General features: G+C 62.8%; 56 protein-coding genes (2 of these 56 cut by a window edge). 27 read left to right on the forward strand and 29 right to left on the reverse strand.

Annotated elements, in window-relative coordinates; genetic code table 11:
* The 4 genes in view from GQ59_RS08815 to GQ59_RS08830 are tightly spaced (at most 4 nt apart) and all read left to right on the forward strand, a layout consistent with a single transcriptional unit that may run on beyond the window.
* Nucleotides 1–297, forward strand: partial view of a carbohydrate ABC transporter permease gene (locus GQ59_RS08815; protein ID WP_037080081.1) — the 3' end only. It extends 546 nt beyond the left edge of the window; the window shows 297 of its 843 coding nt (coding positions 547–843); the start codon falls outside the window, past its left edge; it ends in the stop codon at nt 295–297.
* A gap of 4 nt (nt 298–301) precedes the next feature.
* Nucleotides 302–1816 (forward strand): argininosuccinate lyase, encoded by a 1515-nt coding sequence (gene argH / locus GQ59_RS08820; RefSeq protein WP_037080082.1) that lies wholly within the window; start codon nt 302–304, stop codon nt 1814–1816.
* Entirely contained in the window at nt 1816–2856 is a 1041-nt protein-coding gene (locus tag GQ59_RS08825; RefSeq protein ID WP_037080083.1) for an ABC transporter ATP-binding protein, read from the forward strand. The genes argH and GQ59_RS08825 overlap by 1 nt, the downstream gene beginning before the upstream one ends.
* Nucleotides 2853–3752 (forward strand): carbohydrate kinase family protein, encoded by a 900-nt coding sequence (locus tag GQ59_RS08830; RefSeq protein WP_037080084.1) that lies wholly within the window; start codon nt 2853–2855, stop codon nt 3750–3752. Before GQ59_RS08825 ends, GQ59_RS08830 begins: the two co-directional genes overlap by 4 nt.
* Before the next feature lie 3 nt (nt 3753–3755).
* Here the strand turns inward: GQ59_RS08830 and GQ59_RS08835 are convergent, their stop codons facing one another.
* The 6 genes from GQ59_RS08835 to GQ59_RS08860 form a co-directional block, all read right to left on the reverse strand.
* Nucleotides 3756–4757 carry an ABC transporter ATP-binding protein gene (locus GQ59_RS08835; protein WP_037080085.1) on the reverse strand — a complete coding sequence of 334 codons (1002 nt, stop codon included), beginning with the start codon at nt 4755–4757 and terminating at the stop codon, nt 3756–3758.
* Nucleotides 4758–4781: 24 nt separating this feature from the next.
* Nucleotides 4782–5846 (reverse strand): Gfo/Idh/MocA family protein, encoded by a 1065-nt coding sequence (locus GQ59_RS08840; protein ID WP_037080086.1) that lies wholly within the window; start codon nt 5844–5846, stop codon nt 4782–4784.
* Nucleotides 5843–6682: a carbohydrate ABC transporter permease gene (locus tag GQ59_RS08845; RefSeq protein ID WP_037080087.1), complete on the reverse strand. Its 840-nt coding sequence runs from the start codon at nt 6680–6682 to the stop codon at nt 5843–5845. Before GQ59_RS08845 ends, GQ59_RS08840 begins: the two co-directional genes overlap by 4 nt.
* A gap of 10 nt (nt 6683–6692) precedes the next feature.
* The gene (locus GQ59_RS08850; protein WP_037080088.1) at nt 6693–7643 is read right to left on the reverse strand and encodes a carbohydrate ABC transporter permease; all 951 of its coding nucleotides are present in this window, start codon (nt 7641–7643) and stop codon (nt 6693–6695) included.
* 212 nt (nt 7644–7855) lie between these two features.
* Nucleotides 7856–9127 (reverse strand): ABC transporter substrate-binding protein, encoded by a 1272-nt coding sequence (locus GQ59_RS08855; RefSeq protein ID WP_432762572.1) that lies wholly within the window; start codon nt 9125–9127, stop codon nt 7856–7858.
* Between the two features lie 23 nt (nt 9128–9150).
* Nucleotides 9151–10065 (reverse strand): N-acetylmuramic acid 6-phosphate etherase, encoded by a 915-nt coding sequence (locus GQ59_RS08860; protein WP_037080090.1) that lies wholly within the window; start codon nt 10063–10065, stop codon nt 9151–9153.
* A gap of 208 nt (nt 10066–10273) precedes the next feature.
* Here GQ59_RS08860 and GQ59_RS08865 point away from each other — a divergent pair, with 208 nt between their 5' ends.
* The 4 genes from GQ59_RS08865 to nagA are packed head-to-tail and all read left to right on the forward strand — an operon-like array spanning nt 10274 to nt 14128.
* Nucleotides 10274–11161 (forward strand): glucosamine kinase nucleotide-binding domain-containing protein, encoded by an 888-nt coding sequence (locus GQ59_RS08865; RefSeq protein WP_037080092.1) that lies wholly within the window; start codon nt 10274–10276, stop codon nt 11159–11161.
* Complete coding sequence (locus GQ59_RS08870; RefSeq protein WP_037080093.1) at nt 11158–11922, forward strand: GntR family transcriptional regulator; 765 nt, start codon at nt 11158–11160, stop codon at nt 11920–11922. The genes GQ59_RS08865 and GQ59_RS08870 overlap by 4 nt, the downstream gene beginning before the upstream one ends.
* A 17-nt stretch (nt 11923–11939) precedes the next feature.
* Nucleotides 11940–12971, forward strand: coding sequence for an SIS domain-containing protein (locus tag GQ59_RS08875; RefSeq protein WP_037080094.1), 1032 nt, complete (start codon nt 11940–11942; stop codon nt 12969–12971).
* Entirely contained in the window at nt 12968–14128 is a 1161-nt protein-coding gene (gene nagA / locus GQ59_RS08880) for an N-acetylglucosamine-6-phosphate deacetylase (protein ID WP_037080096.1), read from the forward strand. The genes GQ59_RS08875 and nagA overlap by 4 nt, the downstream gene beginning before the upstream one ends.
* Nucleotides 14129–14187: 59 nt before the next feature.
* On the opposite strand, the gene GQ59_RS08885 is transcribed toward nagA, so the two are convergent.
* From GQ59_RS08885 to GQ59_RS08895, 3 genes are all read right to left on the reverse strand, one after another.
* The gene (locus GQ59_RS08885; protein WP_051903873.1) at nt 14188–15600 is read right to left on the reverse strand and encodes a sensor histidine kinase; all 1413 of its coding nucleotides are present in this window, start codon (nt 15598–15600) and stop codon (nt 14188–14190) included.
* Nucleotides 15597–16274: a response regulator transcription factor gene (locus tag GQ59_RS08890; protein ID WP_037080098.1), complete on the reverse strand. Its 678-nt coding sequence runs from the start codon at nt 16272–16274 to the stop codon at nt 15597–15599. Before GQ59_RS08890 ends, GQ59_RS08885 begins: the two co-directional genes overlap by 4 nt.
* Before the next feature lie 97 nt (nt 16275–16371).
* Nucleotides 16372–16881 carry a DUF1993 domain-containing protein gene (locus GQ59_RS08895; RefSeq protein ID WP_037080099.1) on the reverse strand — a complete coding sequence of 170 codons (510 nt, stop codon included), beginning with the start codon at nt 16879–16881 and terminating at the stop codon, nt 16372–16374.
* Nucleotides 16882–17060: 179 nt separating this feature from the next.
* Here GQ59_RS08895 and GQ59_RS08900 point away from each other — a divergent pair, with 179 nt between their 5' ends.
* The 4 genes from GQ59_RS08900 to GQ59_RS08915 all read left to right on the forward strand — a co-directional run bounded on the left by GQ59_RS08900 (nt 17061) and on the right by GQ59_RS08915 (nt 21342).
* The gene (locus tag GQ59_RS08900) at nt 17061–18131 is read left to right on the forward strand and encodes an ABC transporter substrate-binding protein (RefSeq protein WP_037080100.1); all 1071 of its coding nucleotides are present in this window, start codon (nt 17061–17063) and stop codon (nt 18129–18131) included.
* Between the two features lie 236 nt (nt 18132–18367).
* The gene (locus GQ59_RS08905) at nt 18368–19312 is read left to right on the forward strand and encodes a Bug family tripartite tricarboxylate transporter substrate binding protein (protein ID WP_037080101.1); all 945 of its coding nucleotides are present in this window, start codon (nt 18368–18370) and stop codon (nt 19310–19312) included.
* Nucleotides 19309–19803 (forward strand): tripartite tricarboxylate transporter TctB family protein, encoded by a 495-nt coding sequence (locus GQ59_RS08910; RefSeq protein ID WP_037080102.1) that lies wholly within the window; start codon nt 19309–19311, stop codon nt 19801–19803. The genes GQ59_RS08905 and GQ59_RS08910 overlap by 4 nt, the downstream gene beginning before the upstream one ends.
* A gap of 21 nt (nt 19804–19824) precedes the next feature.
* Nucleotides 19825–21342 (forward strand): tripartite tricarboxylate transporter permease, encoded by a 1518-nt coding sequence (locus tag GQ59_RS08915; RefSeq protein ID WP_037080103.1) that lies wholly within the window; start codon nt 19825–19827, stop codon nt 21340–21342.
* Between the two features lie 48 nt (nt 21343–21390).
* On the opposite strand, the gene GQ59_RS08920 is transcribed toward GQ59_RS08915, so the two are convergent.
* The 8 genes from GQ59_RS08920 to GQ59_RS08955 all read right to left on the reverse strand — a co-directional run bounded on the left by GQ59_RS08920 (nt 21391) and on the right by GQ59_RS08955 (nt 29119).
* The gene (locus GQ59_RS08920) at nt 21391–22320 is read right to left on the reverse strand and encodes a glutaminase (protein WP_037080104.1); all 930 of its coding nucleotides are present in this window, start codon (nt 22318–22320) and stop codon (nt 21391–21393) included.
* Between the two features lie 39 nt (nt 22321–22359).
* Complete coding sequence (locus tag GQ59_RS08925; protein WP_037080105.1) at nt 22360–22872, reverse strand: MarR family winged helix-turn-helix transcriptional regulator; 513 nt, start codon at nt 22870–22872, stop codon at nt 22360–22362.
* Nucleotides 22873–22874: 2 nt separating this feature from the next.
* The gene (locus tag GQ59_RS08930; RefSeq protein ID WP_084683102.1) at nt 22875–23558 is read right to left on the reverse strand and encodes an ABC transporter ATP-binding protein; all 684 of its coding nucleotides are present in this window, start codon (nt 23556–23558) and stop codon (nt 22875–22877) included.
* Nucleotides 23558–24307 carry an ABC transporter ATP-binding protein gene (locus tag GQ59_RS08935; protein ID WP_037080108.1) on the reverse strand — a complete coding sequence of 250 codons (750 nt, stop codon included), beginning with the start codon at nt 24305–24307 and terminating at the stop codon, nt 23558–23560. Before GQ59_RS08935 ends, GQ59_RS08930 begins: the two co-directional genes overlap by 1 nt.
* Nucleotides 24300–25277 (reverse strand): branched-chain amino acid ABC transporter permease, encoded by a 978-nt coding sequence (locus GQ59_RS08940; protein ID WP_037080321.1) that lies wholly within the window; start codon nt 25275–25277, stop codon nt 24300–24302. Before GQ59_RS08940 ends, GQ59_RS08935 begins: the two co-directional genes overlap by 8 nt.
* Before the next feature lie 4 nt (nt 25278–25281).
* A complete protein-coding gene (locus GQ59_RS08945) occupies nt 25282–26205 on the reverse strand; it encodes a branched-chain amino acid ABC transporter permease (protein WP_037080109.1) in 924 nt (307 codons plus the stop codon).
* 9 nt (nt 26206–26214) lie between these two features.
* Nucleotides 26215–27351, reverse strand: coding sequence for an ABC transporter substrate-binding protein (locus tag GQ59_RS08950; RefSeq protein WP_037080110.1), 1137 nt, complete (start codon nt 27349–27351; stop codon nt 26215–26217).
* 142 nt (nt 27352–27493) lie between these two features.
* Nucleotides 27494–29119, reverse strand: coding sequence for an AMP-binding protein (locus GQ59_RS08955; protein ID WP_037080112.1), 1626 nt, complete (start codon nt 29117–29119; stop codon nt 27494–27496).
* A 202-nt stretch (nt 29120–29321) separates the two neighbouring features.
* Here GQ59_RS08955 and GQ59_RS08960 point away from each other — a divergent pair, with 202 nt between their 5' ends.
* Nucleotides 29322–30146, forward strand: coding sequence for an alpha/beta hydrolase (locus GQ59_RS08960; protein WP_037080113.1), 825 nt, complete (start codon nt 29322–29324; stop codon nt 30144–30146).
* Here the strand turns inward: GQ59_RS08960 and GQ59_RS08965 are convergent.
* The 4 genes from GQ59_RS08965 to GQ59_RS08980 are packed head-to-tail and all read right to left on the reverse strand — an operon-like array spanning nt 30143 to nt 33635.
* Nucleotides 30143–30664, reverse strand: coding sequence for a winged helix DNA-binding protein (locus tag GQ59_RS08965; protein ID WP_084683104.1), 522 nt, complete (start codon nt 30662–30664; stop codon nt 30143–30145). The genes GQ59_RS08960 and GQ59_RS08965 overlap by 4 nt on opposite strands.
* Before the next feature lie 54 nt (nt 30665–30718).
* Entirely contained in the window at nt 30719–31699 is a 981-nt protein-coding gene (locus GQ59_RS08970; RefSeq protein WP_037080115.1) for a TRAP transporter substrate-binding protein, read from the reverse strand.
* 34 nt (nt 31700–31733) lie between these two features.
* Nucleotides 31734–33047, reverse strand: a complete 1314-nt coding sequence (locus GQ59_RS08975; RefSeq protein ID WP_037080117.1) for a TRAP transporter large permease — start codon at nt 33045–33047, stop codon at nt 31734–31736.
* Nucleotides 33048–33050: 3 nt separating this feature from the next.
* Nucleotides 33051–33635, reverse strand: a complete 585-nt coding sequence (locus GQ59_RS08980) for a TRAP transporter small permease (protein ID WP_051903874.1) — start codon at nt 33633–33635, stop codon at nt 33051–33053.
* Between the two features lie 202 nt (nt 33636–33837).
* Here GQ59_RS08980 and GQ59_RS08985 point away from each other — a divergent pair, with 202 nt between their 5' ends.
* From GQ59_RS08985 to GQ59_RS09000, 4 genes are all read left to right on the forward strand, one after another.
* Nucleotides 33838–37464: a hydantoinase B/oxoprolinase family protein gene (locus tag GQ59_RS08985; protein WP_037080119.1), complete on the forward strand. Its 3627-nt coding sequence runs from the start codon at nt 33838–33840 to the stop codon at nt 37462–37464.
* A 19-nt stretch (nt 37465–37483) separates the two neighbouring features.
* A complete protein-coding gene (locus tag GQ59_RS08990; RefSeq protein WP_037080127.1) occupies nt 37484–38692 on the forward strand; it encodes a TIGR03862 family flavoprotein in 1209 nt (402 codons plus the stop codon).
* Between the two features lie 110 nt (nt 38693–38802).
* Complete coding sequence (locus tag GQ59_RS08995) at nt 38803–39519, forward strand: YoaK family protein (RefSeq protein WP_037080130.1); 717 nt, start codon at nt 38803–38805, stop codon at nt 39517–39519.
* 18 nt (nt 39520–39537) lie between these two features.
* Complete coding sequence (locus tag GQ59_RS09000; RefSeq protein ID WP_037080133.1) at nt 39538–40326, forward strand: YdcF family protein; 789 nt, start codon at nt 39538–39540, stop codon at nt 40324–40326.
* A 17-nt stretch (nt 40327–40343) separates the two neighbouring features.
* On the opposite strand, the gene GQ59_RS09005 is transcribed toward GQ59_RS09000, so the two are convergent.
* Complete coding sequence (locus GQ59_RS09005) at nt 40344–40820, reverse strand: hypothetical protein (RefSeq protein WP_051903875.1); 477 nt, start codon at nt 40818–40820, stop codon at nt 40344–40346.
* Nucleotides 40821–40936: 116 nt separating this feature from the next.
* On the opposite strand from GQ59_RS09005, the gene GQ59_RS09010 reads away from it, so the two are divergent.
* Complete coding sequence (locus GQ59_RS09010; protein ID WP_037080139.1) at nt 40937–41593, forward strand: trimeric intracellular cation channel family protein; 657 nt, start codon at nt 40937–40939, stop codon at nt 41591–41593.
* Nucleotides 41594–41599: 6 nt separating this feature from the next.
* On the opposite strand, the gene irrA is transcribed toward GQ59_RS09010, so the two are convergent.
* Nucleotides 41600–42016 (reverse strand): iron response transcriptional regulator IrrA, encoded by a 417-nt coding sequence (gene irrA, locus GQ59_RS09015; protein WP_037080327.1) that lies wholly within the window; start codon nt 42014–42016, stop codon nt 41600–41602.
* A 316-nt stretch (nt 42017–42332) separates the two neighbouring features.
* Here irrA and fabA point away from each other — a divergent pair, with 316 nt between their 5' ends.
* From fabA to GQ59_RS09040, 5 genes are all read left to right on the forward strand, one after another.
* The gene (fabA, locus tag GQ59_RS09020) at nt 42333–42848 is read left to right on the forward strand and encodes a 3-hydroxyacyl-[acyl-carrier-protein] dehydratase FabA (protein ID WP_037080143.1); all 516 of its coding nucleotides are present in this window, start codon (nt 42333–42335) and stop codon (nt 42846–42848) included.
* Between the two features lie 46 nt (nt 42849–42894).
* The gene (fabB, locus tag GQ59_RS09025; protein ID WP_037080147.1) at nt 42895–44118 is read left to right on the forward strand and encodes a beta-ketoacyl-ACP synthase I; all 1224 of its coding nucleotides are present in this window, start codon (nt 42895–42897) and stop codon (nt 44116–44118) included.
* A 4-nt stretch (nt 44119–44122) separates the two neighbouring features.
* Nucleotides 44123–44929, forward strand: coding sequence for an enoyl-ACP reductase FabI (gene fabI / locus GQ59_RS09030; protein ID WP_037080150.1), 807 nt, complete (start codon nt 44123–44125; stop codon nt 44927–44929).
* Between the two features lie 134 nt (nt 44930–45063).
* Entirely contained in the window at nt 45064–45246 is a 183-nt protein-coding gene (locus GQ59_RS09035; protein ID WP_037080156.1) for a type II toxin-antitoxin system HicA family toxin, read from the forward strand.
* A 10-nt stretch (nt 45247–45256) separates the two neighbouring features.
* Complete coding sequence (locus GQ59_RS09040) at nt 45257–45652, forward strand: type II toxin-antitoxin system HicB family antitoxin (RefSeq protein ID WP_037080330.1); 396 nt, start codon at nt 45257–45259, stop codon at nt 45650–45652.
* Nucleotides 45653–45655: 3 nt separating this feature from the next.
* Here GQ59_RS09040 and GQ59_RS09045 read toward each other — a convergent pair whose 3' ends face one another.
* The 6 genes from GQ59_RS09045 to GQ59_RS09070 all read right to left on the reverse strand — a co-directional run bounded on the left by GQ59_RS09045 (nt 45656) and on the right by GQ59_RS09070 (nt 52910).
* Nucleotides 45656–46663, reverse strand: a complete 1008-nt coding sequence (locus GQ59_RS09045; protein WP_037080158.1) for a class I SAM-dependent methyltransferase — start codon at nt 46661–46663, stop codon at nt 45656–45658.
* A gap of 90 nt (nt 46664–46753) precedes the next feature.
* Nucleotides 46754–48886, reverse strand: coding sequence for a polyribonucleotide nucleotidyltransferase (gene pnp, locus GQ59_RS09050; RefSeq protein ID WP_037080166.1), 2133 nt, complete (start codon nt 48884–48886; stop codon nt 46754–46756).
* A 339-nt stretch (nt 48887–49225) separates the two neighbouring features.
* The gene (gene rpsO / locus GQ59_RS09055; RefSeq protein WP_037080169.1) at nt 49226–49495 is read right to left on the reverse strand and encodes a 30S ribosomal protein S15; all 270 of its coding nucleotides are present in this window, start codon (nt 49493–49495) and stop codon (nt 49226–49228) included.
* Nucleotides 49496–49650: 155 nt separating this feature from the next.
* Nucleotides 49651–50580 (reverse strand): tRNA pseudouridine(55) synthase TruB, encoded by a 930-nt coding sequence (gene truB / locus GQ59_RS09060; protein ID WP_037080172.1) that lies wholly within the window; start codon nt 50578–50580, stop codon nt 49651–49653.
* 12 nt (nt 50581–50592) lie between these two features.
* Nucleotides 50593–51000, reverse strand: a complete 408-nt coding sequence (rbfA, locus tag GQ59_RS09065; protein ID WP_037080175.1) for a 30S ribosome-binding factor RbfA — start codon at nt 50998–51000, stop codon at nt 50593–50595.
* Between the two features lie 176 nt (nt 51001–51176).
* Nucleotides 51177–52910 (reverse strand): methyl-accepting chemotaxis protein, encoded by a 1734-nt coding sequence (locus tag GQ59_RS09070; RefSeq protein WP_051903876.1) that lies wholly within the window; start codon nt 52908–52910, stop codon nt 51177–51179.
* Nucleotides 52911–53245: 335 nt separating this feature from the next.
* Here GQ59_RS09070 and GQ59_RS09075 point away from each other — a divergent pair, with 335 nt between their 5' ends.
* The 4 genes in view from GQ59_RS09075 to GQ59_RS09090 are tightly spaced (each overlapping or abutting the next) and all read left to right on the forward strand, a layout consistent with a single transcriptional unit that may run on beyond the window.
* Nucleotides 53246–53575 carry an STAS domain-containing protein gene (locus tag GQ59_RS09075; RefSeq protein ID WP_051903877.1) on the forward strand — a complete coding sequence of 110 codons (330 nt, stop codon included), beginning with the start codon at nt 53246–53248 and terminating at the stop codon, nt 53573–53575.
* Complete coding sequence (locus tag GQ59_RS09080) at nt 53572–53940, forward strand: response regulator (protein WP_037080177.1); 369 nt, start codon at nt 53572–53574, stop codon at nt 53938–53940. The genes GQ59_RS09075 and GQ59_RS09080 overlap by 4 nt, the downstream gene beginning before the upstream one ends.
* The gene (locus tag GQ59_RS09085; RefSeq protein WP_037080180.1) at nt 53937–55946 is read left to right on the forward strand and encodes a chemotaxis protein CheA; all 2010 of its coding nucleotides are present in this window, start codon (nt 53937–53939) and stop codon (nt 55944–55946) included. Before GQ59_RS09080 ends, GQ59_RS09085 begins: the two co-directional genes overlap by 4 nt.
* A protein-coding gene (locus GQ59_RS09090; RefSeq protein ID WP_037080182.1) for a chemotaxis protein CheW crosses the window boundary here: on the forward strand, nt 55943–56244 show its 5' portion. 214 nt of this gene lie beyond the right edge of the window; only the first 302 of its 516 coding nucleotides appear in the window; the start codon lies at nt 55943–55945; its stop codon lies beyond the right edge, outside the window. The genes GQ59_RS09085 and GQ59_RS09090 overlap by 4 nt, the downstream gene beginning before the upstream one ends.

Here is a 56244-nt window from a genome sequence, read left to right on the forward strand (position 1 = left end):
GAATTCCAGATCTGGTGGAAGGTGGCTCTGCCGCTGGTGACGCCGGCGCTTTCGGCGCTCGCCATCTTTACCTTCCTCGGCAACTGGACGGCGTTCTTCTGGCCGCTGATCGTCACCACCAGCAAGGAACTCTATACGCTGCCGGTCGGGCTTTCGAGCTTCGCGGTCGAGCAGTCCATCCAGTGGGAAATGATCATGACGGGGGCGGCGATCGCTACCCTTCCCACTCTTCTCGTCTTCCTCGTCCTGCAGCGCTACATCGTCCGCGGTGTGATGCTGGCGGGCCTGAAAGGATAAAGCCATGGCGGACATCAACCCGCGCCTTTCCGACACCAGCACGTTCCCCGATCCGGTCTACAAGGAAACCGTGCTCAGGCCGCTCTTCGACGGCGCCAAGAGCCATCACGTCGATGGCTTCCGCCGGATCGACCGCGCCCATCTCGTGATGCTCGTCGAGACCGGCATCCTCGACAAGGATCTGGCGGCCAAGATCGCCGGCGCATTGGAGGCGATCGACACGGAAATCGATCCGTCCCAGCTCGCCTATACCGGCGAGGTGGAGGACTTCTTCTTCCTGATCGAGAAGGAGCTGAAAGCCCGCATCGGCGTCGATATCGCCGGCCGGCTGCATACCGCCCGGTCGCGCAACGACATCGACCACACGCTGTTCAAGCTCGGCCTGAAGGAGAAGATCGACGCGCTGATGGGCAAGGCCCGCAATCTGCTCGCCGTGATGATCGATGCCGCGGAGCGCGAGAAGGCGACGCTGATCGTTGCCTATACCCACGGCCAGCCGGCCCAGCCGACCACGTTCGGGCACTATCTCTCGGCCGCGATCGAGGTGCTGATCCGCGATATCGAGCGGTTCGCCGAAGCTCGAAAAATCGTCGACCTGTCGCCGATGGGCGCTGCGGCGATCACCACGTCCGGCTTCCCGATCGACCGCGCCCGCGTTGCCGAACTGCTCGGTTTCTCCGCGCCGCTGCGCAACTCCTATAGCTGTATCGCAGCCGTGGACTACACGACCTCGACCTATTCGGCGATCGAGCTGATGTTCCTGCATCTCGGCCGGCTCATCCAGGACTTCCAGTTCTGGACAAGTTTCGAGGTCGGGCAGATCTACGTGCCGAACGCGCTGGTGCAGATCTCCTCGATCATGCCGCAGAAGCGCAATCCGGTGCCGATCGAACACCTGCGCCACCTCGCCAGCCAGACGATGGGCCGGGCGCGCACGGTTCTCGACGTGATGCACAACACGCCGTTTACCGACATGAACGACAGCGAGGGCGAAACGCAGGGCATGGGCTACGAGGCGTTTGCCTCCGCCGGTCGGGTGCTTGATCTGCTCGCCGCGTTGATCAGCCAGATCAGCATCGATCCGGAGCGCGTCGACCAGAATATCCGCCGGTCCTGCATCACCATTACCGAGCTTGCCGACTCGCTGGTTCGCATCGAGGGCCTGTCCTTCCGCGAGGCGCACGAGATTGCCGCAGCAACGGCCAAGAGCGTCGTCGCAGCCAAGGGCGACCTGCCGAATGATGGCTACGAACCCTTCCTCAAGGCGTTCGAACATTCGGCCGGCCGTAAGCCTTCGGTCGACCTCCAGAAATTCAGGCAAATCGTTTCGCCCGAGCATTTCGTCGCCGTGCGCGCCCGTTTCGGCGGTCCCGCGCCGGAGCCGATGAAGGCTGCGATAACAGCCTATCGCGACAAGCTCGCCGCCTTCGAGGCCGAAGCCAGAAAAGCTGCGGACCATGAGGCGAAGGCCGCGGCCGAACTGAACCAGAAATTCACCGCCCTGACGGGAGCCCGCTGATGGCGACGATCGAACTTGAAAAACTGGTGAAGCGTTACGGCAAGGTCGAGGCCGTCAAGGGCATCGACCTCCAGATCGCCGACGGCGAATTCGTCGTCTTCGTCGGCCCGTCGGGCTGCGGCAAGTCGACGACTTTGCGGATGATCGCAGGGCTGGAGGAAATCTCCGGCGGCACGCTGAAGATCGGCTCGGAAGTGGTCAACGAACGCGAGCCGAAGCAGCGCAACATCGCCATGGTGTTCCAGAACTATGCGATCTATCCGCATATGACGGTGCGCCAGAATATCGGTTTCGGCCTCTATACGGCGAAGCTCGACAAGGCCGAGAAGGACAAGCGGATCGAGGCGGCCGGCAAGATCCTCGGCCTCGAAGCCCTGCTCGACCGCCGGCCCGCCGCCCTTTCCGGTGGCCAGCGCCAGCGTGTCGCGATCGGCCGCGCCATGGTGCGCGATCCGTCCGCCTTCCTGTTCGATGAGCCGCTTTCCAACCTCGACGCCCAGCTTCGCGCGCAGATGCGCATCGAGATCAAGCGGCTGCACCAGCGGCTGAAGACCACCACCGTCTACGTTACCCACGACCAGATCGAGGCCATGACCATGGCCGACCGGATCGTGGTGATGAAGGACGGCGTCATCCTGCAGGTCGGCACGCCTTCGGAACTCTACGATGCCCCGGTCGACGTGTTCACCGCCCGCTTCATCGGCAGCCCGTCGATGAATCTCGTGCGCGGCCGCCGGAAGGGGTCGGGCGTGGAAATGGCGCCGGGCGGCGATATCCTGATCGGCGTGCGTCCGCACGACCTGATCGCCCATGCGGCGGTCTCCGGCAGAGGTGGTTTCACGGTGACCGGCACGGTCTCCGCCGTCGAACCCTTGGGGCCTGAAACCTTGGTGCACCTGGATGTTGCCGATACCCCGATCATCGCGACCGTGCGTGAAAAATTCGTGCCGGCGGTCGGAGCCGAGCTTACCTGCGAAGCCGCGCCGGGCGATCTCTACCTCTTCGATGCCAGCACAGAGAGATTTCTGGGCCGTTCATGATGACGCATGCAGAGACCCGATCCGCGGTGCTCAGCATCGGCCGGATCTATTGCGACCTGATCTTCACGGGCCTTGGCCACCTGCCGGTGCTCGGGCGTGAGATCTATGCCAGCGGCATGGAGATCGCCGCCGGTGGCGGTGCCTTCATCGCGGCTGCCCATCTTGCCCATGCGGGCCGCAAGGTGGCGCTTGCCGCCCGGCTCGGCACGGATTCGCTGTCATCAGGCGTCGAAGAACAGATCCGGGACAGCGGCGTCGACCTGCGTTTCATCGAACATGCGGAAGATGCAGGGCCGCAGGTGACGGTTGCGGCCGTGGTCGGCCAGGACCGCGCCTTCCTCACCCGCCGCGCCGGGCCTGCGCTTCCCGCGACACTCGAAGCCGCTCTCGACTGGAACGAAGCGTGCCACCTGCACATCGCCGAATATGCGACGCTGCACGAGATCCCGGATTTGGTTTCCCGCGCCAAGGAAAAGGGCTTGACCGTTTCGCTCGATCCGAGCTGGGATGCGACGCTGATCTATGATCGCGGCCTGCTCAAGGCGTGCGAGGGCGTCGATCTGTTCTTGCCCAATCTCGAAGAGGCGGAAGCGATCACCGGATCGGCCGATCCGGAAGTCGCGCTCGCCAAGCTGTCGCTCGCCTTTCCGCTGGTTCTGCTGAAGGGTGGTTCTGAAGGCGCCTGGCTGATGTCCAACGGCCGGATGCTGCATGCGCCGGCTGAGACCGTGCCGGTGATCGACACGACCGGCGCCGGCGATGCCTTTAATGCCGGCTTCATCGATGCCTGGCTGAACGAGGCGTCGGAAGAAGCCGCCTTGCGTGCCGGTATTCGGTTCGGCAGCCGCGCGGTCCAGGCAGCCGGCGGCGCCAAGCTGCTTGCCAGCAACGATTAGGTTTCAGACGATCGCCCGGTCGTTCGCGTCGAAGCGGTGCAGGCTCGCCCTGTCCGGCGTCGCGAACACCACGTCGTCGGGCGCATAGGCGTGTTCGCCGAACAGGCGGACGGTCAAAAGGCCGGTCGCCTCTGTCTCCAGATAAACGATCGTGTCGGCGCCGAGATGTTCGACGTGAATGACCTTGCCCTTCCAGTCACCGCTTTCGCGCGACAGGGCGATATGTTCGGGGCGAACGCCGATCGTCTTGGCGCCTGTATCTCCCAGCTTTTCCGCCGGAATGAAATTCATCTGCGGCGAGCCGATGAAACCGGCGACGAAGACGTTGGCCGGCTTGTTGTAGAGCTCCATCGGCGAGCCGATCTGCTCGATCGCACCGGCATTAAGAACGACGATCTTGTCGGCGAGCGTCATCGCCTCGACCTGGTCGTGGGTGACATAGATCATCGTCGCCTTCAGGCGCCGGTGCAGGCCGGCGATCTCCAGGCGGGTCTGGACGCGGAGCGCCGCATCGAGGTTAGAGAGCGGTTCGTCGAACAGGAACAGTTTCGGTTCGCGGACGATGGCACGGCCGATCGCGACGCGCTGGCGCTGGCCGCCGGAAAGTTCCGCCGGACGGCGGGCGAGATAGGGATCAAGCGACAACATGCCGGAGGCCTTGGCGACGCGGGTGTCGATCTCGGCTTTTTCGGTGCCGGCCTGCTTCAGGCCAAGGCCCATATTGTCCTTGACCGTCAGGTGTGGATACAGCGCGTAGGACTGGAAGACCATGGCGATGCCGCGTTTTGCCGGCGGTGTGGTCGCCATTTCCTGGCCGTCGATGCGGATCGAGCCGGACGTCGCGTCCTCGAGGCCGGCGATGACCCGCAGCAGCGTGGACTTGCCGCAGCCGGAGGGGCCGACGAAGATCACGAACTCGCCGTCCTTGACCTCGAGATCGATGCCCTTCAGCACCTCGTTATTGCCGAAGGCCTTGCGGATGGATTTCAGTTGAAGCGAACCCAAGGGCGTTTTCCTTAAACTAGGCTTTTACAGGCGGACAGGCGCGCCGGTGCGCACGCTCTCGTCCGCCGCAAGGCAGATGCGCAGCGACTGGACGGCGTCGTTCATGTGCCGGGTGAGATCGATATTGTCGCGGATGGCTTTCAGCACATAGGCCTGTTCGAGATCGCAGAGTTTCTGGTGATCCGGTTCGCCGGTCATGGCGAGATCCTCGTCGCGCCGGACGAACTGGCCGTCCGGGCCGGTCTCGGCCGAATGGACGCGGATGACCGAGGTCTTGGTATGCGTATCGATATCGTCGGACTTCGCCTTGGCATCGACCAGGATCGAGACCGACCCCTTGGGCGACATGACGTCCTTCACGAAGAAGGCCATTTCCGACATCATCGGGCCCCAGCCCGCCTCGTACCAGCCGACCGAGCCGTCCTCGAAGAGGACCTGCATGTGGCCGTAATTGTACATGTCCGGCGCAACCTCATCGGTCATTCGGAGGCCCATGCCGCGAACTTCGACGGCCTTGGCATCGGTGATCTGGCACCAGACGTCGACGTAGTGCACGCCGCAATCGACGATCGGCGAGGTGGTCTGCATCAGCGCCTTGTGCACGTCCCATTTAGGCCCCGAGGACTGCTGGTTGAGGTTCATGCGGAAGACGAAGGGCGGGCCGAGCTTTCTCGCTTCCTCGATCAGCCGCATCCAGGAGGGATGGTGGCGGAGGATATAACCGACCACCAGCTTGCGGCCGTGCTTCTTTGCAGCCGCGACGACGCGTTCGGCATCGGCGACGGTGGTCGCAAGCGGCTTTTCGACGAAGACGTCGCAGCCGGCCTCGAAGGCCATCACCGCATAGTCGGCGTGGGTATCGGAATAGGTGTTGATCGAGCAGAGGTCCGGCTTTGTCCCGTTCAGCGCCTGTTCGAAATCGGTGAAGAGCGGATAGGCCTCAAGCCCTGCCGGCAGGTCGCGCTTCGAGCGGTTGACGAGGCCGACGATCTCGAAGCCGGGATTGTCGTGATAGGCGAGCGCGTGGCTCTTGCCCATGTTGCCGAGACCGGCGACGAGCACGCGGATGGGGCGAGTGGACGATGTCACTTGACGGCTCCGGAGGTGATGCCGCGGATCAGTTGCCGCGAGAAGATGACGTAGAGGACCATGACCGGCAGGATCGCCAGCGACAGAGCCGAGAGCACGGCGTTCCAGTTGGTGACGAACTGGCCGATGAACATCTGGGCGCCCAGGGTCACCGTCTTGGTCGCCTCGCCGGGGGCGAGGATCAGCGGGAACCAGAGGTCGTTCCAGATCGGGATCATGGTGAAGACCGCGACCGTCGCCATGGCGGGGCGCACCAGCGGCAGGACGAGGCGGAAGAAGATCGCATATTCGGACAGGCCGTCGATGCGGCCGGCGCTCTTCAGGTCGTCCGAGACTGTGCGCATGAATTCCGACAGGATGAAGATCGCCAGCGGCAGGCCTTGCGCCGTATAGACCAGGATCAGCGAGGTCAGCGTATTGACGAGGCCGGCCGCGACCATGCCCTGCAGGATCGCCACCGTGCCCAATCGAATCGGGATCATGATGCCGAGCGCGAGATAGAGCCCCATCAGGGTGTTGCCGCGGAAGCGGTATTCGGACAGCGCAAAGGCGGCCATAGCGCCGAACAGCAGGACCAGCGCGATCGAGACGACCGTGACGATCAGGCTGTTCTGGAAATAACCGATGAAATTGCCCTGGTTCAGCACGGTCTGGTAACCGATCAGGCTGAAGGTCGAGGGGGTTGGCAGGGCCATCGGCTGGCTGAAGATTGCACTGCGGCTCTTGAACGAATTGACCAGCGTCAGGAACACCGGAAACAGCGCCACCAGCGTGTAGGCGATCAGCGCCAGGTGGATGAAGGCGGCACGGACGGGGGCGGAGCGGGCTTTCGACATCGTTTCAGCCTCAGAACTGGTAGCGGCGCATGCGCCGCTGGATGACGAAAAGATAGAGTGCGACGCCGGCGAGGATGATGAGGAACATCACGGCGGCAATCGTCGCACCCATGGAGCGGTCGCCCATCTGGTTCTGGAAACCGAAGAAGGTGCGGTAGAGCAGCGTGCCGAGAATGTCGGTGGAGCCGTTGGGGCCGGCAAGCGCCCCCTGCACCGTATAGATGAGGTCGAAGGCGTTGAAATTACCGACGAAGGTCAGCACCGAGACGATGCCGATCGAGGGCAGGATCAGCGGCAGCTTGATCTTCCAGAACTGGCTCCAGCCGGTGATGCCGTCGCATTCGGCGGCTTCCAGCACTTCGTCCGGGATGTTGAGCAGCGCCGCATAGATCAGCATCATCGGGATGCCGACATATTGCCAGACGGAGATCAGCGAGACGGCGATCAGCGCGGTTTCGGCCTTGCCGAGCCAGGGCGCGAAGGCCCATTTGAGGCCGACCAGATCCATGAGGCTCGGCGCGATGCCCCAGATCGGCGACAGGATCAGCTTCCAGATGAAACCGACGATGACGAAGGAGAGCAGCGTCGGCACGAAGATCGCCGAACGGTAGAAGGCGGCGAAGCGCAGACCTGGCAGCGACAGCATGGCGGCGATCGCGATGCCGACGGGGTTCTGCACCAGCATGTGAATGATGAAGAAGATGACGTTGTTGCGCAGCGCGTTCCAGAAATCGGCGGAAAGCCTGGGATCGCCGAACAGGGTCTGGAAATTGCGGAAGCCCACGAAGGCAAGCTGGCCTTCGACCATGTTGAACAGCGACAGCCTGAGCGTCTCGATCAGCGGCAGGATCATCACCGCCGTATAGACGAGGAAGGCCGGCGCCAGGAAAACGGCGATATGCCAGCGGGTGGGGCGTTTCACCGGCACCGTTTCGATATCGGCCATTTCGGTATCGCTCATGGTCTCGGGTTCCGGTGGTTTGTATTTTTCAGAATGACTTCATAGCGGTGCCCCTCATCCGCCTGCCGGCACCTTCTCGCCGTCTCGACGGGGAGAAGGGATATGCCGCGCCGTTTCCGTGCTTTCAAAGGCATCGTGGGGCAAGTCCCCTCTCCCCGCAAGCGGGGAGAGGGTTAGGTGGAGGGCAGTCTTTGATCGCCAGAGGCGGAGGCTTACTTCGCCGGCTTGTACCAGCTGTCGAGGCCCTTCTGGGTTTCGGCGGCGGCCTGTTCCGGGGTTTGCGTGCCGTTGATGACGTTGGCCGAGACGCGCCACATTTCGAGGTCGAGGTTCGGCTGGCCGCGGCCGACGATGGCAGCACTCGGGCGGATCGTCGGCTTGCAGTTCTGGCGCCAGGAGACGAATTCCTGGGCGAGCGTGTCAGTCATCTTCACCGGCGTCGAATTGAGGCTGAAGAAGCCAGGTGCCGCGTTGGCATAGAGATCGGCAAATTCCGGCGAAGCGACCCAGGAGAGGAATTTCTTGGCGGCTTCGAGGTTCTTGCCCTTGGCATTGAGGCCGATGCCGATGTCGTTATGGTCGGAAATGTAGCAGGTATCGCCGGCCTTCTTCACCGGCGGCGGGAAGGCGCCCATTTCGAAATCGGCCTGCGCCTTGAACGGCGCGATTTCCCAGGAACCGGCCGGATAAATGGCGGCGCGGCCGAGGGTGAAGAGGTTCTGGCTGTCCGGATAGGTCTGGGCTTCGAAACCGTCGCCGAGATAGGGCTTCCACTTGGCGAGCGTCTTGTAGGGCTCGACCCAGGCGGCGTCGGTCAGCTTTTCCTTGCCTGCGATCAGTGCCTTGCGGCCGTCCTCGCCCTTCCAGTAATTCGGGCCGATATTGTAATAGCCCATGGTCGCCGCTTCCCACTGGTCCTTGGTGCCCATGGCGAGCGGGATGTACTTGCCGTCCTTCTTGAACTTGTCGAGGACCGCGAAGAATTCGTCCTCGGTCTTCGGGATCTGGACGCCGACATCCGCGAAGGCCTTCTTGTTGTAGATGAAGCCGTGGATGACGGAGGCCATCGGCACGCAGAACGTGGTCTTGCCGTCGTCGGTGCTCCAGGCGGACTTGCCGACGTCGGAGAAGTTGGAAATGCCCGGCAGGTCGTTCAGCGATGCGAGCTGGCCCTTCTGGAACATGGCGAGCGACAGGTCGAACGGACGGCAGGTGATGAGGTCGCCCGCGGTGCCGGCTTCGAGCTTGGCGTTGACGGCGGAATTGTATTCCGTCGGCGCCATCGGCGCGAAGGTTACCTTGATGCCCGGGTTCTTGGCTTCGAAGGCGGGAATGATCTTCTGCTGCCAGATCGGCAGGTCGTCATTGCGCCAGCTCTCGATGGTGAGCGTGGCGGTCTGCGCGGAAGCTCCGGTGGCAACAAAGCCCGCCGGTGCGAGTACGGTCGTGGCAAAAAGAATGCTTTTCAATATGCGTGTCATGATGTTCTCCCTTTTATATGCGCCTTTCAGGCGCGTTTCATGGAACTCTTGGACGCCTGCAATTCGGCAAGCGCTACGCGCAGCACATCGTCCGAACGGGCAAGCAGGGCCTTGGCGGCCCCGACATCGGCCGCGCCGGCTGCGAGCAGGACCGCGACCTTGACAGAACCCTCGGAGGCCTCGACCCAGGCACGGGCCTCGTCGAAACCGATGCCGGCGATATCGGCCACCATGCGGGCGGCGCGGATGCGCAGCTTGCCGTTATCGGCGCGCAGATTGACCATGTGGCCGTCATGCACGTGGCCGAGTTTGACGGCAGTCAGCGTGGACAGCATGTTGAAGGCGATCTTCTGGGCGGTCGCGGCACCCATGCGGGTGGAGCCGGCGACGACTTCCGGCGGCGTTTCGAGCAGGATCGCCGCATCGGCGCCTCCGAACAGCTTTGCGCCGGCATTGTTGGCCATCGCCACGAGTTTTGCGCCGCGGCGTTTTGCGGTCTCAGCCACCGCCACCGTGTAGGGCGTAGAGCCGCTTGCGGAGACGCAGATGACGCAATCCGCCGCTTCGATGATAGCGGCGTCACGCTCGCCGAGAGACGCATCGTCTTCGGGACCGCCGGGCAGATCAGCTATATTGGGAAGACCGCCGGCAAACAGGATGGCGATCCGTTCGGGCGGTATGCCATAGGTGCCGGGGAGCTCCATCGCATCGGCCATCGCCACCAGGCCGGCACTGCCGGCACCGGCATAGATCACCTTGCCGCCGGATTTCAGCGCGGCAGCGACGAGATCGGCAGCCCTGGTGATCGCCGGAATGGCTTGATCGACAACCTTGGCAGCCGCCTGCTGACCGGATGCGAGAAGCGCAAGGATTTCGGCGGGCGCGAGCATATCGAGCCCTTCCGCTTTCCCATGTCTCGCTTCGGTGGCAGTTGTGCTCATCCGGTTTCTCCCTCTAGTCCAAAATGATGCCAAAAAAATACCAATTGTCCAGAAGGAAAATTAACTTTTATGAACAGATCGATAAGGTCGGCAGAAATTATTGAAAATAATGAAGCAATTTCAAATATATGAAACCTGCAGTTTGAGATTTTTGAAATCACGCTTGGTTATTGGTACTTTTTTGGTATTATTGCCTGCGGAGGTACCCATGGCGGCCTATTTTATCGGAATCGATGGCGGTGGAACAAGTTGCCGTGCGGCATTGGCTGACGGAAATGGCACCATCCTTGGCCGCGGCAAGAGCGGCGCCTCCAATATCCTGACCGATCCCGACACGGCCCTGAAACATATCGCCGAGGCCTCGCGCCTCGCTTTCGCCGAAGCCGGGCTGGAGCCTGAGCTTTCCGCCACCTCCGCCGTTCTCGGCCTTGCCGGCAACAATGTCGGCGATGCGGTGAGTTATGTGCAGGCGCGGCTGCCCTTCAAGCGGTCGGATATCGTGTCAGACGGCGTCATCGCGCTGCAGGGCGCGATTGGCGACGAGGACGGGGCGATCGGCATTGTCGGTACCGGCACGGTCTATATCGCCCGGCATCAGGGCAGGCTTCATTCGGTCGCGGGCTGGGGTTTCCAGGTGAGCGATCTCGGCAGCGGCGCACGGCTCGGCCAGCTCGCGCTGCAGGAAAGCCTGCTCGCCTATGACAATATCCGCCCGATGACCGGACTTTCGAAGGCCATTCTTGCCGAGTTCGACAACAATCCGGAAAAGGTGGTCGATTTTGCGCGGCTGGCGAAACCGGGCGATTTCGGGCGCCATACGCCCAAGGTATTCGAATTCGCCGGGCAGGGCGACGAAGCCGCGATCCGGATCCTCAAGACCGGGGCAACCGGCATCGACGAGGCTCTCGATGCGGTGAACGGAATCACCAAGGGCAAGGGCCGGCTCTGCCTGCTCGGCGGTCTCGCCCCTCTTTATCCCGAATATCTGGCCGAGCGGCATCGCGCCCGGCTTTCTGAACCGCTTGCCGATGCGCTGACCGGCGCGGTGGCGCTTGCGGTCAAGACATACGGTGCGCCGGCGGAGCTACGCGCATGAATCACATGCTCGCCGCCATCCTGCCGCTCGACGGCTTGCAATCGGCCGGCACGGGGCCGCTTTACCGGAAGCTGCGCCAGAGCCTGGAAGATGCGATCCGCACCGGCAAGCTCGGCCATGGCGACGCCCTGCCCGCCGAGCGCGATCTTGCCGATTATGCCAATGTCAGCCGCGTCACCGTGCGCAAGGCCGTCGACGACCTGGTCAAGGACGGGTTGCTCACCCGCAGGCACGGTTCGGGCACATTCGTGGTCAAGCCCATGTCGCGCGTCGAGCAGCCGCTGACCCGGCTCACCTCATTTACCGAGGACATGGCGCGGCGCGGCCTGGTGACGCGATCCGAGTGGCTGGAACGCGGGCTTTTCCACCCCTCCCCCGAAGAGATGATGATGCTGGGCCTCGCGCCCGGGGAAAAGGTCGCGCGTCTCGGACGCCTGCGCCTCGGCAACGACATGCCGCTTGCAATCGAACGGGCCAGCATTTCCGCCGATTTCCTGCCCGATCCTTCGGCGGTGACCAATTCGCTCTATGCCGAGCTCGAAAAAAAGGATGCGAGGCCGGTGCGCGCCATACAGCGGATATCCGCCTGCAATATGAAGAACCCGGATGCCGGGCTGCTGGCCGTGCCGATCGGCTCCGCCGGGCTTTCGATCGAGCGGGTTTCCTATCTGGCATCCGGCCGGGTGGTGGAACTCACCCGCTCGCTCTATCGCGGCGATGCCTATGATTTCGTGGCCGAGCTCTCGCTCGGCGAAAACTGACATTCGAGGACGATGTTATGCTGACCAATATGACGAACATGCGCAAGGAGATCGATGAGATACCGGAAGCGACGGCGCGCCTCATGGACGGCTCAGCGGCCGAGCTTGCCGCCGCCGGCCGGGCGCTGCGCGAAAAGGACCCGGCCTTTCTGATCACCATTGCGCGCGGCTCCTCCGACCATGCCGCGACCTTTATCAAATATGCGGTCGAACTGACCGCCGGCCGGCCGGTCGCCTCACTCGGTCCGTCGCTTGCCTCCATCTACGGCGCGAAGCTGAAGCTCGACGGCGGTGCGGCGATCGCCATTTCGCAGTCCGGCAAGAGCCCGGATATCGTCGCGATGGCGGAAGCCGCGACCAAGGCCGGCGCCGTCACCGTAGCGCTCACCAATACGCTCCCCTCGCCGATCGCCAGCGCCTCCAACTATGCCATCAATATCAATGCCGGGCCGGAACTCGCCGTTGCCGCGACCAAATCCTTCGTCAACTCGATCGTCGCCGGCCTAGCGCTGCTGTCGGAGTGGGTTGGTGACGAGGCACTGAAAGTCGCCATCCGCGACCTGCCGGGGCATTTCGAAAAGGCGGTCAAGCTCGACTGGAGCGAGCTTGCGAACGAGCTGGGCGATGCGGAATCCCTCTACATGCTCGGCCGCGGCCCGGCACTGGCGATCGCCAGCGAGGCGGCGCTGAAATTCAAGGAAACCTCCAACATGCATGCCGAGGCCTATTCGGCGGCGGAGGTGCTGCACGGGCCTGTAGCGCTGGTCGAAAAGCGGTTCCCGGTCGTGACCTTCGCGGCGCGTGATGCAGCGGAAGCCTCGGCCGTCGAGATTGCCGACAGCCTCTCAGTCAAGGGCGCACTCGCCTTTGCGACGTCCGACAAGGTCAAGAGCGCCCGCAGGCTGCCTTTCGTGGCAACCGGCCATCCGATCACCGATGCGCTGACACTCATCCTGCCCTTCTACGGTTTCGTCGAAGCCTGGTCGCGCGCCAAGGGTTTCAATCCGGACGCGCCTGTCGCCCTCAAGAAGGTGACCGAGACGTTATGAGCACGCGAAAGGCCATTACCGGCGCCCGTATCTTCGACGGTATCCTCTGGCATGAGGATGCCGCTCTCGTTTTCGCGGCCGGCAAGATCGAGGCGATCCAGCCAACGGCCAAGCTTCCGGAAGGCATCGAGAAGATCGATGCCGGCGGCGGGCTGATCGTGCCGGGCTTCATCGACCTGCAGGTGAATGGCGGCGGCGGCGTGCTGCTGAACGAAGAGCCGACGGTGGCAGGCCTCAGGCAGATCTGCGCCGCGCATGCCAAGTTCGGCACGACGGCACTGCTGCCGACGCTGATCACCGACACCTACGAGATCACGTCCCGGACCGTCGAGGCCGCCAGGCAGGCGAAGGCCGAAGGCGTACCGGGTTTCCTCGGCCTGCATCTCGAAGGCCCGCATCTTTCCGTCGCGCGCAAGGGTGCGCATGATCCGAAGCTGATCAGGCCGATGGAGGAGAAGGACATCGAGCTGATGCTCTCCTGCAAAGGGGTGTTCGATGCGATGATGATCACTGTGGCGCCTGAGAATGTAACCGTGGAACAGGCGGCACGTCTGGCGCTGGCCGGCTTCATGGTGAGCCTCGGTCATACCGACACGACCTACGAGACCGCCAAGACCTATGCCGAGGCGGGCGTTCGCACCGTCACCCATCTGTTCAATGCCATGAGCCCGCTCGGCCATCGCCAGCCCGGCGTCGTCGGCGCCGCGCTCGATATCGGCTCGCTCCATGTCGGGATCATCGCCGATGGCATCCATGTTCACCCGGCCGCGATGGGTGTGGCGCTCAGGGCCAAGAACGGACCGGGCAAGATCTTCATCGTCACCGACGCAATGTCGACTATTGGCACCGACATGAAGAGCTTTACGCTCAATGGCCGCGAGATCCTGCGGCAGGACGGCCGCCTGACGCTCGCCGACGGGACGTTGGCCGGCGCCGATATCGACATGATCTCGTCGGTCAGGTTCGCCCATGAAGCGCTCGACCTGCCGGTCGAGGAGGCGTTGCGCATGGCATCCACCTATCCGGCGGAAGCGGCCTATCTTGCCGACCGCAAGGGCGCGCTGAACCCCGGTTTCGACGCGGATTTCGTGCTGCTGACCGATCAGCTCGGCATGAAAAGCACCTGGATCGGCGGCACGAAGGTGCATGAGGAATAAGGGTGCTGCAGCCGTTCTCCCCCTTGCGGGGGAGATCGGTGTGTGCCGCCCCCTAGTACTTAGCCAGCTACCGGAAACCGTATCTCGACCTTCAGACCCCTGCCCTCGCGACCCTCCGCGAGGGTCATCGTCGCGCCGTGCAGGCGGGCGATCTCCTCGACGATCGGCAGGCCGAGGCCGGTGCCCAGCTTGTCGGAGTGATCGCCGCGTTCGAAACGTTTGAGCACCGACGCCCGCTTTTCGAGCGGGATGCCCGGGCCGTCGTCTTCCACTTCGAGCACCGCGACGCCGTTTTCCGATGCGACGCGAACGGTCACCTCGGCGCCTTTTCCCGCATAGAGGAGAGCATTGCCGATCAGGTTCTTCATCAGTTCACCGATCAGCAGCGGTTCGGCGGAGACCATGATCTCCCCCTCCCCTTCGAAACCGAGATCGATGCCGGCATCGGCGGCAAGCGGGACATTGTCCGCCGTCGCGCCGCGCGCCAACGCGGTCAGGTCGATCCGCTGCATCGAGGCCGATCGAGTGGCCGCATCGATCTTCGCCATCAGGAGAAGCTGGGCGAGGATGCGCTCGGCATCCGCCACCGCCTCGTCCGCCTTGCGGGCAGCCTCCTTCACCTCCCCAAGCTCGGTGGCGCGGTCGGCGAGTGCGAGCTGGGTGCGGATGATGGTCAGCGGCGTGCGCAGCTGGTGGCTGGCATTGCCGGTGAAATGCCGTAGCGCCTCGAGCGCGCTTTCCAGCCGCACCATGAAGGAGTTGACCGTATCGACGAGACCCTGCACCTCGTTCGGTACCCGCTCGCTGATCGGGTGAAGATCGTCCGGGCTGCGTTCGGCGATCGCCTCGCTGAAACGGTAGAGCGGCCGAAGCGACAGCGTCACCGCCACCCAGACGATGATCGCGGCACCGACGATCATGAACAGCAGGCGCAGCGCGGAGCGGATCAGGATCGTCTGCGTCAGCTGCTGACGGGCGATCGTGGTTTCCGCAACCGTCACCGTGAACGGCACGGAATTGATGCCGGTCGAGGCGGAGCGGGCGAGCGCCGCCACGCGGATCGGCTCGCCGCGGAACGTGGCGTTCTCGAAGGCGGGTGCCTGGCCCTCGCGGCGCGGAATCGACGGCAGCGTCTGGTAGCCGGTGATGAATTTTCCGGGCGGCCCGTCGACGCGGTAGAAGACGCGGTCCTGCGCCGCCGACGTCAGCATTTCCAAGGCCACGTAGGGGATATCTACTTCGAGAGAGCCGTCCTCGGCAACAATCACCCGCTCGGCGATGGCCAGAGCTGAACCGGCCAGCACACGGTCGGACACGTCGTTTGCCGTATCCACCGCCTCGTCCCAGGTGTCGACCATGGCGATCGTGCCGATCACGGCCGTCGAGACGAGAAGCCAGGCGAGGAGCCGGCGGCGCAGGGAATAGGCGGCAATCGGCGGGACGGGTTGGGCGCCGTGAGAAACCGATGTCATGCCGTCGGCGCCGTGGTTTCGAGATAATACCCTATGCCGCGAGCGGTCTTCACCGTGAGCCCGTGCGGGGCGAGACGCCGGCGCAGGCGGCTCACATATTGCTCGATGGCATTGGCGGATAGATCATCGTCGAAGCCGGTCAGCGACGCCATGATCGCATCCTTGGAGACAACCTTGCCGGCGCGGAGGAAGAGCAGTTCCAGCAGCGCCACCTCGCGGGCGGGCAGGTCCAGGGTCACGCCCTGGCTGGAAAAGGTCCGCGAGTTCAGGTCGAAGGTGACGCCGCCATAGTTGACGATCGAGCTTCTGAGGCCCGCCTGACGGCGCAGCAGCACGCGGATGCGCGCCTCGAATTCGGAAATGTCGAAAGGCTTGATCATGTAGTCGTCGGCGCCGAGATCGAGCCCCTTCACCCGCTCCTCGGGCGTGCCGCGGGCGGTGAGGATCATCACCGCCGCCTTGTTCGCCCGGGCCCGCATGGCGCGCAGCACGTCGAGCCCGTCCATTTCCGGCAGGTTCAGGTCGAGGATAACGAGATCATAGGTTTCGGCGGCGGCGACGGCCTCGGCAGAAGCGCCGTCGGCGACTGCATCGACCGCGTAACCGCTGCCACGCAGGATCGTCGAAAGCCCCTCGGCCAGCGCCTGATTGTCCTCGACCAGAAGAATACGCACGAAATCTCCCCGCTTCCGCAGATGATTATAAACGCGGAAGCGGCGATGTCACGGATGTGGTGATGGCGTGGTTACTTCGAGCGTTGGCCCAATCGTTTTACTGGGAACGACCGATATAATCCATCTTGCCGATCGGAACGCCCTTGTGGCGCAGGATCGCGTAGGCCGTGGTGACGTGGAAATAGAAGTTCGGCAGGGCGAAACCGAGCACATAGCTCTTGCCGGTGAATTTCGTCTCGCCGCTGCGGGTCTTCAGGATCACTTCGGCGTCTTCGCGGTCCGCCATGGTGGCCGGATCGACGCTATTCAGGAATGCCACGGTCTTTTCGATGCGGGCATGCAGGTCGGCGAAGGTGGCTTCGTTATCGGCCATCGGGATGCTCTCGAGTCGACCGACACGAACCGGCACGAATTTCGCGGTGTCGCTGGCGCGCTGGATCTGAGAGGTCAGCGGATACATGTCGTGGACCAGCCGGGCTTCCAGCAGTTCCTTATGGGCGATACCCTTCTCGTCGGCGAAGGCTTCGCCTTTCTTCAGGATTTCCGTCAGGTTGCCGAAAGCGCGGATGAAGACCGGTACCGTGATATCGTAGAGGGTGAGCGACATGGGCGAGACCTTTTGTGCTGACGAAACGCCGGGTCTTCCGGCGCGAAAAGACCGCCAACAGATAATGACACGGCATCGGAAAACAAGCTGGCAGACGGTGCATTGAGGCCTCTGTGGCGGGAATGTTACGGTCCGCCGGTCGGCTTGTCGCGGCAGCCGCGGTGGGGCATTGTGGCCAGATGAAAAGACTGCTTTTCCCACTCCTCTGTCTTGCCCTTTGGCCCAGCCTCGCCATGGCGGATACGACGCTGTTCAAGGCGCTTTCCGGGCGGGTGGACGCGCCGATGCTGACGGTCTATTCCTCGCTCGACGAGCCGCTCGCCAAACCGATGATCGCCGGCTTCCAGACGGCCAATCCGGATGTGGCGGTGCGCTACGAGGACATGCTGACGGGCGAGATCTACGACCGGATCGTGCGCGAAACCGATGCCGGCGACAAGACGGCCGACTTCGCATTTTCCTCCGCGATGGACCTGCAGGTGAAGCTTGCCAATGACGGCTATGCCCAGCGCAGCGACCTGCCGATGAGCGGCCAATGGCCGGGCTGGGCCAACTGGCGCAATACCGCCTATGCGCTGACCTTCGAACCGGCCGTGTTCGTCTATCACAAGCCGAGTTTCAAGGATTCCTCCCCGCCCTCGACCCGGGGGGAACTGGTCGAATTCCTGCAGAAGCAGGGCGATGCGGTCTACGGCCGGATCGGCACCTACGACATCGAACGTTCCGGCGTCGGTTTCCTGTTCATGGCGCGCGACCAGGAGCAGTTCGGGGATATCTGGTCGGTGATCCGGGCGATGGGGGCCGCGGGCGTGAAGCTTTACTCAACCAGCCAGGGGATCTTGGAACGCGTGGCCGACGGACGATTCCTGCTCGGTTACAATATTCTCGGGTCCTATGCCGCAGACTGGGCTTCGCGTCATCCGGATGTCGGAATCGTGCTGCCGAAGGACTATACTGTCGTGATGTCGCGAATCGGTCTGGTACCGCAGGCTGCCGCCGCCCCAGATCTCGGCAGGCGCTATCTCGAGTTCTTCATGTCGAAGGAAGGACAGACGATCATGGCCCGCGAACTGCAGATCCCGGCCGTCAGCCCGGAAGTCGCTGGCAACAATACCGCCACCACGATGAGGGAGATGCTCGGTGGGCAATTGAAGCCGGTGCCGGTCAGCCTCGGGCTGATGGTCTATCTCGACCAGGTGAAGCGGGCACGGCTGATTTCCCGCTGGAACGAGGTCCTCAGGCTGCAATAGTCACAAAATTCGGCGGCGGCGGGTCGTAACCCCTTGCCAAATTGCAAGTCCAGGGAAGATGTCAGGTTAATGTCAGCTTCATATGCTGGCTTAGGGCATTCGGCCCCCATTTGGAGGTGGGGACCCGATTGACGATGGGAGGACATCGGCCAGGCGGTTCTCGCTTGCCAAGCCCTCCCCCTCGTTTGCCAGCAAACATATCGCGTCGGATTACGACGCCAACGGAGGATCGACCCTTGAAACATTTCTTCCTTGCTTCCCTTCTCGCGGGCGCAATCGCACTTCCGGCCGCTGCGGCCGACTACTCGATCATGGCTCCGGCAGCGCCGGGCGGCGGCTGGGACCAGACCGCCCGCACCATGCAGACGGCTTTGCAGACGGAGAAGATCTCCGGCAAGGTTCAGGTCATGAACGTCCCGGGCGCTGGCGGCACGATCGGCATCGCCCAGTTCGCCAGCCAGCAGAAGGGCAACGCAAACGCCCTGATGGTCGGCGGCTACGTCATGGTCGGCGCCATCCTGACCAACAAGTCGCCGGTCACCCTGAAGGACGTCACCCCGATCGCCCGCCTCACCGGCGAATACGAAGTGATCGTCGTTCCGGCAGCGTCCGAGATCAAGACGGTTGCCGACCTCGTCGCCAAGCTGAAGGCAAACCCGGGCGCGGTTTCCTGGGGCGGCGGTTCGGCCGGCGGTACGGACCACATCACGGCGGGTCTGATCGCAAAGGCTGCCGGCGTCGATCCCACGAAGGTCAACTACATCGCGTTTTCCGGCGGCGGAGAAGCACTCGCCGCCATCCTCGGCGGCCAAGTCACGGCCGGCATCTCGTCCTATGGCGAGTTCGAATCGCAGGTCAAGGCCGGCGCGTTGCGTGTGCTCGCCATCTCCTCCGAAAAGAAGCTCGAAGGCATCAATGCCCCGACGCTGAAGGAATCCGGTCTTGACGTCGTGATTCAGAACTGGCGCATGGTCGCCGCCGCTCCGGGCCTTACCCCCGAGCAGAAGAAGGCCGTGACCGCCGACGTCGAAAAGCTTGTCAAGTCCAAGACCTGGCAGGACAGCCTGAAGACCAAGGGCTGGATCGACACCTATCTCTCCGGTCCGGAGTTCGACGCGCAGCTTGCCAAGGACATTGCCGCGACTGAAACCATCCTGAAGGACATCGGACTGGTTAAATGAGCCTCGACAACAACAAAACGAGCACCGAACAGCGCCGCCCCGATTGGGCGGCGCTTGTTATTGCCGCCATCCTCGTCGCCGTCGCTGCCGTCATCTTCCTGGATGTCGACCGGCTGCGGGACATGGGCGGCTATAGCCAGGTCGGCCCTGCCACCGTTCCCAACTGGATTGCCTTCGCACTGATCGGCCTCGCCATCTGGACCGTATTCGCCGCGTTTCGTCGTGACTTTCCGGCGCGCGAAAAACAGGAATTCGGGCCTGTCGCCTGGGTCGTCGCCGGCCTCCTGGCGCAGATGATCCTCATTCGGATCGCCGGTTTCTCGATCGCCACGGGCACGCTGTTCGGCCTCGCCGCGGCGGGTTTCGGTGCCCGCAGGCTGTGGATCAGCATTCCGATCGGCATCGTCGTCTGTCTCGCCATTTGGTGGCTCTTTGCCGGCGTCCTGCAACTTTCGCTTCCGGCAGGCCCGCTCGAACACCTCATCCAGTGACGTGACCCTGAGAGTAAGATCATGAGTACATTCGAATTCCTTCTCCAGGGGCTCGTGTCGGCAATGGAGCCGATGAACCTCTTCTATGCGCTGATCGGCGTGACGCTCGGCACCATGGTCGGCGTGCTTCCCGGCATCGGTCCGGCAACGACGGTCGCCCTGCTTCTGCCGGTGACCTACCAGCTGGATGCGACCGGATCGCTGATCATGTTCGCCGGCATCTATTACGGCGGCATGTATGGCGGCTCGACGACGTCGATCCTCCTGAACACGCCGGGCGAAAGCGCCTCGATCGTCACCGCGCTCGAAGGCAACAAGATGGCCCGGGCGGGACGCGGCGGCCCGGCCCTGGCGACTGCGGCGATCGGGTCGTTCGTTGCTGGCCTGATCGCGACGCTCGCGCTTGCCTTCATCGCGCCCTACATCGTCAAGCTGGCGCTGGTCTTCGGTCCGCGCGAATATTTCGCGCTGATGGTTCTGGCCTTCGTCACCGTCTCCTCGGCCTTCGGCAATTCGACGCTGCGCGGCCTCACCTCACTGTTCATCGGACTTGCCCTGTCGCTCGTCGGCATCGACCAGCTGACCGGCCAGAACCGGCTCTCCTTCGGCGTTCCGGACCTGCTCGACGGCATCGAGGTGACCACGATGGCGGTCGCGATGTTTGCGATCGGCGAAACGCTCTATATCGCCGCCCAGGGCGAAGCCGCACCGGACAAGATCGAGGCGATCCGGGGCTCGGTCTGGATGACGGCGCAGGATTGGGGGCGCTCCTGGAAAGCCTGGCTGCGCGGCACGGTGATCGGCTTCCCGATCGGCGCAATGCCGGCCGGCGGGGCGGAGATCGGCACCTTCCTGTCCTACGCGACGGAAAAGCGCCTTTCCAAGCACCCGGAAGAATTCGGCAACGGCGCGATCGAAGGCGTGGCCGGCCCGGAAGCGGCCAACAATGCGTCTGCCGCAGGCACGCTCGTACCGCTCCTGACCCTCGGCCTGCCGACCTCGGCGACCGCGGCGATCATGCTTGCCGGCTTCCAGCAATACGGCCTGCAGCCGGGCCCGCTTCTGTTTGCGACCAACCCGCAGCTCGTCTGGGGTCTGATCGCCTCGCTTTTGATCGCCAACCTGATGCTGCTCGTCCTCAACCTCCCGCTGGTCGGCCTGTGGGTGAAGCTGCTGACCATTCCGAAGCCATGGCTCTACGCGGGCATTCTGGTGTTCGCCACGCTCGGCACGATCGGCGCCAATCCCTCGGTGTTCGAACTCGGCATGCTGCTGGTCTTCGGACTCGTCGCCTACATCATGCGCGTCTTCGACTATCCGATCGCGCCTGTAATCGTCGGCCTCATTCTCGGGCCGCTTGCCGAGCAGCAGCTCCGCCGCGCGCTGGCGATCAGTCAGGGTGACGTGACGGTGCTGTTCACCTCGCCGATCGCCGCCGTGCTGCTGAGCGTCGCAGCGATCGCCCTCGTCCTTCCCCTCATCCTGCGTGCACGCGGACGCGGTGATGCCCTATCGCAGATGGCAGCCAGCGAAGACTGATTACAAAGCTGCCAACAGACTGAAGGCCCGGCTTCGGCCGGGCTTTTTTTATTGCCCGAACACCGACCAGCCCGTTCTGGTGGCCAACATTTCGAGCGCCAGCGAACCCAGCAGCGAATTGCCGTTGTGGTTGAGACCCGGCGACCAGACCGCGACCGACGCCTTGCCCGGCGCCACCGCCATGATGCCGCCGCCGACCCCGCTCTTGCCGGGCAGGCCGACACGGTAGGCGAAATCGCCCGATCCATCGTAATGGCCACAGGTCAGCATCAGCGCATTGATGCGCCTTGCCCGCTGCTTCGAGACTACGGTGTGCCCTGTCAGCGGATTGCGGCCCGAGGCGGCGAGGAACAGGCCGGCCTTGGCAAGCTGGGTGCAGGTCATGGCGAGCGCGCAGTGGTGGAAATAGACACCAAGGACATGTTCGACGGGATGGTCGAGCTTGCCGAAGGAGCGCATGAAATTGGCGAGCGCGAAATTGCGGAAACCGGTCGCCTGCTCCGACTTCGCCACCTCCGGATCGATGGCGATCGAATCGTCATCCGCCAGGTAACGCACGAAGCGGACGATCTCGCCGATCGCCTCTCGTGGCGTATGTCCCGCCAGCACCAGATCGCTGACGGCGATGGCGCCGGCATTGATGAACGGATTGCGCGGCTTGCCTTCCTCGTGCTCGAGCTGGACGATCGAGTTGAAGGCGGAGCCGGACGGCTCGCGGCCGACCCTATTCCAGGTGGTCTCGCCATGCTTTCCGAGCGCCAGCGTCAGCGTGAAGACCTTCGAGACGCTCTGGATCGAGAAGGGTTCGTCGCAATCGCCAGCCTTGAAGACCTGGCCATCGACACCGATGATCGCCATTCCGAACTTCTTCGGATCGACATGAGCGAGCTGCGGGATGTAGTCGGCCACTTTGCCTTCGCCCAGACGCGGCGTCAGTTTCGCGTGGATCTCGTCGACGATCGCCTGCAGGTCTGCCATCTCTTCACCCCGAATTGTTGCGCCCCAAGACGAGCCTTACTATTCGAAGGCGCTGCCGGAAAGATGGTTGCTGGCGGAAGCCTTCACCGCGCCGATCTCCGACCACAACGAGGCGATCATCGCCGGATCGACATCGGCCATGATATCGCGCAGCCAGCCTTCGTGGGCGGCTGCCATGGCGACAAACAGCTCGGTACCGGCGGGGGTCAGCTTGGCGACGGTGACGCGGCGGTCCCCGTCCGGCGTGACCCGCTGCACGAAACCGTCCGTCTCCAGCCGCTCCACCAGGCCGGTCACGTTGCCGTTGGTCACCATGGTGCGCTTGGAAAGCTCGCCGAGCCTCAAGCCGTCCGCTTCGCGATAGAGCTGCGCCATCAGATCGAACTGGGGAAGCGTCGCGCCGAACTCCGTGCGGAGCCGGCGGCGGATTTCCGTGGTGATCAGCTTGGTAGTGGAAAGCATGCGCAGCCAGAGCCGCGTCTCAGGCTTGTTCTTCCCATGCGGGCCATGGGCGATCAGTTCCAGGTCGGCGCTTGCCGCTTCTGCTTCCATGCCTATACCCCGAGATATCGATCCTGCAATTCCGTCGTCAGGTCCGCGGGCCTGCCGCTCCAGGCGCTTCTTCCGTTTTCAAGGATGACACAGCGGTCCGCAACCGGCAAAAGCTCCGAAAGCGTCTTATCCACCACCAGGATCGACAAACCCTCGGCTTTCAGCCGCCGGATCGCCTTCCAGATGTCCTGGCGGATGACCGGAGCAAGGCCTTCGGTCGCCTCGTCAAGAATGAGCAGGCGCGGATTGGTCATCAGCGCGCGGCCGATAGCCAGCATCTGCTGCTCGCCGCCGGAGAGCGATCTCGCCATTTGCGCATGACGCTCAGACAATCGCGGGAAGAGTTCGTTGACGCGCTCCAGCGTCCATTGGCCCGGCCGGGCGGCGGCGACAAGGTTCTCGTGGACCGTCAGGTTCGGGAAGCAACGGCGGCCTTCCGGCACCAGGCCGATACCGAGCTTGGCGACATGATGCGGCCGCTTGCCCTTCGTATCCGTGCCGCCGATCTTCACGCCACCGGCGCGGGGCGGGTTGAGATTGCAGATGGCGCGAATGGTGGTTGTCTTGCCCATGCCGTTGCGGCCCATCAGGGCGACGGCCTCGCCTTCCGCGACCGACAGGTCGACGCCGAAGAGGGCCTGGCTTGCGCCGTAGAATGCTTCGATCCTGGTGACATCGAGCAGCATCAGGCGTGGTCTCCGAGATAGGCGGTGCGCACGGTCGGATCGCGGCGGATTTCCTCCACCGTTCCCGTCGCGATGATGCGGCCGTAGACGAGAACGGAAATCCGGTCGGCGAGGGCGAAGACCGCATCCATGTCGTGCTCGACCAGCAGGATCGGCGCTTCATGCCGTAATGTATCGAGGAAGCGGGTCAGCGATTTCGAGCCTTCCGGGCCCATTCCGGCCATCGGCTCGTCGAGCAGGAAGGCTTTCGAGCCAAGTGCCAGCGCCATGGCGATTTCGAGCTGCCGGCGTTCGCCATGGGAAAGCTCGGCGGCCGGAATGCGGGCGCGGGCGGTGAGGCCGACACGTTCCAGCATGGCCATGGCGGTGTCGATCAGCGACCTGTCGCGCATGACCGGTTTGAAGAAGCGGAAGCTCGAACCCTGCTTGGCCTGTACCGCCAGCATGACGTTGCGCAGGCCCGAGAAATCCGGTGCGATCGACGAGACCTGGAAGGTGCGGCCGAGGCCAAGCTGAGCGCGCTGCGCCACGCCGAGCGAGCCGATATCCTGCCCGGCAAAACGGATCGTACCGCTGTCCTGCCGGAGCGTGCCGCAGATCTGGTGGATCAGCGTGGACTTGCCGGCGCCGTTCGGGCCAATCAGGGCGTGGATCTCGCCCGGACGCAGGTCGAGCGTCACGCCATCCGTGGCCCGCAGCGCGCCGAAATTCTTGGCGAGATTGGAGATCTGGAGAACCGGCTCAACCATGTTTGGCCTTTCCGGCAAGCAGGCCCAGGAGCCCGCCGCGCGCAAACAGCACGACGACAAGCAGGATGAGGCCGAGGAAGAACTGCCAGCGTTCGGTGAGGCCACCGAGCGCATATTCGAAGATCACGTAGAGTGCGGCGCCCGCCAGCGGCCCGAACAGCCGGCCGGTGCCGCCGAGAATGATCAGCACGATCAGTTCGCCCGACATGTGCCACGACAGCATGGATGGGCTGACGAAGCGGTTGAGATCGGCAAACAGAGCGCCGGCAAGGCCGGTGACCGCCGCCGAGATCGCAAAGCCGGTCAGCCGGATGCGGTAGGGCTGGATGCCGACGGTCGCGACGCGCACCTCGTTCTGCCGTGCCGCCTGCAGCGCCGTGCCGAAGCGCGAGGCGCGGATCAGGGCGAAGAGGGCGAGCGCCAGAAGCAAGACGACGTAGCAGATCAGGAAGAAGGTCAGCGGCCGCATGGTGTTGACGCCCGGGAACTGATTGCGGACGAGGATCGACAGGCCATCCTCGCCGCCATAGGCCGGCCAGGAGATCGCGAAATAATAGACCATCTGCGCGAAGGCGAGCGTGATCATGATGAAATAGACGCCCGATGTCCGGAGGCTGATTGCGCCGATCGCCAGGCCGACAAGGCCTGAAATGATCACCGCGACAATCCAGATCACCCACATCTGCTTCGTCCCGGACAGGCCGAACAGCAGCGGATCGCCGGAAAAGGCGTGAGCCGCCAGGATGCCGGCGACATAACCGCCGATGCCGAAGAAGGCGGCATGACCGAAGGAAACGAGGCCGCCGAGGCCGAGTGCCAGGTTCAGGCCAGTCGCGGCGAGCGCGAGGATGGCGATGCGGGTTGCAAGCGTGACGTAGAACGGCTGGCCGAACGCGTCCGCAGCAAAGGGCACGGCGAGCAGCACGGCTGCCAGGATGAGGTTGATGAGGCTTTCGCGGGTCACGATCATGATCTCACGCATGCGCCGCGGGGAAGAGGCCGCGCGGCTTGACCGCGAGAATGACCGCCATGACGATATAGATCAGCATCGAGGCCGCCGCGCCGCCGATCATGCCGGCCTGGGCCGGGGCGACGAACAGCGCCAGGATCTTCGGCAGGAGGAAACGGCCCATCGTATCGGTGACCCCGACCAGCAGCGCGCCGAGAAGAGCGCCCTTGATCGAGCCGATGCCGCCGATGACGATAACCACGAAGGCGAGGATCAGCACCGGTTCGCCCATGCCGACCTGCACCGACTGCAGCGCGCCGACCATGGCGCCGGCAAGGCCTGCGAGTGCCGCGCCGAGCGCGAAGACGACGGTATAGAGGGTGCGGATATCGACGCCTAAAGCGCCAATCATCTCGCGGTCGCTTTCGCCGGCGCGGATGCGCATGCCGAGACGGGTCCTTGAGATCAGCAGGTAGAGGCCGAAGGCGACGATCGCGCCGGCAAGGATGATCGCCAGGCGATAGACCGGATATTCCGTGCCGCCCGGCAGCGCAACGGCGCCCTGCAGAAGCGGCGGGATATCGAGATAGAGCGGGAAGGAGCCGAACAGCCAGCGCGTGCCTTCCGAAAACATCAGGATCAGCGCGAAGGTGGCGAGCACCTGGTCGAGATGGTCGCGGTCGTAGAGCCTGCGGATCACCGCGAGCTCGACGACCGCCCCCGCGGCGGCGGCCGCGGCGAGGCTGGCGATCAATCCGATCCAGAACGAGCCGGTCCACGCCGCCACGGTGGCGCAGGCGAATGCGCCGACCATGTAGAGCGAGCCGTGAGCAAGGTTGATCAGGCCCATGACGCCGAAGATCAGCGTCAGCCCGGCAGCCATGAGAAACAACATGACGCCGAGCTGCAGGCCGTTGAGCAACTGCTCGAGAGCAAGTGCCAAAGTCACAGGCAGGCCTTAGATCTTGCAGTCTTTGGCATAGGCATCGCCGTGATCGGCGAAGATCTTCTCCACCGTCTTGTTGGTGATGACGCCGTTCTGCTTCACCACTTCCGTCAGGTAGATGTCCTGGATCGGGTGCTGGTTGGTGTTGAACTTGAATTTTCCGCGCGGGGACTGGATGTCTGCCTTCTTGAGTTCGGCGCCGAAGGCATCGGCGTTCTTGACGCTTGCCTTGGAAGCGGCCGACAGGATGAGCTGGGCGGCGTCATAGGCCTGGACGGCATAGATGGACGGCAGGCGGTTATATTCCTTCTGGAAATCCGCCAGGAACTTCTTGCTCGCGGCATTGTCGAAATCCGGAGCCCACTGGCCGGACGCCTTGGCGCCGACAGCCGCATCGCCGATTGCCGGCAGAACGTCCTGGCTGAAGGAGAAGCCCGGGCCCATGACCGGGATTTTGACGCCCGACTGAGCGAACTGCTTCATGAAAGCGATGCCCATGCCGCCGGGAAGGAAGGTGAAGATACCATCGGCGCCGGAGGCGCGCATCTGGGCGATTTCGGCGGCGTAGTCGGTCTGGCCGACCTGGGTGTAGACCTCAGCGGCGAGCTGGCCCTTGTAGTAACGCTTGAAGCCGGTCAGCGAATCCTTGCCGGCCGGATAGTTCGGGGCGAGGATGAACATCTTCTTGTAGCCCTTGTTGGCATATTCGCCCATGGCTTCATGAAGGTTGTCGTTCTGGTAGGCAGCGTTGAAATAGAGCTTGTTGCAGTTGGCGCCGGCAAGCGCGGCAGGCGCGGCATTGGTCGAGACGTAGAACTTGCCCTGGGCCACGGCGCTCGGGGCAACGGCCATCAGCAGGTTCGACCAGACGATGCCGGTGAGGATGTCGACCTTGTCGCTCTGGATCATCTTGTCGGCGATCTGCACGGCCAGTTCCGGCTTCTGCGCATCGTCCTCGGTAACGACGGTAATGTCCTTGTTGCCGGCATTCTTGATCGCCAGCATGAAGCCGTCGCGCGTATCGATGCCGAGGCCGGCGCCGCCGCCCGAAAGCGTGGTGATCATGCCGATCTTCAAAGGCTCGGCGAAAGCCATGCCGGTGGTGCTAACGCTCAGCGCCAAAGTGGCTGCAGCAAGCATTTTCTTCATATGACGAACTCCCGTTTGTTGTTTTGTCGTTCCCGATGCCTTCGACGGACTTCGACATCCGCCGGGTCTTCTTTGTTTTCCACATTCGGGTGGAAACTTCCACTGCGCATATGCGGCGAAATTCAACCGCGATTCATTATGGTTACGCCGAGGGCTTCTGCTTCAGGCGGAAGCGCTGGATCTTGCCGGACTCGGTCTTCGGCAGCGCATCGGTGAAGACGACCGAGCGCGGATATTTGTAAGGGGCAATCACCGCCTTCACATGATCCTGCAAGATCTTGACCATCAACTCGCCAGCCTCGAAGCCCTTCGCCAGCACCACATGCGCCTCGACGATCGTGCCCCGCGCCTCGTCCGATGCACCGATGACTGCGCATTCCAGCACGGCATCGTGCTTCAGAAGCGCGGCTTCGACTTCCGGACCGGCAATGTTGTAGCCGGCCGAGACGATCATGTCGTCGGAGCGGGCGGCGAAGTGGAAATAACCGTCCTCGTCCTCGACGAAACTGTCCCCGGTCAGGTTCCAGCCGTCCTTGACGTAGTCCTTCTGGCGGTCGTCGGCGAGATAGCGGCAGCCGATCGGCCCCTTGACCGCCAGCTTGCCGATCGTGCCGCGCGGTACTTCGTTCATGTCGTCGTCGACGACGATCGCCTCGTAACCGGTGAGCGGCTTGCCGGTGCAGGCCGGCCTGGAATCGCCGAGCCGGTTCGAGATGAAGATATGCAGCATCTCGGTTGCGCCGATGCCGTCGAGGATCGGCTTGCCGGTCTTCTTGACCCATTCGTCGAAGACGGGGCCTGGCAGGGTCTCGCCGGCGGAAACGGCGATGCGCAGCGATGAGAGATCGGCACCCGCATCCATCGCCGCCAGCATGGCGCGATAGGCGGTCGGCGCCGTGAAGCTGATCGTCGCCTTGTAGGTCTCGATGATCTCGATCATCTTCGGCGGCGTGGCCTGCTCCAGAAGGGTCGCGGCAGCGCCGAAACGGAGCGGGAAGACCGCAAGGCCGCCAAGGCCGAAGGTGAAGGCGAGCGGCGGGGAGCCGACGAACACGTCGTCCGGCGTCACGTCCAGCACTTCCTTCGCATAAGCATCGGCGATGATCAGGATATCGCGATGGAAATGCATGGTCGCCTTCGGCACGCCCGTGGAGCCGGAGGTGAAGCCGAGCAGGGCGACGTCGTCGCGGCCGGTATTCACCGCTTCGAAACGCACCGGCTTGTTGAGCGCCGCCCGATCGAGCTCGGCGTCATGGTTGGCCGTGCCGTCAAAGCCGATCACCTGTTTCAGGAACCGGCTTTCCTTGGCGCAGGCGACCAGTTCGTCCATGAGGCGCGTATCGCAGAGCGCGATCGAAATCTCCGCCTTGTCGATGATCTTGGCGAGTTCGCCGGACCGCAGCATCGGCATGGTGTTGACGACGACAGCGCCGGCCTTGGTCGCGGCCAGCCAGCAGGCGACCATGGCCGGGTTGTTGGCGGAGCGGATCAGCACCCGGTTGCCGGGTTTCAGGCCGTAATCCTCGGTCAAGGCGCGAGCGATGCGGTTCGTCCAGTCGGACAATTCCTTGTAGGTGCGGCGGCGGCCGTTGCCGATGAGAGCGGTGTTGTCGCCGAAGCCGCGCTCGACCATGCGATCGGTGAGTTCGACGCCCGCATTCATCCATTCCGGATAATCGAAGCCATCAAGCCTGATTTCCGGCCACTGATCCGGAGGCGGAAGATTGTCGCGGGCAAACGTATCCAGATGGCCTGACGGTCCCAGCATATTTTCGTTCCCAAGCGTTTTTTATATAGCGGCTTTTTGCCTTTCACTCAGAAAAGCACTGCTTTCCCTCGGTTGCAAGAGAGAAAGTTTAAGTTTGTAATAATTTTCCTCCTGACGATTTTTGAAGCTGCGACGGGCTTCCAAGCGGGCTGATGCGGTGACAGTATGACGTTCGAAATCAAGCGGATCGAGAGAAGTGAAGATGCGTCATAGGATTAGCGACTGGGACAATGCCTATGCCAACGGCATCAACATTCCCCAGGGCGACCGCTGGCCGGCGGCATGGGTGGAGCCCGCACGACTTTATCGCGAGACGCTTGCCGCTGCGGGCAGGGCCCGGCTCGGCCTTTCCTACGGCGAGAAGCCGCGCAACCAGTTCGACCTTTTCCTGCCGGCATCCGAACCAGCCGGCCTCGTCGTCTTCGTCCATGGTGGCTTCTGGATCGGGCTCGACAACAGCTACTGGTCGCAGTTCGCGAAGGGTTCGGTGGAGCGCGGTTATGCCGTCGCCATGCCGATGTACACGCTGGCCCCGGAGAACCGCATTGCAGGCATTACGGCGGAAATCGGCAGGGCGATCGAGGCTGCCGCAAAGGAAGTGGCAGGACCGATCCGGCTGATCGGCCATTCGGCCGGCGGGCATCTGGTGACGCGGATGATCTCCGCCACGTCACCGCTGCCGGAAGCGGTGCGCAGCCGCATCGTCAATACGGTCTCATTGTCCGGCGTGCACGATCTGCGACCGATCATGAAGACGAAGATGAACGAAAAGCAGCGGATCGATGCCGAGGAAGCCTATCGGGAAAGCCCGGCCCTGCTGGAACCGTTGCCGGGAGCGCGGGTGACCTGCTGGGTGGGGGGCGGCGAACGCGCCGAATTCATCCGTCAGAACGCGCTGCTTGCCAGTATCTGGAAGGGACTGGGCGCCGAGACGGAAGCCGTCGAGGAGCCGGACAGGCATCATTTCACCATTCTCGACGGCATGGCGGACCCTGCCCATCCGCTGATGGATGCTCTGTTTTCCTAAAGCGATGCGGCTGCGCGAGCCGCCTGGTCGTAATGGCCGGACAGCGCGCGCAGGCGGGCTGCCATGGCCGACAGGGTTTCGCCCGAAACCTCGGTGGCAAGCACCGACTTGACCAGCAGTTCCTCGCGCACCGCCGCATAACGCTTGCAGGCTTCGGCGCCCACTTCCGTCACCATGACCAGCTTTTCCTTGCCGCGGCGGCCGGATTTGATCAGCTTCAGCCGTTCGAGCTTCTTCAGCGCGTAGGTCACCACATGCGTGTCCTCGATATTGAGGACGAGCGCGATATCGGCCAGCGTCTTTGCCTTGTTGCGGCTGTTGATATTGTGCAGGACGAGGATATCGATCGGCGACAGATCCGGCACGCCGGCGGCCGACATGCACCGGACCATCCAGCGGCTGAAGGCGTGGTTCAGCATGATCATGCCGAACTCGATCTCCGACAGCGCCGGCAAAGCCCCGCTCGCCAGGTGCCCGGAGGATACGATCGGGCCGAATTCACTCTTTTCCGATGCCATGATTTTTCCTCCCCGGACAAGCGCCGCAGGCGGATGCCTGCGGCGCTCCTCAAATCACATCTTCTTGTAGGCGTCCAGAATGGAGGCGCCGTCGGCACCAGCCTTCTTCGACCAGTCTTCGGTCAGCTTGGCGCCGACATCGGCCAGGCCCTTCTTGAGATCGGCGCTCGGTTCGAGAACCTTCATGCCGTTCTTCTTGAGGGTTTCCATGTAGGCCGAGGTCTTTTCGGCACCAAGCGCCCAGCCGCGGGTCTCTGCGGCAGCGGCTGCATCGGTGACCGCTTTCTGGACGGCCGGGTCAAGGCCAGCGAAGGCGGCCTTGTTGACGAAGATGACGTTCTTCGGGATCCAGGCCTGGGTGTCGTAATAGTGGGTCAGCGATTCCCAGATCTTGCTATCGACGCCAGTGGCGCTCGAGGTCATCAGGCCGTCGATGACGCCGGTTGCGAGAGCCTGCGGCAGCTCGGCCGCCTGGACGGTCACCGGCTGGGCGCCGACGAGATCGGCGATGCGCGACGTGCCGACGTTGTAGGCCCGCCATTTCAGGCCCTTGAGGTCGGCGGTGCTGTTGACGTCCTTCTTGGTAAAAATGCCCTGCGGCGGCCACGGCGCTGCATAGAGGAGCTTGAGGCCCTGCGCATCGAGCGCCTTCTCGATCGCCGGCTTGGAGGCAGCATAGAGCTTCTTGGACGCATCGAAGCTGGTTGCCAGGAACGGCACGACGTCGATGCCGAAGACCGGGTTTTCGTTCTCGTGCAGCGAGATCAACACTTCGCCGGCCTGGGCCTGGCCGGTCTGGACGGCGCGCTTGATATCCGGCGCCTTGAACAGCGAGGCGCTCGGATGAACGGTGATCTTCAGCTTGCCGCCCGAGGCCGTTTCGACGTCCTTGGCGAACTGCATCAGGTTCTCGACATGGTAGTTCGCCGGCGGATAGGCCGACGGCAGAACCCAGGCGGTCTGGGCGAGAGCGGCGCCGGAAGCCGCCAGAAGCGCTGCGCCGGCAAGGCCCGAACGAACGAGAGTAGAGAGCATTTTCCTCATATCAGTTCCCTTTTTCTTTCTCTGATTAACCCGGGAATGCCATTTTCGGCAGAACCATCACGATTTCCGGGAAGACCGTAATGATGGCGACAGTCGCCACAAGCAGGAAGAAGAACGGCAGCGAGGCGCGGGCGACAGTCAGACTGTCGCGGCCGCTCATCGTCTGCAGCACGAAGAGGTTGAAGCCGACCGGCGGCGAGACTTCCGCCATCTCGACGATCAGCACCAGGAAGATGCCGAACCAGACGAGATCGAAACCGGCCTGCTCGATCATCGGCAGGACCACGACCGTGGTGAGCACGATCATCGACAGGCCGTCAAGCGCTGCGCCGAGCAGGATATACATGACCGTCAGCACCGCGATCAGCGCATAAGGGCTGAGATTGAAGCTGTCGACCCAGGCGGCGAGCGCGTTCGGAATACCGGTATAACCCATGGCGATCGACATGAAGCCGGCGCCGGTCAGGATCAGCATGATCATGCAGGTAAGCCGTGTGGCGCCCATAACGCTGTCCCAGAAGGCCTTCATCGTCAGCGTCCGCGACCAGGCGGCGATGGCAAGCGAGCCGAGCACACCCCAGGCTGCACATTCCGTCGCCGTCGCCCAGCCCAGAATGAGGGTCGCGAAGACGAGTACGATGAGCAGCGTGACGGGGATGAGGTTGGCCGATTCCCTGAGCTTCTCCATGAAGCTCATCTTCGGCGGTGCGGGCGGTTGCTTGTCCGGGTTCAGAAGCGACCAGACGATGATGTAGCCGGAATAAAGCACCATGACGATGATGCTCGGCAGGAAGCCGGCAAGGAAGATCTGGATGATCGAGACATTTGCCGCCACCGCATAGACGACCATGGTGATCGACGGCGGGATGAGGATGCCGAGCGTGCCGGCGCCGGCGAGAGAACCGAGGCTGACCATCTCGTCGTAACCGCGTTTCTTGAGCTCCGGCAGGGCGATCTTGGCGATCATGGCGGTGGTGGCGGCCGACGAGCCCGAGATCGAGCCGAACAGGCCGCAGCCGAGCACGTTGACATGCATCAGGCGGCCAGGCAGCCAGCCGAGCCAGGGAGCGAGGCCGCGGAACATCTCTTCCGACAGCCGGGTGCGGAACAGGATTTCCCCCATCCAGACGAACAGAGGCAGGGCCGCGAGCGACCAGGATGCGCCGCCACTCCAGGAATTGGTGGCGAGCACGGCGCCGATCGGGATGCCGGGAACGAAGAGCATGGCGATAAAGCCGCAGATCAGCAGCGAAATGCCGATCCACACCCCGCCGGCCAGCAGCGCAAGAAGGGCGACAAGAACGACGCCGGCGATTTCAACGAGTTCGATCGTGCTCATGGATCACGCCCCGCTCTGCATGGCGCGCTCGATGACTTCCTCGGCCGTTTGCGGCTCCGGCTTCTCATAGCGCGGCGAGCCGCCGAACAGGACATGGAGGAGTTCGTCGACGAAGGCGATTGCCAGGATGATCAGGCCGCCGCAGAAGCCGAGCTGCGGTATCCACAAAGGCACCGCAATGACGCCCTGCGACAGGTCGTTGAACTGCCAGGAGGTCTTCGTCATGTCATAGGCGAACCAGGCGAAATAGACCGCAGCGGCAGTGCCCGTGGCCAAGGCAAAAATTTCGATGAGCTGCCGCAGACGGCCCTTGAAACGCTCGATCAGCAGTCCGACACGGATCATTTCGCCGGAGCGGAATGTGTGGGCGAGGCCGAGGAAGGCGCTTGCGGCCATGCACCAGGAGGCGAAATCGTCACCGGACGGCACGTCGATATCGAGCGGGCGCCCGGCCGAGAGCCCCAGCATGATCAGGAAAATGGCGACCAGAAAAAGCCCGGCGAGATAGCCGGAAAACAGATAGAGTCCATCCAGCACCTTCCGGAGCCAATCCGGGAATATGCTGTGGCGGGGATCAACGGAGGACATGGATGGCCCTCCCGTTACAGGATCTTGAAAACGGCATGGTCGGCTCCCCTCGGTTGCCGGTTATCCGGGTGGAGCTCTTGGCGGCTTCCTGCCCGTTCAGCGAGCATGATGCTTCAATGTGCATTTTCCTGTCAACTAATCATTGACGTTTTATCGACGAAATGTTTTCGTTAGGCATCAATTTCTATTTGAGGGGCGAAACATGACCGAGGCTAAGTGGGATTTCTGGATCGATCGCGGCGGCACGTTCACCGACATCGTCGGGCGAAAGCCGGACGGATCGCTCGTGGCTCACAAGGTCCTGTCCGAAAATCCGGAGGCCTACCGCGATGCCGCGGTGCAGGGTATCCGCGAGCTTCTCGGCGTGCCGACCGGGGCCGCCATCCCTGCCGACGCGATCGGCGCGGTGAAGATGGGCACGACGGTTGCCACCAATGCGCTGCTGGAGCGCAAGGGCGAGCGCACGCTGCTCGTGACGACCCGCGGTTTCCGGGACGCACTCGCGATCGGCTACCAGGCCCGCGCCGACATCTTTGCCAAGAAGATCATCAAGCCGGAGCTGCTCTACAAGCATGTGGTCGAGGTGGACGAACGGGTCCGCGCCGACGGCACGATCGAGGCCGCACCAGACGAAAAGACGATCCGCGGTCAGTTACAGGAGCAGTATGACGCCGGCTTCCGCGCCGTCGCGATCGTCCTGATGCATGCCTATCGCTTCCCGGCGCATGAGCAGCTGATTGCGCAGATCGCCCGCGAGATCGGCTTCACCCAGGTTTCCGTCAGCCACGAAGTCTCGCCGCTGATCAAGCTGGTCGGGCGCGGCGACACGACTGTGGTCGACGCCTATCTGTCGCCGATCCTGCGCCGCTACGTGGAGCAGGTTGCCGGCGAGCTCGGGACCGGGCTCGACGTCGCCGACAATCAGGGCGCGCAGCTGATGTTCATGCAGTCCTCCGGCGGGCTGACCGCGGCACGGCTGTTCCAGGGCAAGGATGCGATCCTATCCGGCCCGGCCGGCGGCGTGGTCGGTGCGGTCGAGACCTCGCGGCTTGCGGGCTTCAACCGGATGATCGGCTTCGACATGGGCGGCACCTCGACCGACGTGTCGCATTATGACGGCGAGCTGGAACGCTCGTTCGAAACCGAAGTGGCGGGCGTGCGCATGCGCGCGCCGATGATGTCGATCCACACGGTTGCCGCCGGCGGCGGCTCGATCCTGCATTTCGAGAACGGCCGTTTTCGCGTCGGCCCGGATTCGGCCGGTGCCAATCCCGGTCCGAAGGCCTATCGCCGCGGCGGGCCGCTGACGGTCACCGACGCAAACGTCATGCTTGGCAAGCTCTCGCCAAAACTCTTCCCGGCGATCTTCGGACCCAACCGCGACCAGCCGCTCGATGCGGATGCCGTGCGTGCCGCCTTCGAGGATATGGCCAAGGTGATCGGCGACGGCCGCTCGCCGGAAGAAGTGGCCGACGGGTTCCTGGCGATCGCGGTCGAGAACATGGCGAATGCCGTCAAGAAGATCAGCGTCCAGCGCGGCTATGACGTCACCCATTACGTGCTGACCTGCTTCGGCGGCGCCGGCGGCCAGCATGCCTGCCTGACGGCCGATGCGCTCGGCATCTCGACCGTGATGATCCACCCGTTCTCGGGCATTCTTTCCGCTTATGGCATGGGGCTCGCGGATATCCGCGCCACCCGCCAGCGCACGGTGTCGCACGAGCTTACGGCCGCGCTGGAAACGCTGGGGCCTATAAGCGACGAACTGACCGGCAGCGTGCTGGAGGAAATGGCGTCGCAGGGCGTGGCCGCCTCCGAGACCGAGGTGCTTCACCGCGCCCATCTGCGCTATCAGGGCACGGATACGACCTTGCCCGTCACTCTCGCCAGCGCGGCAGAAATGACGGTCGCCTTCGAAACGGCGCACAGGAAGCAGTTCGGTTTCATCTTCGAAAACCGCGAAATCATCTTCGAGGCCTATGAGGTCGAGGCCATCGGCGGCGGCGCAGATTCCGACGAGCCGGAATTCGCGGTCGACGGCGCCGAGCCTTTCGCGGCCGAAGAAACGAAATTCTTCTCCGGCGGCGCGTGGCGCGAGGCGCCGGTCTATCGCCGCGCCGATATCAAGCCGGGCTCGCGCGCAAATGGTCCCTGCCTGATCGTCGAACCGCACCAGACCATCGTTGTCGAGGACGGCTGGGCCTTCGAGATCACCCGGCTGAACCATGTGGTGCTGAAGCGCGTCGCCGAACTTTCCCGCGCCAAGCCGATCGGCACGCAGGCGGATCCGGTTCTGCTCGAAGTGTTCAACAATCTCTTCATGTCGATCGCCGAACAGATGGGCGTGACGCTGCAGAACACCGCCTCGTCGGTCAACATCAAGGAGCGGCTGGATTTCTCCTGCGCCGTGTTCGATGCGGACGGCGCGCTGGTGGCGAATGCTCCGCATATGCCGGTGCATCTCGGCTCCATGGACCGGTCGGTCGAAAGCGTCATCGCCCAGAACCAGGGCAGGATCCGCCCCGGCGACGTGTTTGCGCTGAACGCCCCCTATAATGGCGGCACCCATCTGCCCGATATCACCGTCGTGACGCCGGTGTTCGACGCCGAGGGCAAGGACATTCTCTTCTACGTTGCCTCGCGCGGCCATCACGCCGATGTCGGCGGTACCGCGCCGGGCTCGATGACGCCGCTCGCGACCACCGTGGACGAGGAAGGCGTGCTGTTCGACAACGTGCTGCTCGTCGATCGCGGCCGGTTCGACGAGGCCGGCATCACCGATCTCCTTTCCAACCATCCCTACCCCGCCCGCAACGTCGCCCAGAACGTCGCCGACCTGCGCGCCCAGATCGCCGCCAACGAAAAAGGCGTTCACGAAATGCGCAAGATGATCTCGCAGTTCGGTCTCGACGTGGTGCAGGCCTATATGGGCCACGTGCAGGACAATGCGGAGGAGAGTGTGCGCCGGGTGATCGAGAAACTCGGCAATTCCGAATTCTCCTACGCAACCGACCAGGGCAGCGTGATCCAGGTGAAGATCACCGTCGACAAGGCCAAGCGCGAGGCGACCGTCGATTTCACGGGCACGAGCCCGCAGAAGAAGAACAACTTCAACGCGCCGGAACCGGTTACCCGGGCGGCGGTGCTCTATGTCTTCCGCGTCATGGTCGAAAGCTCCATTCCGATGAATGCGGGATGCCTGCGGCCGATCAGCATCATCGTCCCGGAGGGGTCGATGCTGAAGCCGCAATATCCGGCGGCTGTGGTGGCGGGCAATGTCGAAACCAGCCAGCACGTGACCAATGCGCTGTTCGGCGCGCTCGGCGCGATGGCAGCAAGCCAGGGTTCGATGAACAATCTCACCTTCGGCAACGCGACCTATCAGTATTACGAGACGCTGTGCTCCGGTTCGCCGGCCGGCGTGTTCAACGACGGGACCGGTTTCGAGGGCACGGATGCGGTGCATGTGCACATGACCAATTCCCGCCTCACAGACCCGGAAATCCTGGAAACCCGTTATCCGGTGCTGCTCGAAGACTTCCACATCCGCGAAAATTCCGGCGGCAGGGGCAAGTTCTCGGCCGGCAACGGGACGAAGCGGACGATCCGCTTCCTCGAGAAGATGGATTGCGCCATCCTCTCCTCGCATCGGACGATCAAGCCGCACGGGCTTGCCGGTGGCGAAGCCGGCGAGCTCGGCAAGACCACGGTGCGGCGCCTCGACGGCACGCTCGAAGAACTCGGCGGCTGCGCCCAGACGATCATCGAGGCGGGCGAAGCGGTGACCGTTCAGACGCCGACGGCCGGAGGCTATGGCAAAGCGGACTGATCTGCCGTAACCGGAGATCATGACGAAGCAGATCGCAATCATCGGCGGCGGCCCGGCAGGGCTGATGGCGGCGGAGGTTCTCTCCGCTGCCGGCCATGCCGTGACGGTGTATGAGGCGATGCCGACCTTCGGGCGGAAATTCCTGCTCGCCGGCAAGTCCGGGCTGAACATCACCCATTCGGAAGACTTTTCGAGTTTCGCGGAGCGATTCGGGAGCGACTCCGCGCGCCTGCGCCCGGCCCTTGAAGCGTTCACTCCGGACGGCGTGCGGGCTTGGGCGGCCGGTCTCGGCACGGAAACCTTCGTGGGGACCTCCGGCCGCGTGTTCCCGACAGTCATGAAAGCCTCGCCATTGTTGCGCGCCTGGCTGCGGCGGTTGGAGGCACAGGGCGTAAAGCTCAAGGCAAGGCACCGCTGGGTGGGGTTTGCCGGAAACGGCTATCGGTTCGAAACGCCGGAAGGACCGATCATCGTCCAGCCGGATGCTGCTCTCCTGGCACTCGGCGGCGCCAGCTGGCCACGGCTTGGCTCGGATGCCGCGTGGGTGCCGTGGCTGAGAGACAAAGGCATCGCGATCGCCGATCTGCAGCCTAGCAATTGCGGTTTCGATGTCGCCTGGAGCGAGGCGTTTCGCGAGCGTTTTGCCGGCGAGCCGCTGAAATCTGTTTCGACCACGTCCGACGCCGGCACGTTCCAGGGCGAATTCGTGGTCTCGAAACACGGGATCGAAGGCAGCCTGGTCTATGCCCATTCCGCAGCACTGCGGGACCGACTTGTCGCGGAAGGCCAGGCGGCATTGGCCGTCGACCTCGCGCCCGGCCGCACGATTGAGCGTCTGGCGCGCGACCTTGTCCGGCAGGATGCCAAGGCGAGCTTCTCCAACCGCCTGCGAAAGGGAGCAGGGCTGGAGGGCGTAAAAGCTGCCCTGATTCGCGAACTCGTTCCGGATGCCAACCGAATGGCCTCGGAGGAATTGGCGAGGGTGATCAAGGCTTTGCCGATCCCCGTTCTCCGCCCGCGGCCGATCGCCGAAGCGATCTCGTCCGCCGGCGGCATCGCCTGGAGCGATCTCGACGAGAGCTACATGCTGAAGTTGCTTCCGGGCCTGTTCGCCGCTGGGGAAATGCTCGACTGGGAGGCGCCGACGGGCGGCTACCTGCTGACCGCCTGCCTTGCGACGGGCCGCTCTGCTGCCCGAGGCGTCGAGGCGTGGCTGGGCTCGCAATAGGACTCGCCTCGGCGTTCGATTTGCGATTTCTTTCCTAGTTATCCGACATTGTCCTGGATCAACGCCTCAAGGCGTGATTCGCGCAGATTTACGCGGAGGAAAGGACCTCCATGACCAGGGAAAGACGAAGACGCATCATCCGCAGACGGCGGACCGTGACGGGTCTTGCACTCGTTGCCGCGATTTCCTTCGTGGCGGGCATGACGGATGCGGTGGGCCTGCTTCTCTCGGGCGACTTCGTATCCTTCATGACCGGCAACACGACCCGGGCGGCAATCTCCTTCGCCGACGGCGACTACAGCCATTCGATCATCCTGTTTATCGCGCTCTGGGTCTTCATTCTCGGCAACGCACTCGGCATCGTGCTTGCCTATACGGTCTCGGCACGCCGCACCTTCGTGGTGCTGTCGGGCGTTTCACTCCTGCTGGCCGCGGCTTCCATCGTTCCTACGGCCGGTTACCCGCGGCTTCAATTCTATCTGATCGTGCTGTCGATGGGCATGATCAACGCAACGGTCGAACATATCGAAGGGCTGCCGATCGGGCTGACCTATGTGACGGGCGCGCTTTCCCGCTTCGGCCGCGGAATCGGCCGCTGGCTGATCGGCGACCGCAACCCGACCGGCTGGCTGATCCAGACGGTTCCTTGGACGGGAATGGCATGCGGTGCCGTGACGGGCGCTTTTTTGACGAAATATGCTGGCAGCCATGCGCTCTGGATCGTTTCGGTTCTGGCCCTTGCGGTGGCATTGGCGACGGCGCTTCTGCCGCGCCCGCTGCACCTGCATTTCCAGCAGCCGATCGTCTCCGCCCGCCGCCGCGCCTGATCGTCTCGAAAGTTTTTGATGTTCCTGCTGTCCAAGCTCTTCTGGGTGTTTGCCCAGCCCCTCTCGATCGCCTTTCTGCTCGCGGCCCTCGCCGCATTTCTGGTCTTCGTCGGCCGGCACAAGCTCGGCGGGTCCGCCGCGCTCCTGACAGCGCTGTTGCTGTTCGTGACGCTTTTCACCACGGCTGGCACGGTGGCGCTGCAGGTGCTGGAAGACCGCATTCCGAAGCCTTCCCAGGAAGCACAGACGGTTTCCTGCATGATCGTGCTCGGCGGGGTGCTCGAAAACGAGGTGACGACCGCGCGCGGCGGCATCGAGCTCAACCAGGCGGCCGATCGGTTCGTGGAGGCTCTGCGGCTCGCCCGCAATCATCCGCAAGCACGCATTCTGATTTCCGGTGGAGACGGTTCGATCAGCGGCGCCTACGAAGGCGAAGCGCAGGCTTCGGAACGGTTCTTTTCCGCCTTCGGCATCCGGGCCGATAGGCTGGTGAAGGAAAACGCGTCGCGCACGACCTACGAGAATACGCTAAATACGGCCGGCCTTCTCAAGGCGCAGGGGCTGGATAACTGCCTGCTGATCACCTCGGCCTTCCACATGCCCCGCTCGATGGGCCTGTTCCGGGCGGCCGGGATAACGGTCACGCCGTGGCCGGTCGATTACCGCACCAGCGGCATCGTCCGCCTGTCGCTCGATTTCACCCAGCCGGCGCTGAACGCACAGCTGACGACAACTGCCGCCCGCGAGTGGATGAGCCTCACCGCCTATTATCTCACCGGCCGGATCGGCGGGATCTTTCCGGGATGAGCCATCTCCACGCCCTTCTATTTCTTCGACAGGATATTGAAATCGAGGCCGCGCACCCGGACGCGCATTTCGCAGGGCGCGGCGTCATTGCGACCGCAGAAACGGGGATGCATCGTCAATTCAAAGACCATGTTGCCGAAGTACTGGACGAAATCGTATTTATAAAGCTGGGCGGTGGCGACCATCACGTAGCCGCCTTCCTTGATCTGGACATAGAAATTGTAGAGGCAGCCCTCCGCAGTGCAGCGCGGGCCCTTGACCCCGTCGCAGGTTACTTCGGATTGATTGGAAACGAGGTCGATCATGCCGTCATTGTTGATGTCGAAGCGCTTGATGAAGGTCGGCCCGTAGTCGACGGTCTTGCATTCCTTGCGGAAGTAATTCTTTTCGTAGATTTCCGGATCGCTGAAACGCTGCGGCTGCTGAGCGAAAGCAAATGTCGGCGCAAGCACCAGGACGAGCGCCTGCACAACAATGATCAAGAGCTTTTTCACGAACGGACCCCTGCAAATTCATCTGTTCACGGCGGGCGCGGAAGGATGACGCACGCAACGATCGGCGGTTATGCTAACGGCCTGCACTTGCGCGACGCTGGATCACAAGGTTTGACATGTCACTGCTGATGATCCTCGACTACGCCGGCATCGCACTTTTTGCCGCGACCGGCGCACTGGCCGCCTCGCGAAAACAACTCGACCTCGTGGGCTTCCTGTTTTTCGCGGCGGTCACCGGACTCGGCGGCGGCACGCTCAGAGACATTATCCTCGGGCGAATGCCGGTCTTCTGGGTGCTCGATCCGACCTATATCCTGATCTGCGTGGTTGCCGGTGCCTTCGTCTTCTGCACGGCCCACCGCGTGGAATGGCGCTATCGTCTGCTGATCTGGTTCGATGCGGTAGGGCTTGCCGCCTATAGCGTGCTCGGCGCTGCAAAAGGGCTTGCCGCCACGGGATCACCGACGATCGCGATCGTCACCGGTGCGCTGACCGCAGCCTTCGGGGGCATCCTGCGCGATCTTCTTGCCAACGAACCTTCGGTGCTGCTGAGGCCGGAGATCTACATTACCGCCGCACTGGCGGGCGCCTGCGGGTTTACCGCGGCGAATGCGCTTGGCCTGCCGCTCTACGCGAGTTCAGGCCTGGGCGCGGCGCTGGCCTTCGGCCTGCGCGGCGGCGCGATCCATTACGGCTGGACATTGCCGCGCTACAGGCCACGGCCCGGCCGGGAGCAGGACGAGGCCATGAGGGGGAATAAAGGGAAAGAGTAGGAAGCGTCAGCTTTTCTTTTCGCGCAGACGGATGATCACATCCACATGGGCGATTTCCATGCCTTCCGGCGCTTCCGGCAGGTTGCCGATCTGCAGATTGCTGACCGGAATGTCGAGCACCTCGTTACGGCCCTCGACGAAGAAGTGATGATGATCGGAAATGTTGGTGTCGAAATAGGTCCTGGCGCTTTCGACCGCCAGCACGCGGATAAGGCCGGCTTCGGTGAATTGATGCAGCGTGTTGTAAACGGTCGCGAGCGAAACAGGGACGCCGGCAAAGGTGGCTTCCTCGTGCAGTTCCTCGACGGTCAGGTGGCGGTCACCCTTGGCGAACAGCAGATCGGCCAGCGCAACGCGCTGCCGCGTCGGACGCAGGCCGCAGTGGCGCAGTCTCGTCTCGATGTCCGTCATGGCTTCTGCCATATTGCCCGTCAGCTCCCGCCGTTTTACGCCCATGTCAGGTATCTTGACTTTCCGATATAACTTTTACGGAGGGTAGTTTCAATAGTTTCCGGAGGATACCTGCCGCGCGAGCGCCAAAAACGCGCAATTTCGCTACAAGCCTCTGGTTTGCGCCGGTAGCTTCCTATATGCGGACCAGAACAAACGCATGTTCCAGTGGCTCGGCTGCCATCCCCAGGCGGAGCGCAAGTTCATCGTTACGCTTCAATTCCGACCGATCTTGCACTAAAGCTGCTGAAACAAAAGGTCTAAGGTTCAACGGGGGGAACGGAAATTTATGGCACCCAGGCAGTCCAGCTTCTCTTACGAAGAACTTCTCTCTTGCGCCCATGGCGAGCTGTTCGGACCCGGCAATGCGCAGCTTCCGCTGCCGCCGATGTTGATGGTCCACCGCATTACCGACATTTCGGAAACAGGCGGGGCCTTCGACAAGGGTTATCTTCGCGCCGAATACGACGTTAAGCCCGACGACTGGTATTTCCCCTGCCATTTCGAAGGCAATCCCATCATGCCGGGCTGCCTTGGCCTTGACGGCATGTGGCAATTGACCGGCTTTTTCCTCGGCTGGCTCGGCGAGCCGGGACGCGGCATGGCTTTGTCGACCGGAGAAGTGAAGTTCAAGGGCATGATACGCCCGGACACCAAGCTGCTCGAGTATGGCATCGACTTCAAGCGCGTCATGCGCGGTCGTCTGGTGCTTGGCACCGCAGATGGCTGGCTCAAGGCGGACGGCGAAACCATTTACCAGGCAACAGACCTTCGTGTAGGCCTGTCGAAGGAAAAGGCCGCCTGATCCTGCTTCGCGGCCAAAGAAGAACAAGCAGAAAAGGTTTGATGAGATGAGACGGGTAGTTGTAACGGGTCTCGGTATCGTATCCTCGATCGGGAGCGACGCCGCCGAAGTCACAGAATCCTTGCGTCAGGCAAAGTCCGGCATTTCCTTCTCTCCCGATTTCGCCGAGCACGGCTTCAAGTGCCAGGTCTGGGGCCGGCCGACGCTCGATCCGACGGAACTGGTGGACCGCCGCGCCATGCGCTTCCTCAGCCAGGGCGGCGCCTGGAACCATGTCGCCATGAAACAGGCGATCGCCGATTCCGGCCTTGAAGACAAGGACATCGGCGAGAACGAGCGCACCGGCATCATCATGGGTTCGGGCGGCCCCTCCACCCGCACGCTCATCGAAGCCGCCGAGATCACCCTCAAGAACAACAGCCCGAAGCGTATCGGCCCGTTCGCCGTGCCGAAGGCGATGTCGTCGACGGCATCGGCGACGCTTGCCACCTGGTTCAAGATCCACGGCGTCAACTATTCGATCTCGTCCGCCTGCTCGACATCCGCGCACTGCATCGGCAATGCCGCAGAGATGATCCAGTGGGGCAAGCAGGACGTGATGTTCGCCGGTGGCCACGAGGACCTCGACTGGACGATGTCGAACCTGTTCGACGCTATGGGCGCCATGTCCACCAAGTACAACAACGATCCCGACAAGGCCTCCCGCGCTTATGACGTTGACCGCGACGGCTTCGTCATCGCTGGCGGTGCCGGCGTGCTGGTTCTCGAAGAACTCGAGCATGCGAAAGCTCGCGGCGCCAAGATCTACGCGGAAATCGTCGGCTACGGCGCGACGTCGGATGGCTACGACATGGTCGCCCCGTCGGGCGAAGGCGCGATGCGCTGCATGCGACAGGCGCTGGCGACGGTGAAAGGCGATGTCGACTACATCAACACTCACGGCACCTCGACCCCGGTTGGGGACAGCAAGGAGATCGGCGCCATCCGCCAGGTCTTCGGGGACAAGATCCCGCATATCCAGTCGACCAAGTCGCTGACCGGCCATTCGCTCGGCGGTGCCGGCGTGCAGGAATCGATCTACGGCCTTCTGATGATGCAGGAACGCTTCATCGGCGAAAGCGCCCATATCGAAAACCTGGACCCGGAATTCGAGGGCGTTCCGATCGTGCGCAAGCGCATCGACGATGCCAAGATCGATACGGTTCTTTCCAATTCCTTCGGGTTCGGCGGCACCAACGCCACGCTCGTCTTCCAGCGCTTTAACGGGTAATTCCATGACCGGAATCATGCAGGGGAAACGCGGCCTGATCATGGGGGTCGCCAACAATCATTCTATTGCCTGGGGGATTTCGAAAGCCCTCGCCGCGCAGGGCGCCGAACTCGCCTTTACCTTCCAGGGCGAAGCACTGGGCAAGCGCGTCAAGCCGCTCGCAGCAGAGCTTAATTCGGATTTTGTCGTGCCCTGCGATGTCGAGGATATCGCCTCGGTGGATGCGACCTTCGCGGAGATCAAGGAACGCTGGGGCAAGCTCGACTTCGTGGTGCACGCCATCGGCTTTTCCGACAAGAACGAGCTGAAAGGCCTCTACGCCGACACGACGCGCGAGAATTTCAGCCGCACCATGGTGATCTCCTGCTTCTCCTTCACGGAAATCGCCAAACGGGCGGCGGACCTGATGATCGATGGCGGCGCGATGCTGACGCTGACTTATGGCGGCTCGATGCGGGTGATCCCGAACTATAACGTCATGGGCGTTGCCAAGGCGGCGCTGGAAAGCTCGGTGCGCTATCTAGCGGCCGATTACGGCCCTCGCGACATCCGCGTCAACGCGATCTCGGCAGGCCCCGTGCGCACGCTAGCCGGTGCCGGCATTTCCGACGCACGCGCGATCTACTCCTGGAACCAGAAGAACGCTCCGCTTCGGCGCACCGCGACCATCGAGGATATCGGCGGCTCTGCCCTTTACCTGCTCTCAGACCTCTCCCGGGGCGTGACCGGCGAAATCCACTATGTGGATGCCGGATACAACATCACGTCGCTGCCGAGCCTTGAGCGGCTGCGGAATGCGGACTCGGAATAAACGATCTGCGAATGGGTTCGCACTGCGGACCCATTCGATATCGGGCCCAACAAGAAATGCGCATCATAATGCGCCCCCATATCGTCATAATATCCCAAAAAAAAGCTTATCTGCTCGTACATCTACAGTGATGCATGCAGCGCAACAGCCAAAGGATCATTGCGCGGTTGAAGCGCGAAGGCTTTGAGCTGGTTTCGGCCAAGGGATCGCATCACAAGCTTCGCAAGGGGACGCAGACGTTCATCGCCCCGCATCCCAAGAAGGATTTGCCGGTCGGCATCGCGCTTGCAATCGCAAAGCAGGTCGGATGGGTGTGAGGTGGAACCGATGAAATATTTCATCGCTCTTGTTCATAAAGACAATGATAGTGCCTTCGGCATCAGCTTCCCTGATCTGCCGTCCGTGTTTTCGGCCGCAGATATCGAAGACGACCTTACCGCCAACGCGATCGAGGCGATCCGGCTATGGGCGGAGGAGGAGGCGCCGCCTATTCCATCGTCTTATAACGATCTGATGTCGCGTGACGACGTCCGCGCTGAACTTGCGAGGGGCGCGTTCCTGACACACATTCCGTTTATCGCGGACGATACTCGGACCGTCCGTGCAAACGTAACCTTCGACAGGGGCATGCTCGACGCGATCGATGCGACCGCGAAGGAGCGAGGTCTTACCCGATCCGCCTTCCTTGCAAGCGCCGCCCGCAAGGAAATCGAAGCAGCATAGCCGCTACTTCTTCGCCCACAAAACCTTGAACCGCGCGTTCCGGCAAGTTTCACCGCTTTCACGGAAACCTTCCGCCAGGACGGGTTCGTAGGTGAGGCCGCGATTGGCGACCAGCATCAGCCGTCCGCCGTTCTTGAGCGCCGCAGCGGCGGTGCGGATCATCGTCTTGCCGAGTTCCGGATCCGTCGCCTGGGTCTCGTGGAACGGCGGGTTCATGATGACGAGGTCGTATTTTTCCTTGGGCGGCTCGGCACCGAGATCCTGCCAGTAGAAGCGTGCATTGAGATCCGGGCAGTTGCGCGCGACGTTGCGCTTGGCAAATTCCAGAGCCTGGTAATCGGCTTCGAAAAGATCGATGCGGTTCACGCGCTTCGACTTTTCGGCCAGCATCACCGAGAGATAACCCCATCCGGCGCCGAAGTCGGCGGCGTTGCCGTCGAAATCGGTCGGCAGACGGCCTGCAAGCAGTTCCGAGCCCGCATCCACGCGCTCGTGGGAGAACATGCCGGGGGCTGCCTCGAACCGGGCGTCGATCACCACGGTCGATTTTTTCAGCGCCTTGATCGCCGCATCGGCATCGGCAGGCCTGGCGAACCATATCGCGACGCCGTGATATTTCGGGGTGTAGTCGAGTTCGATGCCAAGCTTCAGGAGCGTGTTGCGGAGCGGCTGGATGCCGTCTTCCTTGCCGCCGGCGACCACGATCACGCCGCCGGTTCTGACACGTTCCAGAGCCTCGGCCACGCGGTTCTCGTTCTCGCCGCGATGCTTGCCGCAGAGCACCAGCCCCACGTCGTATCCTTCGCCCTCGGCCTCGGGAAAGGCGCCTTCGCGAAGGCTGCGGAAGAGCGGCCGGAACGGCTGTACGGCCGTGATCTCGGCTGCAAACCCTTCGGGCAAGGCATTTCCCGCCTCGGCGCCCAGGAAGAGCACACGCTCGCCTTCGCCGGGCATCGGAACAGCCTCGGTGTCGAAGGGATGGAACAGGGTTTTCAGGGCGTCTCGGCTCATGGCTAGTCTCGTGGGTTCGTCTCGTGACAGCAGATAAACAAAAGGCGCGGAAGAGCTTCCGCGCCTCGATGTCTCGGAAGGAAGAAGGCCTTATTCGGCGGCTTCGCCTTCAGCCTTCTTGAGTTCCTGGCCGGTGGCCTGGTCGACGACCTTCATCGACAGGCGAACCTTGCCGCGCTCGTCGAAGCCCATCAGCTTGACCCAGACCTTGTCGCCTTCCTTGACGACGTCCTGGGTCTTGGCAACACGCTCGGAAGCGAGCTGCGAGATGTGCACGAGGCCGTCACGGGCGCCGAAGAAGTTCACGAAAGCACCGAAGTCGGCGGTCTTGACGACCGTGCCTTCATAGATAGCGCCAACTTCCGGCTCGGCAACGATCGAGTGGATCCACTTGCGGGCCGCTTCGATTTCCTTGCCGGAAGACGAGGCGATCTTGACGGTGCCGTCGTCCTCGATGTTGATCTTGGCGCCGGTCTTTTCGACGATTTCGCGGATGACCTTGCCGCCCGAACCGATGACTTCACGGATCTTGTCGACCGGGATGTTCATCACTTCGATACGCGGTGCGAATTCGCCGAGCTGGCCACGGCTTTCCGTGATGGCATTGGCCATCTCGTTGAGGATGTGCTTGCGGCCGCCCTGTGCCTGGCCGAGCGCGACCTTCATGATCTCTTCGGTGATACCGGCGATCTTGATGTCCATCTGCAGCGAGGTGATGCCGTCGGCAGTACCCGCAACCTTGAAGTCCATGTCGCCGAGGTGGTCTTCGTCGCCGAGGATGTCGGAGAGAACGGCGAAGCGTTCACCTTCGAGGATGAGGCCCATGGCGATGCCGGCAACGGGCTTGGCCAGCGGAACGCCGGCGTCCATCAGTGCGAGCGAGGTGCCGCAGACGGTCGCCATCGAAGACGAGCCGTTGGACTCGGTGATCTCGGAGACAACGCGCAGCGTGTACGGGAACTGCTCGGCGGTCGGCAGCATCGGGCGAATGGCGCGCCATGCGAGCTTGCCATGGCCGATTTCGCGGCGGCCCGGGGAGCCCATGCGACCAGTTTCACCGACCGAGTAGGGCGGGAAGTTGTAATGCAGCAGGAAGCGTTCCTTGTACATACCCGTCAGGCTGTCCACGTACTGCTCGTCTTCGCCGGTGCCGAGGGTGGCGACAACGATCGCCTGGGTCTCGCCGCGGGTGAAGAGGGCCGAACCGTGGGTGCGCGGCAGGATGCCGACTTCCGAGACGATCGGACGGACGGTTTCGAGGTCGCGGCCGTCGATGCGGCTCTTGGTGTCGAGGATGTTCCAGCGAACGATCTTGGCCTGCAGGTGCTTGAAGACGGCGCCGATGACTTCGGCATTGTACTTCGGCTCGACGCCTTCCGGGAAGAAGTGAGCCTTGACCTTCGCCTTGACGGCGTCGACGGCTGCGTAGCGGTCAGCCTTCTGGGTGATCTTGTAGCCTTCGCGAAGTTCGGCTTCGAAGTGCTTGAGCATTTCGGCTTCGAGTTCGGAATGGTCTTCCGGTTCGAATTCGCGGGGTTCCTTGGCGGCAACTTCGGCGAGCTTGATGATCGCGTCGATGACCGGCTGGAAGCCGCGGTGACCGAACATGACGGCACCGAGCATGATGTCTTCGTTGAGTTCCTTGGCTTCGGATTCAACCATCAGGACGGCATCGCCCGTACCGGCGACGACGAGGTCGAGAACCGACTCGTCCATCTCGTCGAGATGCGGGTTGAGGACGTATTCGCCGTTGATGTAACCGACGCGGGCGCCGCCGACCGGGCCCATGAAGGGAACGCCGGAGAGCGTCAGCGCGGCAGACGCCGCAACCATCGACAGAACGTCCGGATCGTTCTCAAGGTCGTGCTGGATAACGGTTACAACGACCTGGGTGTCGTTCTTGTAGCCTTCCGGGAAGAGCGGGCGGATCGGGCGGTCGATCAGACGGGAAACCAGCGTTTCCTTTTCCGACGGGCGGCCTTCGCGCTTGAAATAGCCGCCCGGGATCTTGCCGGCGGCATAGGTCTTTTCCTGGTAGTTGACGGTGAGCGGGAAGAAGTCCTGGCCAGGCTTCGGAGCCTTGGCGGAAACGACGGTCGCGAGAACGACGGTCTCGCCGTAGGTCGCGAGGACCGCGCCGTCAGCCTGACGGGCGATCTTGCCCGTTTCCAGCCTCAGCGGGCGGCCTGCCCATTCGATTTCGACGGAATGTGTATTGAACATGTCTTGTCCTTCAATGCGGGAGCACACGCATCGCCGATATCGGGCGCAGCGCACAGTCGACCGCAATCAATGTGACACATCATGGGCAAGACAACGGGAGGCTTTGCATCACCGGCACCCTGGAAAAGGAGCCGCGGCTAAAGCCCCGAGGGCTTTGGCCGAAAGCATCCGGCAATCCTGCCCCATGACAGGTCAACGGTTTGTTTGGCAGATCCGGCCCATCCGGGTCCGCCGGGATTTCTACCGCGCAGGTGTCGGGGCGCGGTTCCAACGTTTCATCGGGCCTGTGCCCGAAAAGGCGTCCGGCGGGCACTGTTGCCAGTCCCGCCGGAAGATTTGTTAGCGGCGAATGCCCAGGCTGGCAATCAGCTTGGTGTAGCGGCCTTCGTCCTTCTTCTTGAGATAGTCAAGAAGCGAGCGGCGGCTCGAAACCATCGTCAGCAGGCCACGACGGGAGTGGTTGTCCTTCTTGTGGCCCTTGAAATGTTCGGTCAGGTTGTTGATGCGCTCGGTCAGGATCGCAACCTGGACTTCCGGAGAACCGGTGTCGCCTTCGACAGTTGCATATTCCTTGATCAGCGCAGTCTTACGCTCGGCAGTGATCGACATCGGATGATCCTTTCTTTTGAGAGGAAACAGGGACGCCAAAGGCCGGGATGTCGTCCAGCATTGGCCGTGAAAGCAAAATGAATGCCAGAGGCCGCCTTCTTGCTGGCGCTGCCTATAAACCATTCATGCCCGGATTGGAAGAGCGGATGTTTCGCTCAGCCGAACACCCGCTTCGGCCGGAATTCGCCCTGGCCGATCTCGCCGATGGCAATCAGCTTGCCACGTACCGTCGCGTAGGCCTCGGCCTCCGCAAGCGGCGCATCGCGGCCGCGCAGGATGACCGGATTACCCATTTTAAGCCTGTGCGCCTGGTCGTCGGTGACGGGCAGGTGCGGCAGGCTGGACAACGCCTCGGCGGTATCGATCAGGAACTCATCGAGCGCCGCCAGGCGCTCATCGCGGTCCTCGATCTCCTCAAGAGCCACGAGGTCGGCGAGCGGCACCATCTTTTCCTCGGCGAACGGCGCGACGAAGGTGCGGCGCAGTTCGGAGATATGGCCATAGCAGCCGAGATCCCGGCCGAAATCCCGGGCGAGCGCGCGCACATAGGTGCCCTTGCCGCATTCCACCTCGAAATGCGCCTTGTCCGTGGTGACGCCAAGCAGCGTCAGCCTGAAGATCTCCACCTCACGCGAGGGGATATCGACCGTCTCGCCATCGCGGGCGAGGTCGTAGGCGCGTTCGCCGGCGATCTTGATGGCGGAGAACTGCGGCGGGATCTGGCTGATCGTGCCGGTGTATTTCGGCAGCAGATCGCGGATCGACTGTTCATCGGGGCGCATGTCCGAAGCGGCCGTGACTTCGCCTTCGAGGTCGTCGGTCGAGCGCTCCCCGCCCCAGCTGACGGCGAACTCATAGATCTTGCGGCCATCCATGACGTAGGGCACGGTCTTGGTCGCATCGCCGAGCGCGATCGGCAGCATGCCGGAGGCGAGCGGATCGAGCGTACCGGCGTGGCCGGCCTTCTGGGCGTTGAACAGCCACTTGATCTTGGAGACGGCTTCGGTGGAGCCGAAATCGACCGGTTTGTCGAGGATCAGCCAGCCGGAAATCGGGCGGCCCTTTGGTTTGCGGGGTTTGGACATGCGTTCTCTTGACTATTCTTTGTCTTCACTGTCGCCTGCGAGATCCCGCTGGACCTCCGGCGAGCGCAGCAGCTCATCGATCTTCTTGTAGTTATCGAAGCTGGTATCATCGCGGAATCGGACTTCCGGCATGTATTTCATCTGCCGGAGCTGGCCGCCGATCCGGCCGCGAATGTATTTCGCGTTGCGGTTCAGCGCCTCGATGACTGCCGCATGGTCCGGCACGCCAAGGGGCGTCACGTAGGCCGTGGCGACTTTCAGGTCCGTCGACATGCGGACTTCGGACACCGAGATCACGGTCTTCTCGATCAGGTCGTCGCGCACTTCGCCGCGCTGGAGGACCTGGGTTATGGCGGCGCGGACCTGTTCGCCAACGCGAAGCATGCGCTGGGACGGCGCCGAGGATGATGCCTTGGTCATTTTATTTCTCTTCTAGAGCACTTGCGGGGTTCGTCCCGTATTCCAAGCGCTGCGTCAGCAAAGGCGGTCACATGACCCAGGTGCGCCCAAAGGTCAAGGCGCGGCCTTCGCTTTATCTTAACAGGACAGGCTGCCGGATGCAGCCCCCAAACCCGGCTCCCGCAGGGACCGGCCGATCAGAACAGGGCGTCGTCGATATCGTCGTCGGACATGGCGCTCGTGACGGGAGCGGCTTCCGCCGGCGGTGCGGTGCCGAGCAGCGCGGCATGCAGTTCGCGTTCGCTCACCATTGTATAAAGGCGGGCAATGCGGCCCCCGACATCGGCAAGCGCTTCTTCGAGACCCGGCGCTTCGAAGACGTCCTCGTCGAGTTCCATCTCATTGGCGCAGGAGCGCAGCACCTCGCCGAGTTCAGCATTGAAGTTCAGCCGGGCGAGCGAAATATCCATCTCGCCGACCGCCGTCCTGCTCTGATCGCCGAGCGCCGACATCTGGGCATCCATCCGGTCACCGACCGAACGGATGTTTTCAAGCGCGTTTTCCAAACGCTGGTCGAGGCTTTGTTCGTGCTCTTCGCCGTGGACGCTGGTCAGCTTGTTGGCGGCGATTTCAAGCGTCTGGAGTTCGATCAGGATCTTTTCGGCCGTCTCGTCGAGCACCGCGGCGAAGTTGCGCAGTTCGGCGGTCACGACGTTGATCGCCCTGCCTTCCTCACCGATCTTGCCGCAACGGAGGTTGGTGTTGAGCGCCATATAGTGAATGTCGGTGCGCACGACCTTGACGATGCCGATGCCATCGAGAAGTTCCCGGACGGTATCGCTGGTCGACCGGCTGAGCTCACCGGCGTGGTGGGCAACCTCCTCGATTTCGCGCACGGCACCGCGAGCTGCGGCCACGCCGCTCTCGAGCTGCCGGATCGCATTGTCGTTATCGCCGCTGTCGGCGTCGGTCATCGTGGCGCGCAGGGCCTCGATCTGCGACAGATCCGACCGGAAGCTTGCGACGATGGCAACGATTTTTGCGGTATCGCGATCGAAGTCGGTGATGGATTGATTGAGCTGCAACGATACGAGCTTGCGGATGATCAGCGACAGGCTTTCGCGCTGGTCGCCGGTCAGCCTGGCGGCCGCGGGCGACTCCAGATAATCGGAAAGGATGCGCAGCGCCGACTGGCAATGTTCGATGCGCTGGCGGGTGATATCGCCGACCTGCATGGCCGACAGCGTCGAGGCGAGCTTCGATTGGATGCCGCTTGCAACGGCACGCACCCTCGCGGCGCGCTCGACCAGCAGCTTGCGGTGCTTGCCGATCTCCACCGCGCCGTTCGAGAGGCCGACAACGATCTGCGGCACCGTTTCGTCGTAGCTTGCCAGGATCGCCTTTCCCTTGGCCATCACCGGTCCAAGACCGTGGCCGAGGGTGCTCAGCTTGCCGGCCAGATCGTTGACCTGGCGCGAGCCCTCCTGGATTCTTGCCAGAATTTCCTCGGCGAAACCGGCGAAATCCGCAATCCCGGCACCGGTGATCTTGGCGGTCACCGCGAAGGTGCGCAGATAGCGCAGCGTTTCCTGCATGTCTTCGATCTGGGGCCGGAGCTTGCGCTCCGCGCAGGCGATTTCCTGGAAGCCGATCTGGCGTCCGGATTCGAGCCTGGTCAGTTGCGACAGGCGCTCGACCGTGCTCTTCAGTTCGGCCATCGTGGCGTTTGCCGTTCCCTCATCCAGCGAACCGGTCAACTGGTCGAGAGAGCTGATCAGCTTGTTGAGCACGTCGAGGATCGACAAAAGTGCAGCCCCGCCATCGAGAAAGCGTTCCTCGATACGAGAACGTGCCGTTTCCATCCGGTCGACAAGGACCAGAACGCCCGTCGAATTGTCTGCGACGTCAAAAATGGGTGCCCTGACAGCCACTTTGCCTCACCTTTCGGGTCCCGCGGGACCTCTGCCTGCTGACGATAGCGACGATGAACTCGTCTGTATTGTTTTGGAACAGCCCCACACCAGCACGTTCGTGGATGGTTGTGTCCCGCGTGAGAACTACTCTGAGCGACGAGGAGTTAATTCCCGTAGAATACGGCACTCCGTTTGCGACTTGTGGTTAATGTTTCCGTGCACAGGCGAGTTAAAATACAACCTATCAGTATTGTTTCGCGAAAAGTCGCCATGGCGGATTAACTCGTGATTAACGATCTAAGTCCAAATTTAGCCAGCTATTTCAGCTTTCTCGGAAATATATTGAGGTAAGAATGCCTGCTTCCGAAGTTAAAGAGGATTGTTTTCGCCTGCCGCAGAACCTGACCGTTCGCGCAATCACCAATGTCCAGCAGGAAATACTGCAATTTCTCGACAAGACAGCGTCCACAACCATCGAACTCGACGATGACTGCCAAGTGGACATCAGCTTCATACAACTCCTGGAAGCGGCCCGCATCTATGCGGGTACAGCCGGAAAACACATTGCGTTAGCCCGTCCCGCCAGCGGTCCGACGCTCGATGTCCTGAAGCGCAGCGGCTTCCTCGAAGGAATGTCCGCTGAAGACCTGAAATTCTGGCTTCATCAAGGGGGTATACAATGAGCGCCAGCATCCTAACAGTCGACGATTCCGCCAGCATTCGGCTGACGACGCGCGTCGCCCTCAGCAATGCCGGATATCAGATCACCGAGGCCGTCGATGGACTGGACGGCATCGCCAAGCTCAAGGCGGGCCAGTTCGACCTGATCGTCACCGATCTCAACATGCCGAACATGGACGGCCTGACGATGATCCGAGAACTGCGCAAGATGCCGGCTCATATGGGCGTTCCGGTCATCTTCCTGACGACGGAATCCGACAACGACATCAAGCAGGAAGCCAAGGCCGCCGGTGCCACCGGTTGGCTCACCAAACCATTCGACCCGGAAAGCCTGGTCAAGATCGTCCGGAAGGTACTTGGCAGATGAGCTTTCCCGATCCTATCGCGGTTTTCAGGACAGAAGCGGCCGAGCTTCTGGAACAGATCGAAGCAGGGCTTCTCGACCTGAACGTAAACCTCGGCGACAAGGATCAGGTGGACGCGGTCTTCCGCGGCCTCCACACGTTGAAGGGATCGGGGGCGATGTTCGGCTTCGATGCCCTTGCAGCCTTCACCCATCACTGCGAGACGGCCTTCGACCGCGTCCGCAAGGGCGAGGTTCCGGCAACCCGGGAACTGGTCACCGCAGTTCTCGAAGCCAAGGATCACATGCGTGCCCTGGTCGACACGCCCAATGGCGACCATGAGGCTACGGGCGAAGCGCTTCTCGCCAATCTGCGCGCCGCCGTCGATGGCGCCAACAACCCGGGTACGGGCGTCTTCGCCAAGGCTGCGCCGGGCCAGAACCATTTCAAGATCCGCTTCAGCCTGCCGCAGAACGCGATGGCAAACGGCACCAATCCGTTGCCGCTTCTCGACGAACTGCGCGAACTCGGCGAGTGCGAGATCGTGGCAGACCGGTCCGCAATCCCGTCGCTCGAACTTCTCGCCCCGACCGATCTTTATGTCTCCTGGGAAGTCGAACTCCTGACCACCCAGCCGCGTTCGGCGATCGACGACGTGTTCATCTTCGTCATGGACGAGATGCAGCTCGACGTCACCACGGTGGAGCCCGCGCCCGCCGCAAGGACACCGGCCAAGACCCAAGCCCCGGCTGCCGAAACCCTGCCTGCCGCCGTACCCCAGGTCGTTGCAGCCGCGCCGGCCGCCCAACCCGCACCGGCCGCTACGGCACTCGTCGACGCAAAGCAGAAAAAGGCCTCCGAAAACGTCCGGGTGCCCGCCGAAAAGCTCGACGAGCTGATGGACCGGGTCGGCGAGCTCGTGATCGCCCAGTCGCGCCTCAGCCAGCTTGCAGGCGGCAGCGGCGATCTGCAGCTGCGAGCCGTCTCGGAAGACGTGGAACGCCTTTCCGGCGAGCTGCGGGATACGATGATGGTGCTGCGCATGGTGCCGGTCACCCAGCTCTTCGGCCGCTTCCGCCGGCTGGTACACGATCTGGCGCATGAAACCGGCAAGACGATCGAACTGGTGACCGAGGGCGAAACGACGGAAGTCGACAAGAGCGTGATCGAACGTCTTGCCGATCCTCTGGTGCATCTCGTGCGCAACTCCTGCGACCACGGTCTCGAGACCCCCGAGGAACGGCGCGCTGCCGGCAAGCCGGAGGCGGGCCACATCCTGCTTTCCGCTCGCCAGCAGGCCGGCGAAGTCATCATCACCATCAAGGACGATGGCCGCGGGATCAACAAGGAGCGGGTGCGGGCCAAGGCGGAATCCTCCGGTCTCATCGCACCCAATGCCAACCTCACCGACCAGGAACTCTATCAGCTGATCTTCCAGCCCGGTTTCTCGACGGCCCAGACGGTCACCAACCTCTCCGGCCGCGGCGTCGGCATGGACGTGGTCAAGCGGACGATCGACGCGTTGCGCGGCACGATCAACGTCACAAGCCACGTCGGCAAGGGTTCCGAGATCTCGCTCGCCATCCCGCTGACGCTCGCGATCATCGACGGACTGCTCGTCCGGGTCGGCGACGGCCGCTATGTCATTCCGCTTTCGGCGGTCGAGGAATGCCTCGAGCTTCCGATCGAAGAAGACATGCGCTCGCGCGGCCGCAGCTTCATCTCGCTGCGCGACAGCCTGGTGCCGTTCCTCAGACTTCGCGATCTCTTCCGCACCGGCACCAAGCCCGACCCCTTCCAGAAGGTGGTCGTCATCTCGACCGGTTCCGAACGGGTGGGCCTGGTCGTCGACCAGATCATCGGAGACCACCAGACAGTCATCAAGGGAATGTCGAAGCTGCACCATGACGTCGCCACCTTCTCGGGTGCGACCATCCTCGGCGACGGGGACGTGGCGCTGATCCTCGACGTCGGCCACCTCGTGGCCGAAGGACAACAACAGGAGGCGCATCTGCGCGCGGCCGGATGAACGAAGCAGTCAGAAAGATCTCCGAAAACCTCTGGGGCGGCCGCGACGAGCTGGAAGTCCTGACATTCGACATCGCCGGCGAGATGTTCGCGCTGGAAGCCGTGAGCGTACAGGAAATTCTGGATCTCCTGCCCGAGACCATGGTTCCCGGCGCAAAGGCCTTCGTCGGCAGCGTCATCAACTTCCGCGGCAAGGTCATTCCGCTTGCCGACATCCGCCTTGCATTCGGCATGGAAGCGACCAAGCCGACGATCGACAGCCGGATCATCGTCATCGCGATCAACATCGGCGGCGAACC

Source organism: Neorhizobium vignae (assembly GCF_000732195.1).
Lineage (GTDB): Bacteria > Pseudomonadota > Alphaproteobacteria > Rhizobiales > Rhizobiaceae > Neorhizobium > Neorhizobium vignae.

Coding starts and splice junctions, on each gene's coding strand:
- fabI (WP_037080150.1), top strand. CDS start 44,123: ATGACCGGAATCATGCAGGGGAAACGCGGCCTGATCATGGGGGTCGCC.
- GQ59_RS08850 (WP_037080088.1), bottom strand. CDS start 7,643: ATGAGCGATACCGAAATGGCCGATATCGAAACGGTGCCGGTGAAACGC.
- irrA (WP_037080327.1), bottom strand. CDS start 42,016: ATGGCAGAAGCCATGACGGACATCGAGACGAGACTGCGCCACTGCGGC.
- GQ59_RS08910 (WP_037080102.1), top strand. CDS start 19,309: ATGAGCCTCGACAACAACAAAACGAGCACCGAACAGCGCCGCCCCGAT.
- fabB (WP_037080147.1), top strand. CDS start 42,895: ATGAGACGGGTAGTTGTAACGGGTCTCGGTATCGTATCCTCGATCGGG.
- GQ59_RS08825 (WP_037080083.1), top strand. CDS start 1,816: ATGGCGACGATCGAACTTGAAAAACTGGTGAAGCGTTACGGCAAGGTC.
- GQ59_RS08970 (WP_037080115.1), bottom strand. CDS start 31,699: ATGCTCTCTACTCTCGTTCGTTCGGGCCTTGCCGGCGCAGCGCTTCTG.
- nagA (WP_037080096.1), top strand. CDS start 12,968: ATGAGCACGCGAAAGGCCATTACCGGCGCCCGTATCTTCGACGGTATC.
- GQ59_RS08935 (WP_037080108.1), bottom strand. CDS start 24,307: ATGGTTGAGCCGGTTCTCCAGATCTCCAATCTCGCCAAGAATTTCGGC.
- fabA (WP_037080143.1), top strand. CDS start 42,333: ATGGCACCCAGGCAGTCCAGCTTCTCTTACGAAGAACTTCTCTCTTGC.
- GQ59_RS08870 (WP_037080093.1), top strand. CDS start 11,158: ATGAATCACATGCTCGCCGCCATCCTGCCGCTCGACGGCTTGCAATCG.
- GQ59_RS08980 (WP_051903874.1), bottom strand. CDS start 33,635: ATGTCCTCCGTTGATCCCCGCCACAGCATATTCCCGGATTGGCTCCGG.
- GQ59_RS09040 (WP_037080330.1), top strand. CDS start 45,257: ATGAAATATTTCATCGCTCTTGTTCATAAAGACAATGATAGTGCCTTC.
- rbfA (WP_037080175.1), bottom strand. CDS start 51,000: ATGACCAAGGCATCATCCTCGGCGCCGTCCCAGCGCATGCTTCGCGTT.
- truB (WP_037080172.1), bottom strand. CDS start 50,580: ATGTCCAAACCCCGCAAACCAAAGGGCCGCCCGATTTCCGGCTGGCTG.
- GQ59_RS08965 (WP_084683104.1), bottom strand. CDS start 30,664: ATGGCATCGGAAAAGAGTGAATTCGGCCCGATCGTATCCTCCGGGCAC.
- GQ59_RS08845 (WP_037080087.1), bottom strand. CDS start 6,682: ATGTCGAAAGCCCGCTCCGCCCCCGTCCGTGCCGCCTTCATCCACCTG.
- GQ59_RS08995 (WP_037080130.1), top strand. CDS start 38,803: ATGACCAGGGAAAGACGAAGACGCATCATCCGCAGACGGCGGACCGTG.
- GQ59_RS08865 (WP_037080092.1), top strand. CDS start 10,274: ATGGCGGCCTATTTTATCGGAATCGATGGCGGTGGAACAAGTTGCCGT.
- GQ59_RS09085 (WP_037080180.1), top strand. CDS start 53,937: ATGAGCTTTCCCGATCCTATCGCGGTTTTCAGGACAGAAGCGGCCGAG.
- GQ59_RS09045 (WP_037080158.1), bottom strand. CDS start 46,663: ATGAGCCGAGACGCCCTGAAAACCCTGTTCCATCCCTTCGACACCGAG.
- GQ59_RS09010 (WP_037080139.1), top strand. CDS start 40,937: ATGTCACTGCTGATGATCCTCGACTACGCCGGCATCGCACTTTTTGCC.
- GQ59_RS09075 (WP_051903877.1), top strand. CDS start 53,246: ATGCCTGCTTCCGAAGTTAAAGAGGATTGTTTTCGCCTGCCGCAGAAC.
- GQ59_RS08875 (WP_037080094.1), top strand. CDS start 11,940: ATGCTGACCAATATGACGAACATGCGCAAGGAGATCGATGAGATACCG.
- GQ59_RS08915 (WP_037080103.1), top strand. CDS start 19,825: ATGAGTACATTCGAATTCCTTCTCCAGGGGCTCGTGTCGGCAATGGAG.
- argH (WP_037080082.1), top strand. CDS start 302: ATGGCGGACATCAACCCGCGCCTTTCCGACACCAGCACGTTCCCCGAT.
- GQ59_RS08930 (WP_084683102.1), bottom strand. CDS start 23,558: ATGCTGCTCGATGTCACCAGGATCGAAGCATTCTACGGCGCAAGCCAG.
- pnp (WP_037080166.1), bottom strand. CDS start 48,886: ATGTTCAATACACATTCCGTCGAAATCGAATGGGCAGGCCGCCCGCTG.
- GQ59_RS09000 (WP_037080133.1), top strand. CDS start 39,538: ATGTTCCTGCTGTCCAAGCTCTTCTGGGTGTTTGCCCAGCCCCTCTCG.
- GQ59_RS08990 (WP_037080127.1), top strand. CDS start 37,484: ATGACGAAGCAGATCGCAATCATCGGCGGCGGCCCGGCAGGGCTGATG.
- GQ59_RS08920 (WP_037080104.1), bottom strand. CDS start 22,320: ATGGCAGACCTGCAGGCGATCGTCGACGAGATCCACGCGAAACTGACG.
- GQ59_RS08925 (WP_037080105.1), bottom strand. CDS start 22,872: ATGGAAGCAGAAGCGGCAAGCGCCGACCTGGAACTGATCGCCCATGGC.
- GQ59_RS08940 (WP_037080321.1), bottom strand. CDS start 25,277: ATGATCGTGACCCGCGAAAGCCTCATCAACCTCATCCTGGCAGCCGTG.
- GQ59_RS08885 (WP_051903873.1), bottom strand. CDS start 15,600: ATGACATCGGTTTCTCACGGCGCCCAACCCGTCCCGCCGATTGCCGCC.
- rpsO (WP_037080169.1), bottom strand. CDS start 49,495: ATGTCGATCACTGCCGAGCGTAAGACTGCGCTGATCAAGGAATATGCA.
- GQ59_RS09080 (WP_037080177.1), top strand. CDS start 53,572: ATGAGCGCCAGCATCCTAACAGTCGACGATTCCGCCAGCATTCGGCTG.
- GQ59_RS08985 (WP_037080119.1), top strand. CDS start 33,838: ATGACCGAGGCTAAGTGGGATTTCTGGATCGATCGCGGCGGCACGTTC.
- GQ59_RS08900 (WP_037080100.1), top strand. CDS start 17,061: ATGAAAAGACTGCTTTTCCCACTCCTCTGTCTTGCCCTTTGGCCCAGC.
- GQ59_RS08955 (WP_037080112.1), bottom strand. CDS start 29,119: ATGCTGGGACCGTCAGGCCATCTGGATACGTTTGCCCGCGACAATCTT.
- GQ59_RS08975 (WP_037080117.1), bottom strand. CDS start 33,047: ATGAGCACGATCGAACTCGTTGAAATCGCCGGCGTCGTTCTTGTCGCC.
- GQ59_RS08960 (WP_037080113.1), top strand. CDS start 29,322: ATGCGTCATAGGATTAGCGACTGGGACAATGCCTATGCCAACGGCATC.
- GQ59_RS08860 (WP_037080090.1), bottom strand. CDS start 10,065: ATGAGCACAACTGCCACCGAAGCGAGACATGGGAAAGCGGAAGGGCTC.
- GQ59_RS08895 (WP_037080099.1), bottom strand. CDS start 16,881: ATGTCGCTCACCCTCTACGATATCACGGTACCGGTCTTCATCCGCGCT.
- GQ59_RS09035 (WP_037080156.1), top strand. CDS start 45,064: ATGCAGCGCAACAGCCAAAGGATCATTGCGCGGTTGAAGCGCGAAGGC.
- GQ59_RS08950 (WP_037080110.1), bottom strand. CDS start 27,351: ATGAAGAAAATGCTTGCTGCAGCCACTTTGGCGCTGAGCGTTAGCACC.
- GQ59_RS08830 (WP_037080084.1), top strand. CDS start 2,853: ATGATGACGCATGCAGAGACCCGATCCGCGGTGCTCAGCATCGGCCGG.